We start from the raw sequence: 57671 nt of genomic DNA on the forward strand, positions 1-57671 counted from the left end.
GGCTTCGAAGCGACCACCAGCCTGGACACGATGCTCGACGAGGTCGTCCCATGGGTGACCCAGGCCGTACACGACGGACGGCTGTGACGACCCTCTTCGCCGAGCCGGTGCGGGTCGCGCAGACCCGCACCGGCCGCTGGCGGACCGTCGCGCTCGGCGTCGCAGCCGTCGCCCTGGGCACCGCGCTCGGTCTCCTGCGCCAGCCCGGCGCCGGCGCGCTCGACACGATCTGGGCCGAAGACGGCGACGTCTTCCTCGGCGAGGCCGTACGCCAGGGCCCGCTCGACGCGCTCGTCACGTCGTATGCCGGCTACTTCCACGCCGTACCCCGCCTGATGGCCGCGGTCGCGTCGCTCTTCCCGGCCGGCGCCGCCTCGGCGGTCCTGGCGCTGGAGGCGGCGCTCGCGGTGTCCCTGCTGGCCCTGCTTGTGTACACGGCCAGCGGCAGCCACCTCACCGGGCAACTCTCCCGCGTGCTCGTCTCGGCCGTCGTCGTGGTCGTCCCGCTCGCGCAAGGCGACGTGCTCAACTCCATCGCCAACTTCCACTGGTACGGCCTGTACGCACTCTTCTGGGTGCTGATCTGGACACCGTCGCGGCCGGCCGGTCGCGCGGTGGCCGTGGCGGTGACGTTCCTCGTGGCGGCCAGCGACATCATCGCCGTCGTCTTCGTCCCGCTCGCCCTGTGGCGTGCGCTGCGCCGCTCACCCGGCCGCGACCGGCACGGCATCGCGCTGGCCGGCGGGCTCGCGGTGGGGCTGCTGGTCCAGTTCGCCGGCCTGCTGGGCGGTTCGAGCGAACGCGACCTCGCCCCCGACCCCGTGCTCGCGGTCACCGGCTTCCTGCTGCGCGCGGTGCCCGCGCCACTGATCGGCGAACGCTGGCTCGGCGACAGCGTCGACACCCGCTGGGTGGCCCTGGCCGCGGTCGCCTGGCTCGTCGTGGCGGCCGCGCTGCTCGTCGCATACACCCGGCGCACCCGCCCGGCCTGGACGCTCGCCGTCGTGGCCGGACTGCACGCCGCCGCGCTCTACATGGTGCCCGTGCTGCTGGCCGGCACGGCCACCCCGCGCTACGCCGTCGCGCCCGCGATGCTCGTGGTCACCGCGCTCGTGGCACTGCTACAGCCGGCCGGCTCACGGCTGCCGCTGTACGCGCTCACCGCCCTACTCACGCTGATCGCCGCGGTAAACCTCCGCGTCGACAACCTCCGTGCGGATGGTCCACAATGGAGTGACGAGCTGGACGTCGTCCGTCAGGAGTGCCAGCGGGTACCCGGGCAGAATGTCGAGGTGGCCATACCGCCCGACTGGACCACCTCGCTTCCGTGTTCGTACCTGTCCCGTTGACCACCGCACCGGAGATGTCGTGATCTCGCGCCTTGCTGGAAAAGCCAACCAAAGGCTGGAGGCCTTCCGGCTCCAGCGCGAGCTACGCCGCCGCCAGCCACCGGCGTTGCACACCGCACCCGAGTCCAGGACGCCCACCGTCTACTACCTCGGGCCCGACCTCGACCTGCCGATCGGCGGCATCCGGGTCATCTACCGGCATGTCGACGCGCTACGGCGGATGGGCGTCGAAGCCACCGTGCTGCACGGCACCGACGGCTTCCGCAGCACGTGGTTCGAAAACCAGACCCGCATCGAGTACACGTCGCAGACCCGGATCGGCCCGGAGGACCTGCTCGTGGTCCCGGAGTGGTACGGGCCGACCCTCGACCGGATCCCGCGCGACATCCGGGTCGTCATTTTCAACCAGCGGGCGTACGACACCTGGGACTACGTTCCGTACGGCGAGACCGGCCCGGGCGCCCCATACGCGGGGCACGACAACATCCGCGCGATCCTCACCGTCTCGCGGGACAACGCCGACCTCCTCGAGTATGCGTTTCCGCAACTGCCCGTGCACCTCACCCGCAACGCCATCGACCCGGCACTCTTCCACCCGGGTGAAGGCCCGCCCGGACGGCGGATCTCGTTCACCACGACCCGCCGGGCACGCGAGCGCGCGCAACTCCTGCACATCCTCCGCTCCCGCGACGCACTGCGCGGCTGGGAGGTCGTGCCGATCGAAAACCGCACCGAGCGGGAGACCGCGGAGATCATGCGGGGCAGCGCGATCCATCTCAGCTTCAGCGACCGCGAGGGCTTCGGCCTGCCGCCGGCCGAGGCGATGGCGAGCGGCGCCTACGTCGTCGGCTACCACGGGCTGGCCGGCCGCGAGTTCTTCGACCCGGATTACAGCACCGCGGTCGACGACGGTGACCTCGTCGGCTTCGCCCGTGCCACCACCGAGGCCTGCGCGTCGTACGACGCCGATCCGGAAGGGTTCAGCAAGCTCGGCCGGACCGCCTCCGAGCGGGTGCTGGCCCGATACTCCGCGGAAGGGCTGGCCGAAGACCTGCGCGCCTTCTACACCGCGATGGGCTTCAGCCCTCGGTGAGCGTGCCGTCGACCTCGGTATAAACGCTGCCGGAGCGGGGGCACACAAACTGGCCGTCGCCCTTGGCCACCAGCGGCTCGCCGGCTCGCCCGACCCAACCCACCCGCCGCGCCGGGACACCGACGACGAGCGCGAAGTCAGGCACGTCTTTGGTCACGACCGCACCGGCGGCGACGAGGGCCCACCGGCCGATCCGCACCGGCGCCACACACACCGCCCGGGCGCCGATCGCGGCGCCCTCGCCCACCACCACGCCGACCGCCGTCCAGTCGTCGCCCCCCTTGAGACGGCCCTCCGGAGTGACCGCCCGCGGGTACTCGTCGTTGGTCAGCACCGCTGCGGGCCCGATGAACACCCCGTCGGCGAGCTCTGCCGGCTCGTACACGAGCGCGTAGTTCTGAAGCTTGACGTTGTCGCCCAGCCGGACGCCGGGCCCCACGTACGCCCCCCGGCCGATGACGCAGCTCCGCCCCACGACCGCGTCTTCGCGCACCTGGGCCAGATGCCAGACCCGGGTGCCGGCCCCCACCTGGGACCGCGGGTCTACGTCCGCAGTCGGCGCGACGACGGCGTCGGTCATGTCGGATCCTCCCGTGCCTGCTGCTTGTCCGGCGTGAGCCTACTGTCGGAGGTGATATACGCGGAGTCGCCAACCCGACGCGGCGTCGGGACCGACCGGACCGGGCGCACTGCCGACCGCGCGGAAGCGCCGCCGAGTGTGCGAGTGGCATCGGCCGACAGGTTCGACCGAGCCGCCAAACATACCGGTGACCTGCTTTTCTCTGCCGGATTTCCGTCAGTGCGCTGGCCCGTGCGGGCGCCGGGACGATAGCTTGCCGGAGCGGATCACGGTCCGCCATGCCACGGCGCAGGTGGTTCGTGGCACAAATCCTTCTCACGGACCGAAACGGGACATCTGTGACCTCACCTGTCACGGCCACCGAGCCAATTGGCGTGGCTGTCATCGGCGCCGGCTACTGGGGGCCCAATCTCGTACGCAACTTCCAGTCCTCGAGTGCCTTCCGGCTGCGGTGGCTGTGCGACCTCGACGTGGAGCGGGCCCGCCGGGTCCTGGGTGGATACTCCACGATCCAGGCGACCGCCAACCTGACCGAGGTGCTCGCCGACGAGAGCGTCCAAGCGGTGGCGATCGCCACACCCGCCGCTACCCACCTCGACGTGGCGATGGCCGCGCTCCGCGCCGGCAAGCACGTGCTGGTGGAAAAGCCACTGGCCGCCAGCCACGCCGAGGGGCGCCAGCTGGTCACTGAGGCGGAGCAGCGCGGGCTCACGCTGATGTGCGACCACACCTACTGCTACACGCCGGCGGTCCTGCGCATCCGCGAGCTTGTGCACGGCGGCGAGCTGGGCGACGTGCACTTCCTCGACTCGGTCCGGATCAACCTGGGGCTCGTGCAGCGCGACATCGACGTGCTGTGGGATCTCGCGCCGCATGACCTTTCCATCCTCGACTTCGTGCTGCCGCCGGGCGTGCGCCCGGTGTCCGTCGCGGCACACGGTGCCGATGGGATCGGCGCCGGCCGGGCCTGCGTCGCCTACCTCACGCTGCACCTCAACACGGGCGCTATCGCGCACATCCACGTCAACTGGCTCTCGCCGGTCAAGGTGCGCACCACGATCGTCGGCGGCTCGAAGCGGACGCTGGTGTGGGACGACCTCAACCCGTCCCAGCGGCTCTCCCTCTACGACCGCGGGGTCGACGTGGCCGGGCCGGACGAGCTCGCCGACGACCAGCGGCGAGACATGCTGATCTCCTACCGCTCCGGCGACATGATCGCTCCGGCGCTCGGCGAGCGTGAGGCGCTGCGCACGATGGTCGAGGAGTACGCGCGGGCGATCCACAGCGGCACTCCGGCGTTGACCGACGGGCGGGCCGGCCTGCGGGTGCTGAGCATCCTCGAGGCCGCGTCGCGTAGCCTCGCCAGCGGCGGCACCATGATCGACCTTGACGAGGAGGACCTGTGACTTCCGCGGTGCAGATCGAGGGGACGCGGGCGCTGGTCACCGGCGGTGCCGGCACGATCGGCTCGCACGTGGTCGACGAGCTCGTGCGCGGTGGCGCGGCAGACGTGGTCGTGCTCGACAACTTCGTGCGCGGCCGCAAGGACAACCTCGCCTGGGCGCTGGAGCACGGCCCGGTGCGGATCGTCGAGGGCGACATCCGCGACGCCGCGCTGGTGCGCGAGCTGACCAAGGGCAACGACCTCGTCTTCCACCTCGCCGCGATCCGCATCACGCAGTGCGCCGAGGAGCCGCGCCTGGCCAACGAGGTGCTCGTCGACGGCACGTTCAACGTGCTGGAGGCGGCCGCGGCGGAGCAGGTGCGCAAGGTGATCGCCTCGTCGTCCGCCTCCGTGTACGGGCTGGCCGAGGAGTTTCCGACCACCGAGCGCCACCACCCGTACAACAACGACACGTTCTACGGCGCGGCGAAGGCGTTCAACGAGGGCACGCTGCGCAGCTTCCACAGCATGTACGGGCTGGACTACGTGGCGCTGCGCTACTTCAACGTGTACGGCCCGCGGATGGACATCTACGGCCTCTACACCGAGGTGCTGATCCGCTGGATGGAGCGGATCGAGTCGGGCACTCCCCCGCTGATCCTCGGCGACGGCCTCCAGACGATGGACTTCGTGCACGTGGCCGACATCGCCCGCGCCAACGTGCTCGCGGCCCGCGCCGACGTGACCGACACCGTGTACAACGTGGCCAGCGGCACCGAGACGAGCCTCAAGGAGCTGGCGGCGGCGCTGACCGAGGTGATGAAGTCCGACCTCGCGCCGGAGCACGGCCCGGCCCGCGCGGTCAACGGCGTGACCCGGCGGCTCGCGGACACCTCGGCGGCGCTGGACGAGATCGGCTTCAAGGCGGAGATCGGCCTGCGCGAGGGCCTTCAGGGCCTGGTCGACTGGTGGCGGGGGACGAAGTCGTGAGCGCGAAGATCCCCGTGATGATCCCCATGCTCGGCGAGGAGGAGGCGCAGGCGGCGGCCGAGGCCGTCCGTTCCGGCTGGGTCGCGCAGGGCCCGCGGGTCGCCGAGTTCGAGCGGCGGTTCGCCACGCTCGTCGGCGCCGAGCACGGCGTCGCGGTCAGCTCCTGCACCACCGCGCTGCACCTGGCGCTCGTGCTGCTGGAGATCGGCCCCGGCGACGAGGTGATCGTGCCGTCGCTGTCGTTCATCGCGACCGCCAACGCCGTGCGGTACGTCGGCGCCACCCCGGTCTTCGCGGACGTCGAGCTGGCCACCGGCAACCTCACCGTCGAGACCGTCGACGCGGCACGCACCCCGCGCACCCGGGCGGTCATCGCGGTACACCAGGGCGGCGTGCCGTTCGACGTCGAGGCGCTGCGGAGCGCGGCCGACTCGTGGGGCGTGGCGCTGGTGGAAGACGCGGCCTGCGCGGCCGGCTCCACGGCGTACGGCAAGCCGGTCGGCGCCGGCGCGAAGGTGGCCGCGTGGTCGTTCCACCCGCGCAAGGTGATCACCACCGGCGAGGGCGGCATGCTCACCGTCGACGACGGCGACTGGGCGGTCCGGCTGCGCCGGCTGCGCGAACACGGCATGAACGTCTCGGCCGCCGACCGCCACGCGAGCACACAGCCGGTCCTCGAGGCCTACCTGGAGACCGCCTACAACTACCGCATGACCGACATCCAGGCCGCCGTCGGGCTCGTACAGCTGGGCCGGCTGGCCGGTCTGGTCGCCCAGCGCCGCGAGCTCGCCGCGCGCTACCAGGAGCTGCTCGCCGACCTCGACGGCCTCGTGCCGGTGCGCGACCCGGCGTACGGCGAGACCAACTACCAGTCGTTCTGGGTGCTGCTGGAGTCGTTCCCGGTCGGGCGCGACGAGGTCCTGTCCGAGCTGGCCGCGGCCCGCGTATCGGCGCGGCGCGGCATCATGGCCGCTCACCTGGAGCCGGCGTACGCGGACGTCACCCCGGCGCCCCTGCCGGTGACCGAGCGGCTCACCCGCGACTCGCTGATCCTGCCCCTGCACCACGCGCTCACCGAAACCGACCAAGACCACGTCGTCAGCGTGCTGCGCAAGCTGGCCGGAAGATGAGGGATCTGGTCATCGTCGGCGCGGGCGGCTTCGCCCGTGAAACGGTGGCCGCCGTTCGCGCCATCAACGAGGTCCGGCCCGCGTGGCGGCTGCGCGGCCTGCTCGACGACAACCCGGCCCTGCACAGCACCACGCGCCTGGGGGTGCCCGTGCTCGGTCCCCTGGACGCCGCCGCGGAGACCGACGCCGCCGTCGTGGTGTGCGTCGGCAACCCGCGTGACCCCGGCGTGCGGGAGCGGGTGGTCGACCGGCTCGGGCTCGCCGCGGACCGGTACGCGACGCTGGTGCACCCGGCCGCACAGATTGGCGCCGGCAGCCTCATCGGGCCTGGCACCGTACTGCTGGCCGGGGTCGTGCTCACCGCCGATGTGACCGTCGACGCGCACGTCGCCGTCATGCCACACACCGTGCTCACCCACGACGACCGGGTGGCCGCCTTCGCCACCATCGCCTCCGGTGTGCGGGTCGGCGGCGGGGTCACCGTCGGCCGCGGCGCCTACCTCGGCGCCGGCGCGCTGATTCGGGAGTCCGTTACTGTCGGCGCGCACTCGCTTGTTGGCATGGGCTCGGTCGTGCTCGCCGACATCCCGCCTGGCGAGGTCTGGGTCGGCAACCCGGCCCGACACCTGCGCCCGGCGCATGCCGCATCGCTCTTCAAGGAGAAGACGCAATGAGCAACATCCCGCTGGTCGACCTGGCCGCCGCGCATGCCGAGGTCGCGGAGGAGGTCGAGGCCGGCTTCAAGCGGATCATCGGAGGCACCGCCTTCATCGGTGGCGCCGAGGTGGCCTCCTTCGAGGAGGAGTACGCGGCGTTCACCGGGGTGCCGCACTGTGTCGGCGTGGCAAACGGCACCGACGCGATCGAGCTAGCGCTGCGGGCGGTCGGGGCGGGCCCCGGCAGCGAGGTGATCCTGCCGGCCAACACGTTCATCGCGACGGCGGAGGCGGTGGCCCGGGCCGGCGCCCGCCCGGTGCTTGTCGACTGCGACCCGGACACTTACCTGATCGACGTCGACGCGGCGCTGGCGGCCGTCACTCCGGCGACCCGCGCGATCGTCCCGGTCCACCTGTACGGCCAGCTCGCGCCGGTCGAGCGGATCCGGGCCCGGCTCGGCGGCAGCGACGTGGCGATCGTGGAGGACGCGGCCCAGTCCCAGGGCGCGACCCGCTTCGGGCGCGGCGCCGGCGCGGACGGCATCGCCGCGACGAGCTTCTACCCGGGCAAGAACCTCGGCGCGTACGGTGACGCCGGCGCGGTTGTGGCGGCCGATGCGGAGCTCGCGAAGGCGGTGCGGACGATCGCCAACCACGGCGGGCTGGCCAAATACACGCACGACGTGGTCGGCGTCAACAGCCGGCTCGACGCGCTCCAGGCGGTGGTGCTGCGGGCCAAGCTGACCCGGCTGGCCAGTTGGAACGAGGCCCGGCGGGCGGCCGCCGCCCGGTACCACGCGCTGCTGGAAGGGCTCGACGTCGTGCGCCCCACGACGCTCGAGGGCAACGAGCACGTGTGGCACATCTACTGCGTGCGCGTACCCCGCCGGGAAGAGGTGCTGGCCAAGCTCCACGCGGCCGGCGTCGGCGCGGCGATCCACTACCCGGTGCCCGTGCACCGCACCGGCGCCTTCGCCGGGCTGGGCCTCGGCAAGGGCTCATTCCCGCACGCCGAGCGCATCGCGCCCGAGCTGCTCTCGCTGCCCATCTACCCGCAGATCACCCCGGCACAGCAGGAGCGCGTGGTCCGGGAGCTGGCCGCCGCACTCGGCTGAGGCAGGACTCCGTGTACGTATCGGTCCGGGATCGACCCGCCGGAGAGTCGCAGACAGGGGGCGCCGTCGCGCGTCGGGTCTCGTCGACCGTGATCCTGCTCGGCGTCGTCAGCCTCCTCACCGACGTCTCCTCGGAGATGGTCGCGTCGGTGATGCCGCTCTACCTGACGGCGGTGGTCGGGCTCAGCCCTGCCGCGTACGGCTTTTGGGACGGCATCTACCAGGGCGTGAGCGCGGTCGTCCGGATCGCCGGCGGATACGCGGCCGACCGGCGGGAGCACCCGAAGCTCGTCGCGCTGGTGGGGTACGGCGTCTCCGCGCTGAGCCGGATCGCGCTGCTGCCGGCGCAGGGGTTCGCCGCGATCACCGCCGTCACCAGTGCCGACCGGCTCGGCAAGGGTCTGCGTACCGCGCCCCGCGACGCGCTCATCGCCGCCTCGTCCGACCCGGCCACGCTCGGGCGCTCATTCGGCGTGCACCGGACGCTGGATACGCTCGGCGCGGCGCTCGGGCCCCTGCTCGCGTTCACGCTGCTCTGGCAGGTGGCCGACAGCTACGACTCGGTCTTCGTGGTCTCGTTCGGCTTCGCCACCGCGGGCGTCGCGGTACTCCTGCTCCTGGTCCCCAACCTCCGCACGGCGGCCAGCGCGACCCGGGTCGGGCTGCGGCGCGTGGCCCGCGAGCTGGCAGGGCGCTCGCTGCGCCGCCCGCTGATCGCCGCCGGCCTGCTCGGCCTGCTCACCGTCGGCGACGGCTTCATCTACCTCTCGCTTCAGGACCGGGACGACTTCGCCGCGCTCTACTTCCCGCTGCTTTACATCGGCACCAACGTCGCCTACCTCGCGCTGGCCGTGCCGTTCGGCCGCCTCGCCGACCGCGTGGGCCGCGCGCGCGTCTTCGTCGCCGGCCACCTCGCGCTGGTGGTCGGTTACCTGCTTGCCGCCCGCCCGGCCGGTGGGGTCGCCGCGACGCTGGCCGTGCTGGCGCTGCTCGGCACGTTTTACGCGGCTACCGACGGGGTGCTGCCCGCGCTGGTGAGCCGGCTCGTGGCAGCGGAAACCAGGGGCAGCGGCATCGCCGCCGCGCAGACCGTCGTGGCGCTCTCCCGCTTCGCGGCATCGCTCGGCTTCGGCATCCTGTGGCAGTTCGCGGGCCGCGGCGCCGCGCTGGTCATCGTCTCCGTCGCCCTGTCCGCCGCCATCCCGGCCGCCGTCATGCTGCTTCGCGGCATCGACCGGCGCCCACCGCTAGTGGATTCGATGGTGAAATCATGAGCCAGCGCTGGCGGATCGCCGTCCTGGTCGCCGTCCTCCTCGTCACCGCCGCTGGCGCGAGCGGCTTCGTGCTTAGCGAGCATCGCGCGCAGGAGCGGAAGGAGGCGGCCGCGCCGGATGTGGCAGTCCGCGACGACGTCGACGCCCTGCGCGGCGAGCCGCACCTGGTGTTCCGCAACACCGCGCTGGGCAACGGATACGGCGAGGTGGCGATGGTGCCGCTGCGGGCACCGGACGGGTCGCGCGCGCTCACCGGCGCCACCTGCGACCGGGTGTACGCGACGGCGGCAGAGGCGGTCTGTCTCACCGCCGACCGCGGGATCGTCACTACCTACCAGGCGAAGCTGCTCGGTCCGGACTGGAAGCCCACACAGGATCTCCCGCTGACCGGGATACCGAGCCGGGCCCGGCTGTCCCGGGACGGCAGCCTGGTCGCGACGACCGCTTTCGTTTTCGGCGACTCTTACGCCAACCCGGGCCAGTTCTCCACCCGGACCGTGGTCACCCGGGCCGGCGGAGACGTCGTAGGTGACATCGAGACGTTCCGGCTGACCGTCGGCGGGAAGACCGTCACGGCGATCGACAAGAACCTCTGGGGCGTCACGTTCGTCGACGACGACACCTTCTACGCCACCGCGGCCTCCGGCAAGAAGACCTGGCTCGTCCGCGGCAGCCTTTCCGCGCGTACGGTCACCGCGCTGCGCGAGGACGCCGAGTGTCCCTCCCTGTCGCCGGACGGCACCCGGATCGCGTTCAAGCGCCACGGCGACCTGCCCGCCGGGCAGTGGCGACTCGCGGTGTACGACCTCGCGAGCGGCCGCGAGACGGTGCTGGCCGAGACCCGGAGCGTCGACGACCAGGCCGAGTGGCTCGACGACAGGACGATCCTCTACGGCCTGCCCCGCGGCGGCGCGTCCTCGGCCAGTAGCGACATCTGGCAGGTGCCCGCGGACGGCACCGGCGCGCCGCGGCTGCTGGTCAAGGACGCCTGGTCACCGGCCGTCGTGCGCTGACGGCACCGCGCCTCAATCGGCCGTCGCGCCGACCGTGCGCAGGGATCGCAGCACGTGACGCATCCGGTAGCCGAGTAGCGCGATCGTCGCTACCGCAGCCACTCCGGCGATCGCCAGCACGACCACGTCGATCGAACTGAGCCGCCCGGCGACCAGCGACACCGCGGCCACCGCCAGCGCGCCGGCCACCGGCAGCGCCAGCCGCCAGGTGAACGCGCCAGGCGGTATGCCCACCCGGCGCATCTCGAACAGGTAGATCGGCAGCACGACGAGCAACGCGACCGCCACCTGGGCGGCGCCGGCGCCCCAGAGCCCGCCCGCATTCGCGCCCAGCCAAAGCGCTGGTACGAGCGCTACCAGCCAGATCACCTGGACGGTGAAGACAACCCGGGTGTTCGCGATGACGACGAAGTAGTCGTAGATCAGCTCGAACACGATGCGGGCGGCGGCCAGGACGGCCAGCCACACGAGCACGGGGGCGGACGGCTGCCACACACCGCCGTACACGAACCGGATGAGCGGGTCGGCGACCGCGGCGAGCAGCACGCACGCGGGCAACGTCACAGAGGCGAGGAGCCCGGCGGTGGAAAGGAACGCGGTGCGCATAGCGGGCGCGTCCCCTTGCAGCCGCGCCAGGGCCGCCGGCGCCACCGCGCGTACCGGCTGGGAGAAGATGCTGATCGGCCAGTTGGAGAGGTTGACGGCGAGCACGTAGTAACCAAGCGCCACCGGACCGAGCAGCGCACCGACCATGAGCCGGTCAACGTTGGTCGCGGCGAAGACCACGATGCTCGAACCCGCCAGCGGTAACCCGAAGCGCAGCAGCTCGCGTGCCTTGCGGCGGTCGAAGCCGAAGCGCAGCCCTTCCGGCGCGAAGCGGAAGAACAGGATCGCGCCGGCGATCGCGCCGGTGAGCTGGCCGATCGCCAGGCTCATCGCGCCGAGGCCGGCCAGTGCGCAGCCGATCGAGGTCAGCGCGCTCGACCAGTTGGTGGTCAGGTCGGCGACCGTCTTGCGGTCTTGCCGAAAGCCCCGCTGAAGCAGCGCCACCGGCGTCGCGACCAGCCCGCTCACGATCACGCTGAGCGCCAGTACGCGGACCACCGGGGTGGCGGTGGGGTCGCCCATCGCGGAGGCGAAGAATGGTGCGCCGAAGAAGCAGCCGGCGTACACGAGGCAGCTGGCCACCACCGAGACCGTGGCCACGGTCGGGGCGATCTCCTTGGGCTCCCCCGGCCACCGCACGATCGCGAGGCTCACGCCGAGCTCGTTGAAGCTGAGCACGGCGAGTAGCGCCACCATCGCGACCGCGAACGTGCCGAACGCCTCCGGACCCAGGATGCGGGCCAGCGCGATGCCGATGACCAGGGTGCTCAGCCGGCCGAACGCGGTGCTGGCGAAACTCCAGCCGAGCGCGCGACCAGCCTTGGCGAAAAGCGACGCGTCCTCGGCGACCTTGAGGCTCACCGCGCCCGCCGGAGCCGCTGACGGACCGACTCGGGCATCATGTCGGCGGCCGCCTTGTGCGCCGCGACCCGGGCCGCCTCACCGATCCGGCGAGTGGGCGGCTGATGCTGCGCCAGCGCCCGGGCGTACACCTCGGCGAGCTTGTCGGCCGCCGCCTTGAGGCTGAACCGCTCGAGCACAAGGCGCCGCGACCACCCACCGAGGCGACCGCGAAGCGTGGGATCGGCGGCCAGCACGCGGATCTGCTCGGCAAGCGGGCCGGCGTCGAGATCACCGTCGCCGATGCCCCAGAAGCCAGCGCTGAGGAAGTGGTCGAGCGTCTCCGGGGTGCACTCCCGGGAAAAGCCCTCGATGCCGAGCACGACCAGCGGGTGGCCGAACGACATGGCCCGCAGCGCCGAACCGCCCATGCCGAGCGCGATGTCCATCGCGGCGTACGCGGGTCGCGGGTCCTCCAGCGCGCCGGGCAGCAGCACGGCCGGGCGGCCGAGCGCTTCGTTGACCTTCGCCGCCTCGGCTCGCAGCTCGCCGGCGGACGGCCCGGTGCCGACCACCACCAGCCGCAGCCGCTCGTCGTCTAGCCGGCTCAGCGCGGCCATGGCCCGCAGGATGCCCTCGGCCTTCATGTCCGGCTCAAGCCGGGAGACGACGCCGAGCAGCAGCTCGTCATCGCGGATGCCGAGCGTGTCCCGGAAAGCCTGGCCGTCGACCGCTGTGACGTCGTCGGCGTCGGTGTTGACGGGTGGCTCGATCAGCGTCGGCCGCGCCCGGAACGCCGCCGCCTCGTCCACCAGCTCCTGGGTGCCGACGATCAGCTCGGGATAGCGGGGCAGCCAGCGCGGCACCGCCATGCCGTAGATGGTCACCACGACCGGGAGGCCGAGCCGCAGGTGTGGCCCGTCGAACGCGTCGAGGGCGAGCGGGAACTCATACACGTGCACCAGGTCCGCGCGGTGTGCCTTGGCCGCGGCGGTAAGGCCGCGGGAGACCGCCCGACGGTACGGCACCACGGCTCTGTGCCGCTCCACCGGATGCCGCACCAGGCTCAACGGCAGGCCGGCTGACCTGACCATCTCGGCCATCGGCCCGGGCACTCCGGTGTGGACGCCGAACACGGCCACATCGTGGCCGTGTTCGCGCATCGTGAGTGCGAAGTCGAGGGCGTTCAGCTGGCTGCCCCCCAGCTCGAGATGGTGCAAGCCGACGAGCAGCCGCATGTCACTCTCCCGCTAGGAACCGGTGGGTTTGAAGATGACGTCGACCCAGTAGTTGTGGTTGGAGGCGGCGCTCGGGTGACCGCCGCCGGAGCCGTACAGGTAACCTGCCGCCGTCATGGGCGCGTGCAACGGTACGTTGTCGACGCCACCGGCTTGGAATGTGTTGACGTCCACGGCGTACCAGCCGGATGGCGTGTAGTAGGACACCGTGTACGCGGTGTTGGGCGTGATCGTCACCGGCTCGTCGAAGATCAGGTTTTGCCAGCCGGAGGCGGTCTCGCCGACGAACGTCCCGGTGGCGCGCCGGGTGCCGGTGGCGTCCCACAGCGAACCGGTGTGGGTTCCGGTGTTCTGCGGGCCCTTGTAGAACCGTACGCCCAGCACCTGTCCCGCCACCTCCGACCGGAACGTCATCCCCAGCTCGATGGGGCTCCGGTCATCCCACTCCACGTTCTGCGGCGTGGCGTTGGTCGGGAAGAGCGTGAGCGCGCCTTCGGGCAGCGGCACCGGCGGCACGGTCGGCGTCGGGCTCGGCGAGGGCGTCGGGCTGCCGGTCGGGCTCGGGCTGGCCGTAGGGCTGGTGGTCGGGCTTGGCGACGGACTGCTCGTGGGAGAGGCGCTCGTGCTCGGGGTCGGCGTCGCCGACGGCGTCGGCTCGGGGTTGCCACCGCCCGAGGGCATGAACAGCGGGTCGACCCAGTAGTTCGACGAGTTGTACGAATTTTCCGGGAACGTGTCGCCGCCGTAGGCGTACACGCCGTTGGCGCCGCCGGGCGCGCTCAGCGGCCCGTTGGTCCATGTGGAGCCGAAGAAGTTTGTGTTGATCGCGTACCGGCCGTTCGGCGCGAAGTACGACACAACGTACTCCGTGCCGGCGGTGACGTTCAGCGGGTCGAAGAGCGCCGTTTGCCAGCCGGAGCCGCTCCCCTCCCCGAACGTCACCTGCCGTAGGCGGCTGCCCGTCGAACTCCAGATGCTGCCGGTGTGCGTGCCGGTGTTGCCCGGGCCCTGGTAGAACCGCAGGCCGATGAGCTGGCCGTTTTGCGACGGCGTGAACCGGACACCGAGCGTCACCGCCGAGCCGTCGCTCGCCGCCGCTGTGGCGGGCGTGGCGTCGGCCGCGAAGAGCCGCGCGACGCTCGGGTCCACGTCGGTCGTGAACGACCAGGTCTCACTGACGTCGTTGCTCTGGGTGTCGCTGGCGGAGACGGTCGCGGTGTACTCGGTCGCGTGCGCCAGCGGCGCCGACGGCGTGAACGTCACCGTCTTGGTGCTGTCGTTGTACGCCTTCGTGCCGGCGATCGTCTGGTTGGCCGGGTTTTTGAGCGTGAACTGGACCGACGCCGAGACCACCGACTTGGAGAACGTGGCGGACGGCTTGACGCTCGCCGCCACGCCGGAGGCGCCGCCGAGCGGGGTGGTCGACACCACGACCGGCGCCGAGCTGCCGCTGTCGGTGAAAAGCACGTCGACGTAGTAGTTGGTGTCCTGGTACGTCTCGGTCGGGAAGCCCGCGCCAAGGCCGTAGACGCCGTTGCCGCCCTCCACATCGGACGCCCGCGGGGCCACGAGCGGGCCGGCGGAGTGCGCGTTGAATGTGAAGAAGTACGGATCCGCCGCGTAGTGGCCGTTCGGCGCGTAGTACGAGGCGACGTAGGTGCGCCCCTCGATGACCGGCACCGCGGGCGAGAAGTTGAGCGTCTGCCAGCCGGTCGAGGTCTCGTTGCCGAACGTGCCGGTGGCGAGCAGCCCGCCGGTGGCGTTCCACAGCGTGCCGGTGTGCGTGCCGGTGTTACCGGCGCCCTTGTAGAAGCGGATGCCGGAAATGTAGCCGCTGGTCTGCGGCACGACCTTGACGCCTACCTCGACCGGCGAAGTGTCGCCGACCGCCGGGTTCTCCGGCACGCGGGCGCCGAAGAGCGTCGACTTGCCGGTCAGGTTGATCTGGCGGGTGGCCGGCACCGGCTGGATGTTGGCGCTGTCGTCGATCGCCCGGATCTTCAGGGTCTGGGTCGTCACACCGCTGGTGTAGAACGCGTACGACCACGAAGTGGTGCCGTTCGCCGGGTGCCAGGTCGTGCCGCCGTCGGTGGAGACCTCCACGCCGGCGACCCGCCCCCCGGTGTCGGCGGCGGTGCCCTGCACGGTCACCTGTGCGCCGTTGGCGAACGTGGCTCCCTGGGCCGGCGCGGATACCGTCACGGTCGGGGCGGTGGTGTCGGTGGAGGTGGTCGCCGCGTCCAGCTCAGGCATCCGGGTGGCGGGCAGCGCGCCCATGTCGGCGAGCAGGTTGACGGTCGCCTGCTGCATCCGCTCGTCGGGCGGCGACTGCACGCCGTCGTGCAGCTCGTCGAGGCCCCAGGCCCACTGGATGCTGCCGGCGGAGAAGACCAGAGCGCCGCTCTGCGCCCGGTACAGCGTCAGGTTGTGCGTCGTGGTGCCGGGCGTGACGACGCTGCCGAAGTCGCGCAGGTACTCCGGCGTCTCCCCCACCGTCTTGGAGAGCTTGACGAGACCCTCCGGACGGAAGCCGTTGTCGATGTCCTCATTGGACTCGTAGCCGACCGTGTTCGGCGCGAGCGTGGCCACCTGGTTGCCGGTGAGGGCGTCCAACCCGGTGTTGCGCCAGAGCCGCATGTCGCCCTGTTCGGCCGGCACCTGGAGCGACAGGCTGGCGTTGTTGGACTGGAACATCGTGCCGGTGAGCGCGTTTTCCGGCTTGCCACCGTTGGACGGCGGGCTGAACCGCGGGTCCCGCCACGTGCCGGTCCACTCGGACGACGGGTCGATCTTGTCGTTTGCCCATGTTTCCTTGTAGCAGACCAGCGTCCGGTACGCGTTGCCCGCGCCGTCCACACTGGACTCCCAACGGGTCTTCCAGTAAACCTCGTTACCGCTGAAGAACGCGAGGCTCACACCCGCGTCGCGGGCCGCCTCCACGTTGGCCCGCTGCTGGCCCGACCAGTACTCGTCGTGGCCCACGGACAGGAAGACCTGGTGGTTTTGGATCAGATTGCCGCGACGGTCGGAGTCGACGCCGGTGGTGTAGCTGATGTCGTACCCGTTGCGCTCGAGGAAGCGGATCATCGGATACTCGTTGCTGAACAGGTAGTCGCGCGAGGTCACGCCGCCCCGGGTCGCGAAGGGCCGGTTGTAGCTGAGCTTGTAGGCCCGCCCGTTGTCCCCACCGCTGTAGAAGTTGGCGCCGCCGTAGCTGTTGTAGGCCTGCCAAGTGGTGTCGGAGGTCTGGAAGAACAGCGCCGAGTTGCTCGCGTCGTTGCGCACCACGAAGGGGATGTGGCTGCCGTCGCTGGCGCCGGGCCGCTGGAGGCGCGCGACGTAGACGCCCGACACCATCGCCGCCGGAACGTCCCAGAACGCGGAGATCCCCCACGTGCCGCAGTCGTAGATCTCGGTCGTCGTGCTGGTCACGCAGGGCGGCTGGTTTTGCGGGAGCGATGCCGACACGGTGACGTTGTCCGCCACCTTGCGGGCGCCGTCGCCGTCATACCAACCGAGCCGGTAGATGTCGACCTCGTACGAGTTGGCAGTGGTCTTGATTTTGAAGTTGACCCGCTGGCCCGCGTTGACGCTGATGTCAGTGGCGAAGCCTTGGATGGCCGCGTCGCCGACACCGTCGACGTCCCACTGGTCGCGCGGCGTGCCGTCCTTGCTGTTTTCGCAGACGATCGGATTGACCACCGGGTTGCATGGGTCGGCGGCCGCGAATGCCGCCGGCATCGCGATGAGGCCACCGCCGGTGAGCACGAGCAGCGTCGCGCTGGCGGCGAGCACGATGCGGCGCGCGGTCGGCCGGAGCCCCGCGTACCAACGGAGTGCAATCGAAGCGATCGAGAGGCCGCGCTGGCCAATGCCGACCAAGCCCTTCACGACGGACCGCACGCGATCCGCCCACACCGCCGTCATCCGGATCTTTCCGGTCCCCCCAGACCGTATGTCCGTCCCATCACCGTGCTTGGTGCCCACGCAAGCTCACTCTCCACGATTTAGCTGGCAGCCGGATCATGATCCCCCGCGGCCTCTGCGGACGTTAACGGCGCGAAGGGGCATGGGGCAATGAGGCGACCACCCATAACGCGACACCAAGACGGCGTGGAGAACTCAACCTTAGAGACAGACCTGGGTGGGCGAGCGACAGGTTTCCGACAAACGCGGGCGCGCGGCTTTCTGACGATACCAATAAAGCGTTACGGCCGTCGATACACCGGCGCGATCCTGATCACAGCGTCAGCGACCCGCTCCGCATTGTGCGTGTCATCCCGCTCCGGCCGTTCGGTGAACGACACGACCGTCGAGGTCCGCACGGTGCGCGCGGGATGTGTGAGTCGCCACACGGCGCCACAGACGCCCATGAGGAGGAATACCGTCAAAGCGAATGTGGTGAACCACAGGGAGTCGACGGTGGCGGCCACGAGCAGCGAGACGACCTGCGCCGAGATCAGTGCCGCGCACAGGTGCCGGTCTTCCTCGATCGTTGAGCGCCGCCAAGCGATCGCGGCCAGGACGATGGCGGTCAGGTGCATCAGCGCGAAGACGGTGACACCGATCAGGCCGCCAGTGACGAGCGTGTAGAGCCACTGGTTGTCGAGGACGAGTCCGTCGTAGAGCTCCGGCACGAGGGTATTGGGCCCGCGCCCCAGCCAGGGCCGCTGGGAGAACCAGTGACCGACGAGCTCGTAGTCGTCGGTGCGGCCGGAGATGCTCGGGTCTTCCTCGGCGCCGGTGAACATGTAGCTGACCGTGCCGAGCAGGCCGGGCCGGACCACCATCATGCCGGCCATCGTCGCGACCGCAAGCAGGAGCATGTTGTATCGCACTCGCCAGTTCCAGGCGATCATCATGACGACGAGAACGGCGGCAAGCGCCACGACACCCGTGCGGGAAATCGACATCGGCACCGCGACCGCGGTCAGCAGAGCCACCAACCCGGCGAGGTAGCGGTGCCGCTTCAGCGCGGCGTACCGCGCGAAGTGGATGGCGAAGGGCAGGGCGACCGCCATGAGCGCGCTGAACTCGATGTAGTGCGCGGCGGTCGAGGCGACCCGGAAGAACTCGCCGGTGCCGCGCTGGGACAGGCCGATGATGCCGCCCTTGACCTCCAGGCCCGGCACCACAAGGTATTCGGCGATGTTGATTTGGGTGGTCGACTGGATGATCCCGATCGCCGCCATGTAGCCAGCACACCAGACGAAGACGCGGAGGACGCCTTTGAGCCGGTCCCAGTTGGGAATGCCGTCGGCGACGACGAGCGCCACGCCGAGAAACTGGAAGAGTTGGAGCATCGCGAAGTTTTGTGCGTTTGCCTCCAGCGCAGGCAGGCCGCGCAGCAGGCCGGCCAGATAGGAACCCATCGTGCCGGCCAGGTAGAAAAACGCGGCCCAGCGGATCGGCTGCGGTCCGGTCATCACCAGCCGACGGTTAAGCCGGGTCAGCGCCCACCACACGAAGAGGGCAAACGCTACGAGCAGGGCGGGACGCCCGGCGAACGACATGTTGGGCACGATCAGCGTGCCTGGAATCAGGTAGAGCAAGCAGATCATCACGCTGACCACGGCGGCCACGTCGATCCGGGCACGGCGCCGCCGCGTCGCGTATGTGCTTTCGGCGACCAGCGACGGCTCGAGGTCGACCGGGTGGAAAGCGTAAGCGGTCAACGTTCCTTGTTCTTGTCTTGACCGGTGCGCCACGAGACCTGGGACAGCGGAAGGACGATCGTGCTGTCGACCTCCTCAGCCGGCTGCTGGATGCGGACCGTCTCCCCGCCCACCGAGCCGTTGGGCACCTTCGCCCCATTGCTGCCATTGGTGCTGCCATTGGTGCCGTTGGTCCCGTTGAATACCTTCGCCCCCTTGGCGGCCGCGCTCTCCGCGGCGGCCGCGCTCTCGTGGGTGCGCCCAGTGCCGTTGCTCTGCCGCACGCGGGTGAACAGACTGCTCCGCGCGGCGCCTGACTCGCCAACTGTCGCGTTGCCCATCGAGATGACCATCGTGGAGTCACCGCCGGAGTCGACGGATCCGGGGCGGGCCGGACCGGCGCCGCTCGCCGAGTCGTCCGGCTTCCTGGTCTTGGCGCCATTCTTCGTACGGCGGCGCAGGAGCGCGTCGAGGCCGATCGAGACGCCGACACTGATCATCAGGGCGATGCCGAGGCCCACGATCATCACACGCTTCTTCTTCGACGTGATGGCCACGACCTTGTCGCCGTTGTCGAGCGGGAGGGTGGTGATGGACGTGGCGCGGGTCGCGCCGAACTGCTGCTGCTGTGCCACCACGAACTCGTCGAGGAGTTTCATCAGCCGCTGCACCGTCGCGGTCGCCTGGGCCGGCGTCGAACCGACCGCCTCGATGGTGAAGTAGGTCGTGCCGTACTCGACGGCGATGGTGAAACTGTCCGTATAGCCATCTTCCACAAGCTGTTCGAGCACAGGCTCGTCCTGCGCTTGGAGGATGACCGCGGAGCCCAGGGCGGCGAACCCGAGGTCGAGCCAAGGGTTGGTGGGCTTCTTCACCGCGCCTTCGCCGGTCGTCGAATTGGGCGGCGGGATCATCTGGAGGTGACCGACGGCACTGTAGTCCGGCTTGATGTTCTTCGTCATGAGGAAGACGGCCAGAAGCGAAACGACCAGCAGTGGGGTGAACACATACCAGCGCCGGAACAGCATCCTGGTCAGATCCCAGAGATCCACAGTGTCCTCTCGATTCGCCACAGCACACACATCTAGAGCCCGTAACCCTGCGCGAATGCACGATTACCCGGCCGCCTGGTCCGACAGGCTAGAGACAGGGTACGCGGCCAGGGAAGGGCTGCCCAGAGCCTCGATACGAGGGGGTCGGACACCCGACGCTTGGCTTGACCCGCCAGACCAGGCCCATAAGATAGATGCTCATCGTTGAGATCTGGTCGTCACCACCCGTACAGATATCCAACCAGATAGTCCGGTGCGGGCGGAACGTGTGTCGGTTAGCCGTCACCGCTTGGCCGGTCCCGCCGCTTGCCCACGCGTCTACAGTGAGCCCCATGTGCCTGAACCCGCCGCCGGCCTGCTGAGATGCGCGGCTTCCTGGCCGTCTCGGTGAGCCCCGGCGGGCCTGTGGCGGCGCGCGTCCCGCACCCCGGCGCGCTCGCCCTCATGGCCGGCCCGCACGCCGGCGCCACGACCGCTCCGACGCCAGACGGCTGGCTCGCGTTCACCGCCGCCGAGCCGGACGACCGCCTCGGCACCGATCCGGCATCCGGCTTCACCGTGCGGCTCACCCGCTCGATCCGCGACCGCGAGGGCGACCTCGACACCGGCCGTCTCGCCGCACTGCTCGGCGGCGAGGTCTCCACGACCGGCGAGGCGCTGGCCGCCATCCTGCCGCCGTTCGCGGGCGCGCACCTGGCCCACACCGGCGCGCCCGTGCGCCTGGCCGGCGACTGGCTCGGCCTCCGCCAGCTCTTCTGGTGGCAGGGCGAGGGCGTCGCCGCGGTCTCCACCAGCGCCCTGGCCTTGGGCGCGCTGGCCGGCGACGGCCTGCACGCCGGCGCGCTCGGCGTGCAGAGCCTGATGGGCTGGCAAGTCGGCCTGGAGACGGTTTTCACGGGCGTCACCAAGCTCGGCCCCGCCGCCGTCGCGGAGCTCCGCGACGGGCGGGTCACGGTCGAGCGGTACGCGACCGAAGACCTCGGTCTGGACGCCGCGCCCAGTCTCGACGCGGCGGTCGACGAGATGGCCGAGATCCTCCGCGCGTTCCACCGTGCCTACCTGACCGACCACCCCGATACGGTGCTACAGCTCAGCGGCGGCCAGGATTCCCGGCTTCTGCTCGGCGCTGTGCCGCCGGAGCTGCGCCGCGGGATGGCAGCGTTCACTTTGGACACCCGCGGCGGCGTCGAGTCTCGGGTGGCCGTCCGTCTCGCCGCGCAGTGCGGCCTCGCGCACACCGTCCACCGGACCGACGAGCGGCCACCGGTCGACGCGGCGGCCGGGCACCGCGCGGCACGGGCCGCCGCCGCCGCACTGGATGCCATGGCCAGCCCGATGGCCCTCGCCCCGCTCGCGCTCATCGAGGCTGACCTCGATCAGGGGCACCGGCTCTCCGGCGCCGGTGGCGAGCTGGCTCGCGGCTTCTACTACCCGGGCCAGCCCCGACACGCCGAGACCGACGAGCGGATGGTCCGGCGGCTCGCTGAGTGGCGACTGTTCACCAACGAGACCGCCGAGCCGGACGCGCTCGACCCCGACTTCGTCGCCGCCGCCCGGACCTACGCGCTGGCCGCCGTGACTCAGCGATTCACGGCGTACCACCGGGACTGGCTGCGTGCCACCGACGACTTCTACCTCTGGGACCGGATGGCGCGGTGGGCGGGCGCGCAGGGCACGCCGGCAGCGGTCGACCGTTTCTTCGTCAATCCCTTGCTGGACCGGCGCTTCGTGCAGCTGGCGCTGGCGGTCGCGCCGGATGACAAGCGCGACTCGCGGCTCACCGGGCGGCTCATGCACCGCCTCGACCCGGGGCTCGCGGCGGTGCCGCTCGACTCTGGGCTGGTGCCGGCGCGGCTGGGCCGGCCAGGGTTCGCCACCAGCGTGGCCGTCGCCCGGGTGACCGCCCGCAAGACGGTCGGCAAGGTACGGCAGCGGCTGGCCGGCGCGCGCCGCACCCAGCTCGGTGCCGCCGACGTCGCCGCGCGGGTGGTGGCGCACTGGCGTGCCGCGCCCGATGCCACCGCGCCGCTGCGCCGGGCCGGCATGGTGCGCGAGGCGTGGCTCGACGAGCTGCTCGACGGTCGCCGCGACGCCCTGCCGGCGACCGTCGCGTTCCTGATGAACACGCTCGTGGCGACGGAAGCCGTCGAGCTGAGCCGGGTCTCCGGCACCAATACGGCCGGTGACCCGGCGGTATCGCACTTCGGATAGTTCGCGCACGCCGGTGCGGCCCGGCGGGCGCGCGGTTGATGCCGCTCGATAGAGGGAGGACACGTGTGCGGTCTGGTGGGTAGATGCGCCCGGGCCACGGCCACCGTCTCCGCGGACGAGATCCTGCGCGCGCTCGCACCGATCCGGCACCGCGGCCCGGACGGCGACGGCGTGTGGACAGATCCGGGCATCGGGCTGGGGCATGTGCGCCTGTCGATCCTCGACCTGAGCACCGCGGCCTCGCAACCGATGGTCTCCTTCGACGGCCGGTACGCGCTCGCCTTCAACGGGGAGATCTACAACTTTCGCGAGCTGCGTGACGAGCTGATCGCGCAAGGTGTGGAGGTGCACTCCACCGGTGACACCGAGGTGCTGCTGTCGCACATCGCGCTGCACGGCTGCGCCACCACTTTCGCCAAGCTGGAGGGAGACTGGGCGGTCGCCGTCTGGGACACCCGCGACGAGTTGCTGACGCTCGGCCGGGACGTGCACGGCGTCAAGCCCCTCTACTACGCGCCGGGCCCGGACGGCAGCCTGCGCTTCGGCTCCGAGCTCAAGGCGCTCATCGAGGTCGGCTCGACCGCCAGCGAGCCGAGCCCTGCCGCGGTCAACGCCGCCCTGCTCGGCTATTCGGTCACCTGGGGCGACCGCACGCTCTACCGCGGTGTACGCGCCGTGCGCCCGGGCGAGCAGCTCACGTTCGACCGGTCCACGGGGCGGATCGAGCGGCGCTTCTTCGCCCGCGTGGTCGACTGGGTCGACGACGACCTGTACCGCGAGCTGCGCGCCGCGCCGGCATCCGAGGTGGTCCAGCGGGTCGAAGACGCGATCACCGCGGGCGTCCGCTCCCGCCTTGTCAGCGACGCCCCGCTCGCCTGCCTCGCCAGCGGTGGTGTCGACTCCAGCCTGATCGCCACGCTGGCTAGCCGGGAGCGGTCCGACCTGCCGCTTTACCACGCCGACGTAGCCAACGACAGTGAGCGACCGGCCGCTGAGGCGCTGGCCGCGGCCCTCGGGCTCAAGCTGCACACCGTGCGGGTCACCGACGCCGACATCATCACCGCGATCCCGGACGTGACCTGGTACAACGACGGGCCGCTCATCTACCACCTCAACGCGCTTCCCTTCTACGCGGTCTGCGAGCTCGCCGCCGCCGACGGGATCAAGGTGCTCCTGACCGGTGAGGGCAGCGACGAATATCTGATCGGCTACCCCAACGAGGCCCTCAAGCCCGTGCTCGACCTGATCGACCGGGTCAAGGCGGTGCCGCGCTCGTGGCTCAAGGCGCTCTCGCCGAAGGCTGCCCAGCTCTTCTGGCCGAAGTCGGACGACACCTTCGAACACCGCCTCCTCGAGCTCAACTCGGCCTTCGAGGCGGGCATCGTGGCCGATCGCAGCGCCGCCGCGCTGGGCACCGCTATGGGCCGCCGCGACCGCCGCTCGCGCATCACCTCGCTCAACCTCGCACAGTCACACCTGGTCTCGCTGCTGCACCGCAACGACCGGCTGGGCATGGCGTGGGGTCTGGAGGCGCGGTTCCCGTTCCTCGCACCGGAGTTCGCCAAGCTGGCCGTCAACCTGCCCGACCGGTACAAGCTGCGCCGCACGCTCCGCGCGCACGACAAGCGCCACCCGTTCATCATCGACAAATGGGCGATCCGCGAGGTGGCTGCCCGCCGCCTGCCATCGGCGCTCTCCGCCCGGCCCAAGCGCGGCTTCCCGGTTTCCATCAACCGCCGGCTCTCGGTCTCGCCGAAGTTCTTCGCCGACGGGTTTCTGGCCGACCTGTACGCGCTGGACGAGGACGCGATCGCCACCGCGATCAGCGACGGCCCGAGCGACTGGCTGACCCGGCTGATCCTGCTTGAGGTCTGGGGGCAGATCTTCTTCCGGGGCGCCAGCCGGGACGCGATGCGGGAGACGCTCCTCGCGCACACGCAGACCGCGGTGCCCGCGGGTCACTGAGCGGGTCACTCGGCGAAACAAGCCGGCCGGGCCTTCGCCCGGCCGGCTTTCCGCTGTGCGAGATCAGGACTGTGGCTTGACCGGGCCGGAGCCGTCCTGCCAGGAGTTGCCGCTCCACACGTTTCCCTGGTGGAACTCGAACGTGGCCACCGGCCCGTAGTAGCCGCACTTCGGACCGTACTTCTTCCCGAACAGATTGTTGACGTACCGGATGTCGGTGCCGATCGGGAACGGCTTGGCCGAGGTTGAGCCGCCGTAGGTGCAGTAGCCACCGTTGGTATTAAAAAGGTTGCGCTCGATCAGTGCGTTTTTGATCGGCTCGAAGTCGCCGTAGAGCGAGAGGGCGGCCGAGCAGCCCTCGCTGTCACAGACCAGGTTGTTGTGGATGATCTTGTAGTTGCTGCCACCATTGGAGCCGATCGCGGTCTGGTGGGCGCCGTCCACGTACACCCAGCCGTGCAGGTATGAGTCTTCTATATGCACGTTTTTGCGCATGTTTGCACCGCGACCGGTGCCGTGGATGTGACAACGTATGCACGTGTAGTCGTCGTTGCCGATGGCAGCCTCGCCGTTGGGGTCGACCTTCCCGCCACCGTCGATCTCGACGTCGATCAGCTTCAGCCCAACCAGGCTCCAGTCGGTCTTGTACGTGCCGCCGACCTTTCCCTTGACGAGCGAGCGGGTGATCGTAACGTTCTTACCTTCGATCGTCAGTCCATTGGTGAATCGGCAACCGTCCAACTTGATATTGCTTTTCGTCACGTTGTTGGCACAGTCGCGCAACTTTACGCCCGTGTGCTTGTAACCGGTGCAGTTTTCGTCTGGGAAACGCGGAAAGCGAGGACAGGCCGAATTGCCGCCGGACGACTCCGTCTTCCCGGCCGACGAGGCAGACGGGCTCGCTGACGCCGACGCGCTGGGGGCGGCGGCGAACCTTCCCTGACCGTCCGGCACCGGCGTGGCGGTGGAGACCTGCCCTTCCTCCTGCGGCGACGTCGCACCGGCCGTCGGCTCTCCACTGCTGGCGGGCGCCTCGAAAACCCTGACGGTCAAACGGACCAGGCCAAACGTGACCGCCAGCGCGATGACCGTGCCCAAAACCGCAAGCATCACGTTTCTGGACCTACTACGCGATGAGCGATGATTCGGTCGTGGGTCCGGCGCCATATGGCGCGTTTTGTCGGAGGGATCTGGCACTGGTGCTCCCTACTCGAACCTGCACCGCTCGGCATCACAGGCACGGCGGATCCCTGGTCGGGCGTCGCATTATGGTCATTCGCGATGAGCGCGCTAATGCTAGCACCGTAGGCAACGGTCATTTGGGCGTACGGACAGGAAGTGCGGCGCCTCGTCGGCGGTGTCGTGATCGCGACACCCCGGTCCGATCACGGCCCGCGTATGGTGACGCGGTGACCACGGTCCGACCGGCTGCCGCGCCTCCGGCCAGCCCAGATACCACCGCGGGCCGGCTTCCGTCGCTGACCGGGCTCCGCTTCGTCGCCGCCTTCTTGGTCTTCGGTTTCCACGTGCACATTGAGCATCTAATGGCGCCCGGGGCCGTACGGACCACAATGGAATGGCTGTTCGGCCAAGGCGCGGTCGGTGTGTCGTTTTTCTTTATCCTGAGCGGATTCGTCCTCACCTGGTCGGCACGCAAAGGCGACACAGCGGTGCGCTTCTGGCGCCGGCGCATCGCGAAGATCTATCCCAACCACGTCGCGACCTGGCTCGTGGCGCTCGCCGTCGCGGTGGTCACCGGCGCCGGCGTAAGCCTCGCCGTCGCCCTCCCCAACCTCGTTCTCGCTCAGGCCTGGTCGCCGGACATCGACGTCTTCTTCGGCCTCAACACCGTCAGCTGGTCGCTGGCCTGCGAGGCATTCTTCTACGCGGTGTTTCCGCTGCTCTTCGCCGGGCTCATACGCCTGCCCGGCCGCATGCTGTGGCCGGCGGCGACGATCGCGCTCCTCGCGGTGTGGGCCGTGCCGCTGCTGGCCCAGATCCTCCCCGCGGAGCACCGCTACTGGGCCATCTGGATATTTCCACTTGCCCGGACGCCCGAGTTCCTCGCCGGCATGCTGCTCGCCCGGATCGTCCGGGAGGGCCGGTGGCCCCGCCTCGGCGTCTGGCCGGCCACCGCGCTCGCCGTCGTGGCCTACCTGACCTCCCGCTTCCTCCCCGACGACTTCCGGCTCGTCGCCGGCACCGCGATTCCCCTGGCGCTGCTCGTGGCGGCGGTCGGCGCGGCCGACGCGGCCGGGCTGGCGACGCCGTGGCGCTCGCGCTGGATGATCTGGCTGGGCGAGATCTCGTTCGCGTTCTACCTGGTGCACCAGCTCGCGCTCCGCGTCGTACTCAAGGGCTCCGGGGTCGAGCACTCGTCGCTGGCCGCGATCGGCGTCGCCCTCGGCGCGCTGGTGTTCGCGGTGGCGGGCAGCTGGCTGCTCTACCGCTGCGTGGAGCTGCCCGGGATGCGCCTGCTGCGGCCGAAGTCTGCCGGCCGGATGGCGTACCCTGCCACGCCCGTCCGCCCGGAGCAGGTGTAAGACATTCGACACCCACTCCCACCACGTGGCCCATTGTCCGGGCCGAGGGATTCCAGGAAGGTTCGGTAGGCGTGTCCATACGCTCGGCATCGCCGAGGCGCATTCCGCACGGAGTCGACGAGGTAACCGCCTGATGAAGAACCGCCGGGCCCACATCACCATCCTCATCGCCAACCTCCCGGCCGAACGGGATCGCCGGGTCATCCGCGAGTGCCTGACCCTGGAGGAAGCGGGCTACGAGGTCACGGTCATCGCGCCCCGCGGCGACAAGAGCCTCAAAGTCCTGCCGGGCAGCCGGAGCACGCGGCTGCGGCCGTACCCGGTCTTCGTTTACGGCTCCGGGGTACTGTCGTTCGCGGCGGAGTTCGTCTGGTCGTTCCTCTGCATCGCGGTGCGCCTGCTCGGCGAGGTCTTCGCCGGCCGGGCCCAGGCGGTGCAGGTGTGCAACCCGCCAGACGTCTACTGGCCGCTCGCCCTGATGATGCGGGCGATGGGACGCCCGTGGGTCTTCGACCACCACGACCTGTGCCCCGAGGTCTACGCGACCCGCTCCGGCGGCCAGCCCAACCGGTGGGTCTACCGGGCGCTCGAGCTGATGGAGTGGCTCACGCTGCGCACCGCCTCCGCGGTGTTAGCGACCAACGAGTCGTTCCGCGACAACGCGGTGCGCCGGGGCGTACCGGAGGACAAGGTCACCGTGGTGCGAAACGGGCCGGCGCTTGACGAGGTCGCGCCGCCCGGTGACGATGACGGCGGCGAGGGGCGGCACGGCGAGCACCACCTCGTTTACCTGGGCGTGCTAGGCCCCCAGGACAACGTGGAGGGCACAGTGCTCGCCGCCGAGCAGCTGATCCGGATCCGTGGGCGCGCGGGCTGGCGGCTCAGCATCGCCGGCGACGGCGAGAGCCTGCCCGCCCTGCGCAAGCTGGTCGCTGACCGAGGGCTCGGCGACATGGTGGATTTCACCGGGTGGCTCGACGGCCCTGCGGTCGACGCGCTGCTGCGTTCGGCCACGGTGGCGATCCAGCCCGACCTGCCCACGACCATGAACAACCTGTCCACGATGGCCAAGACCGTGGAGTACGTGGCACGCGGTCTCCCGGTAGTCGCCGCCGACCTGGTCGAGACCCGGCGCACGGCGGGAGAGGCGGCCGTCTACGTGCCCAACGGCACCCCCTCGGAGTACGCGAACGCGATCGACGAGCTGCTCCGCGACCGGGAGCGGCGGGCGAAGATGCGCGAGGTGGGGCTGGCTCGGTTCACCGGCCAGCTGGCCTGGGACCACCAGGCCCGCGCGTACGTGCGGGTGTGGCACCAGCTTCTCGCCCGGCGGCGGCCTGCCGACCCGGCCGTGCCCCGGCCGCGCGCCGGCGGTCCGGGATCCTCAAAGATCGCTGAGCCGGCGGGCCGCGAATGACGAGTGTCGTCATCGCCGCGCACAACGAGGCGGCGGTCATCGGGCGCTGCCTGGACGCGCTGCTGGCCAGCGATCCAGGGCTCGACGTGACCGTGGTCGCCAACGGCTGCACCGACGACACGGCCGCGGTCGCGGCGGCTCGGCCGGGCGTGCGGGTGGTCGACCGGCCCGAGCCGGGCAAGGCCGGCGCGCTCAACGCCGGCGACGCGGTCGCGCGGGGCTTTCCCCGGCTCTATCTGGACGCCGACATCGTGCTGACGCCCGGTGGCGTGCACGCCCTGGCGGCGGCGGTGTCCGATGGCAGCCCAGCGCCGCTTGCCGCGGTGCCCCGGCGAAAGCTCGACCTGTCCGGGCGCCCACTGCTCGTGCGGGCCTTCTTCGCGGTCAACTCCCGCCTTCCGGCGTACGACCGCGCGCTTTTCGGGCGAGGGGCGATCGCGCTGTCGGCCGAGGGGCGCGCCCGGTTCGACGAGTTTCCGTCGGTGATCGCGGACGACCTCTACCTGGACTCGCTCTTCGCGTACGAGGAGAAGCGGGAGGTGGCCGCCGTGGTCTCCACGGTCGCGACGCCCCGGCGCACCCGCGACCTCGTGCGGCGCCTGGTCCGGGTGCGGGCCGGCAACGCCGCGATGCGGGCGGCGTCCGCGGCTGGCGACGCCCCGCCCGCGGTACGCTCCAGCGCGCGCTCCTCCTGGCTGCGCGACGTGGTGCTCCCGCGCCCATGGCTGTGGCCGGCCGGCGCGTGCTACGCCGCGATCACGGTCATCGCCGCCGTCACCGCCAAGCGGCGGCGGGGGACGGTCGCCTGGGGCCACGACGAGTCGAGCCGGCAGCCGGCCGCTCAGAAATAGGAGAAAGATGGCGACCGACGGTGTCGTGAACGTGTGCTTCCACGGGGTGGGCACGCCGCAGCGCGAGCTCGAGCCGGGCGAAGACGTTTACTGGGTCGACGTCGACCGCTTCCGGCGGATCCTCGACGAGGTCGCCACCTGGCCGGCGGTACGGATCAGCTTCGACGACGGCAACGCGTCCGATGTCGAGATCGGCTTGCCCGAGCTCGCCGAGCGCGGGCTGTCCGCCGACTTCTTCGTGGTGGCCGGTCGGCTCGACAAGCCCGGCTCGCTCGGCGCCGACCACGTACGCGAGCTGCGCGACCGCGGCATGGGGATCGGCACGCACGGCATGTGGCACCGCTCTTGGCGCGGCCTCGACACGACCGAGGCGCACGACGAGCTGGTAACCGCCCGCGTGCGGCTCGCCGAGGTGGTCGGCCGCCCGGTCGACACCGCGGCACTGCCGCTCGGTCAGTACGACCGCGCGGTGCTGAGTGCCTTGCGCCGCAACGGATACCGGCGTGTCTTCACCAGCGACCGGCGCACCGCGCGGCGCGGCTCCTGGCTACAGCCGCGCTACAGCGTGCGCCACCTGGACACCCCCGAGGGTCTGCGCGCCGAGATCCTCACCGCCCCGCCGCTGGCTCGCCGGGTCCGCGCCACCGCCGTGGGAGTGGTAAAGCGGTGGCGGTGAAGGTCCTCATCGGCTTCGCCGAGTCGCTCGCCGCGATCGAGTCGGCCTGGTGCCTACGCGACGCCGGATACGAGGTGGTCGCGTTCACACGGGCCGGGAGGCGGCCGCCGCTCGCCGCCGCGCGTGGTGTCACGGTGCGCCCCGTGCCAGCGCCCGAGGCGGGCGTCGCGGCCACCGTCGCGGCGATCCGGTCGCTGGTCGCCACCGAGCGCCCGGCGGCGGTGCTCCCGCTCGACGACGCCGCGCTGCTCGCCTGCGACCGTGCGGTCGACGCCGTCGACGGGCGCATCCTGGGTGTGCCGCTGGCCGGCGCGACCGGCGCGGCGGCCCGCCTCGCGCTGGACAAAAGCGAGCAGATCGCCCTGGCGGAAAAGGCTGGCATCCCAGTGCCGCCGACCGGCTCCGCCGAGCCGCCGCCGGGCCCCGGGCCGTGGATGGTCAAGTCGGCGCTCGCCGCCGTGGAGGCGGACGGGCGGCTGGGACGGCCGGCCGGTGCGATCGCCCGCGAGCCCGGCGACGTACCGGCGATCGTGGCCAAGCTGGGCGGCCCCGCGCTTGTGCAGCCCGTGATCGACGGGACCGGCGAAGGCGTCTTCGGCATCGCGGTCGGCGGCGAGGCGTACGCGCTCTCGGCACACCGGCGGGTCCGCATGATGAACCCGCGGGGCTCCGGCTCCAGCGCCTGCCGCTCGATTCCCGTGGATCCCGAGCTGGTCGGGCCGGTGCGGCGGTTCGTCGCCGAGGCCGGCTGGCAGGGCATCTTCATGATCGAGCTGTTGCGCGACGCGAGCGGGCAGCCGTGGTTCATGGAGCTCAACGGGCGCACCTGGGGCAGCATGGCGCTGGCTCGGCACCGCGGCCTGCCGTACCCCGCCTGGGCGGTCCAGACCGCGCTCGACCCTGCCTGGCGTCCGCCCGCGGCGGCCGAGGCACCGCACCTGCTCTGCCGGCACGCCGGCCGCGAGCTCGTACACCTGCTGGCGGTCATGCGCGGCGGCAAAGGCGCGGACGCCGGGCGCTGGCCCTCTCGCACCGCCACGCTGCGGGCGATGTTGCGGCGCGAGCGCGGCAACAGGTGGTACCACGCGGACGAATGGGGTGTCTTCCTGCGGGACACCTGGCACACCGTGGCCGACCAGCTGCGCCGCCGATGACCACCACCCGGGCGGCGGCCCACGTGCACTCGGAGTGGTCCGACGACGCGACCTGGAAGCTCGCCGACATCGCCGCCGCCTTCGCGGCCCGCGGATACGACGTGGTGCTCCTCGCCGACCACTGCCGCGAGTTCGTCGCCACGCGGTGGGCGGAGTACCGCGCCGCCTGCGCCGAGGCGAGCACCAGCGAGATCCTGCTGGTGCCCGGGATCGAATACAACGACCTGGACAACACCGTGCATGTGCCGGTCTGGGGCGACGTCCCGTTCTACGGGCAGGAGGTGCCGGACATCGGCGCCCTCCTCGCCGGCGTCGCGGCCGACGGCGGCACCAGCGTGCTGGCCCACCCGTGGCGGCGCGACGCGTGGCGCCGGTACCAGCCCGCGTGGGGCGCGCACCTGGCCGCCGTCGAAGTATGGAACCGCAAGTACGACGGCATCGCGCCCAACCGGCACGCGGCCGAGCTCGCGCGGCGGGAAGGGCTGCGGCACTTCGTCGCCGTCGACTTCCACACCAGCCGGCAGTTCTTCCCGCTGGCGATGCGGCTCCAACTGGCCGGCGACACGGTCGACCTGCCGGCGGTGCACCGCGCGCTGCGGGAGGGCGAGTTCGAGCCCGCGTTTCGGGAGCGCCCGGTCGAGTCGATGCTGCGCGGCCCGGCTCTGCGGGCCGCCGTAGCGGCCGAAACGGCCCGCCGCGCGGTGCGGCCCGCGGTCAACCGGCTGCGCCGCCTACGCGGCTAGCGCGGCGACCAACTCGGGGCTCGGGGTCGCCCGCAGCCGCGACGGACTGGCGAGCGCCCGGGCGGCGGCACGGCTGGCCTTGTTGCCGAGCACCGCGCGGCTTGTCTCGCGGAGCAGCAGCGCCGCCCAATACGCCGCCGTGAGCACCTGGCCGTGGCGGCGGCGGTAGAGGCGCACGCGATTGAGGTTGAGCAGCGCCCACAGGCCGGGCGACTGCTTGGACTCCCCCTCCAGGTGGACGGCGAGCGCGGACGGCGCCAGCCGGGTCGGCAGCCCGGCGTCGCGAGCCCGGAGCGCGAAGTCGGTCTCCTCGGAGTACAAGAAGAACGACTCGTCCCACGGGCCGACCCGTGCCCAGCACTCCGCGCTTAGCAGCATCGCCGAACCGGCCGCCCAATCGGCCTCGGTCTGCGCGCCGTAAAGGTGGTCGTCGACCACGAGCTCGCCGAACGGCTTGAAGCGCCCGGCCCGGTGCGCTCCCAGCACCGCGTCGCCCAGGGCGCGCAGCGGGCTCGGTTCGCGCCGCAGCACGTGGATGACCGAGCCGTCGCCGCGCTCGAGCCGGGGCACGACGATGCCCGCGTCGCTGCCGCGCAACACCGCGAGCAGCTCACGCCCGCACTTCGGCGCGAGCCGGATGTCCGGGTTGAGCACGAGAACGGCCGTGTGCGGGCGGGCGGCCGCTACCGCGGCGTTGATGCCCGCGGCGTAGCCGGCATTGCGCCCCATTTCCACGACGATGCTGCCCGGCGCGACCCGCTTGACCGCCGCCGCGCTCCCGTCGGCGGAGGCGTTGTCGGCCACGGTGAGGTGCCAGGCGATGCCCTCCAGACCGGGCCCGAGCGAGGCGACGAGGTCGTCGAGGAGACGCTTGCTGTTGTAGGTGACGACGACGACCGCGATCGTCTCCTCGGCCTGCCTCAACACCGCTCCTCGCCTTCGTTCGCGACCGGCGGCCGCGCCACGGACCATCCTGCCCTCCCGTCCCGCCGGCCCGGTTCCGCTGTCCGGGTGAGAGAAGTGTCGGTAACCCGTCGTTGTTGTTCCGCCTTTAGCTGATTCGTCGCTCAGGATGATCGGCGTAGCGTCGAGCGTCATGGCCGACACATCGCCGCCCGTGCCTTCGCAGGAGGCGTCCCCGGAGCGCCCGCTCGACGTGCTGGAGCAGACCCCAGACAAGGCACCGGCGCCGAGCCGCAAGCGGCGGTGGTGGCGGCTGATCGCACTGGTGCTCGGGCTGTCGCTCGTCCTCGGCGCGGCCGGGAGCGGCGGCGCGCTCTGGCTCTACGCGCGCTCCGTCGAGGGCGACATCGAGCGGGTGGACGCGTTCGCGGGCGTGCCCGAGGGTGCTCGCCCGCCCGTCGTCGCTGAGAAAGCGCACAACTACCTCGTCGTGGGCAGCGACTCCCGAGCTCCGGACAGCACCGACGGGTCCCGCACCGACGCCATCCTCCTCTTCCATGTCGCGGCCGATCGAAAAAGCGCCCAGATGATCTCGATCCCGCGGGACACTTGGGTCCAAGTGCCGAAGTCCGCGGACGGCCGCCACGGCGGCACCGAAGCGAAGATCAACGCGAGCTTCGCGTGGGGCGGCGTGCCACTGCTGGTGCGGACGGTGGAGGGCTTCACCGGCGTACGCATGGACAGCGTCGTCCTCATCGACTTCGCCGGCTTCGAACGCATCGTCGACACGCTGGGCGGCGTGGACCTCACCGTTGACAAGGACTTCACCTCTATACACCCGCCGCACCGCAAGTTCGCGACCGGCGATCAGCACATGGACGGGGCGACCGCGCTGGACTACGCGAGGCAGCGCTACCAGTTCAAGGACGGCGACTTCACCCGCATACGCCACCAGCAACAACTGGTCCGCGCCGTGGTCGCCAAGGCGACCCAGAGGGGCCTGATGCGGGATCCGGGGCGGCTCAACGGCTTTCTCCGCGCGACGGCCAAGGCGGTCAGCGTCGACAAGGACCTCGATCTCTTCGGGACCGCCTGGTCGATGCGCGACCTGCGCGAGGAAGCCATCACCTCGATCACGAGCCCGTCGAGCTCCACCGGCATGATCGGCGGCCAGAGCGTCGTCCTCTCGGACGAACAGGCAGCGGCCGGCCTCTACAAAGCCGTCCGCGAAGACGACATGGACACCTGGCTCATGGAGAACCCGCAAGACTGAGTGTCGGATAGCTGATGGAAGGGTGAACCGGACGGACCTGCCGCTGGGCAGCCTGGCCTAATACCCTCCCTGCGTGGGTCTTCATTCGATTCGCCGGCGGCTGGTCGACTCGCCGGACTCGTGGGGCGCGAAGCGCCGTGCACGGCGGGCGCAGTGGCTGAGCGAGACCTTCCCCGACCTCGCCCAGATGTCCGTCATCGACCTCGGCGGGCGGGTCGACACGTGGGAGCGCGCACCGGTGCGCCCCAAGCACGTGCACGTCGTCAACCTGGAGCCACTCCCCGGCGAGCTGCCCGAGTGGGCCGAGCTCGACTACGGCGACGCCTGCGCGCTGCCGCCGCAGATCGCCAAGCGCCGCTACGACCTCGTCTTCTCCAACTCGGTGATCGAGCACGTCGGCGGCCACGAGCGCCGCGTCCGCTTCGCCGAGTCGATCCACGCGCTCGCCGACGCGCACTGGGTGCAGACGCCCTACCGCTACTTCCCGATCGAGCCGCACTGGGTGGCGCCAGGCATGCAGTTCCTGCCGGTCGCCCTCCGCTCCCGGATGGCGTACAAGTGGCCGCTGGCGCACACCCCGGCGTCCAGCCTCGCGGAGGCACGCCAGGCCGTGCTGTGGACCGAGCTGATCGACAAGACCCAGATGCGCCACTACTTTCCACAGTCGACGATCCGCAGCGAGCGCATCGTCGGGCTCACCAAGTCGCTGATCGCCTACAAGCTCCCCTGACCAGCCAGGCCCCGCTCACCCCTCCCGCCCGGCTCTCAAGAGGGCAGCCCTGTCACTGTCTGGGCGGGCATACGGGACCCCTGCTGCGAAGGAAGCCTGAGACACGTGCCTCTAGGTCTGGGTGTCCGGTTTCGGGGCGGCTACGGGGACGTCGGCGAAGGCGGCTACCGTGCGGTCGGCGTAGGCGCTGGCGTCGCCGGTCTCCATTGGACCGTCCCATGTGGAGGGCAGGGGCGTCGGTACGTCCGGTGCGACGCGGGTGACGATCTCGTCGAGCACGCGTTCGGCGTCGCCGACCCACAGGTGCTTCGCGCCGTCTACGCCGATGACCTCGGCCTGCGGGATGGCGGCGAAGCGCTGGCGTGCCTCCGCCGGCCGCAGGTAGTCGTCGAGCTCGGGCACGAGCGCGGTCACCGGCTTGCCGGACGCGGCCCACGCCGCCAGATCCTCCTCCGCGGCGAAGCGCAGCGGGGGCGACAGCAGGATGGCGCCCGCGACGGACGGGTCGCAGCCGTACTTCAGGACCAGGTCGGTGCCGAACGACCAGCCGACCAGCCAGACGTTGGACAGCGAGGCGAACTCCGCGTACTCGATGGCCGCCGCCACGTCGAAGCGTTCGCCGACCGCCTTGTCGAACTCTCCCTCGCTCGTGCCGCGCACGCTGCTCGTGCCGCGCGTGTTGAACCGCAGCACCGCCAGCCCGGCCAGCGCGGGCAACCGCCACGCCGCCTTGCGGAAGAGGTGGCTGTCCATCATGCCGCCGTGGGTGGGCAGCGGGTGGACGCAGACGAGGGCGCCGACCGGGTCGCGGTCGGCCGGGAGGGCCAGCTCGCCGACGAGCTTGAGGCCGTCGGCGGTGTGCAGCTCGATGTCCTCCCGCCGGCCCGGCAGGATCGAGTTGGCGCGGATCTTCTCACTCACGGCGCAAGTCTTTCACCGCCGCCGGTCGACGGCAGCCGGGCCGCTTCTTTAGCGGCGCCGCTCACGCGCCCCCCAGCAGCCGGCGTGCCAGTGCCGGCGGTCGCTCTCGTCGCCGCGGCCGTCGACCGGCCAGGCCACCACGTGCGGGGTGCCTGGGCGGATCTCCTGGTTGCAGCCGGGGCACCGGTACGTCTTCGTGGACGCCCCGCCGGAGATCGTGCGCACAGCCCACTCGCCGTCGCTCCACCGCTGCACCCGTTGGACGCCCTGCCGGGCGCGTTCCAGGTCGAGCGGCGGGACGTCGTCGCGGTCGGGGTTGCGGCGGGGCATCGACGTCAGGGCAGGCGGGCGTACACGTCACCCGACCGGCCCGCCGGCCGGAGCCGCTCCAGCAGCGCGGTCAGGCCCGCCATGTCGAGCCACTCGTCGCTCACCATGCGCGCGGTCTCGACGAGCGAGTAGTTGTAGCGGTATCCGCCGGCCGCCGCGCCGAGCTTGTCGACCATGTGGAGCATGGCCATGGATGCGTCGTGCACGGACGGCAGGTACTCGACGGAGAGGGCGCGCACCGGGCGGGAGAGGCCGGCCAGCACCTGTGCCTCGAAGCCCTCGACGTCGATCTTGCAGAAGGCGGGCTCGCCGTGGCGCGCGATGAGGTCGTCGAGCGTGACGACCTCGACCTCGACCGAGCGGTCCCAGCGCACGCCCTGGAAGAGGCTCGACACCGAGTCGCGCCACTCCGGAGACATCGAGGAGACCGTCGGGTTGGTCGTGGAGAGCGCCAGCGAAGCCTTGCCCGGCCGCTCACCGACGGCCACCGGCACCAGCGTGACGCCCTTGTCGCGCCCGAAGAGGAAGCGCAGGACGCGGAGGCAGTCGGGCTGCGGCTCGACCGCGACCACCCGGGCGCCGAGCTTTCGCCACTGGCGCACCCGGCCGCCCACGTGCGCGCCGATGTCGAACCCGATGTCGCCGGGGCCGAGGAACTGGCTGTAGAGCCGCCGCAACCGCCGGTGCTTGGTCGGCTGGCCGTGATAGATGACCAGGGAGCGGGCGATCCCCCAGACGCGGTCGAGCATGGTGCGACGCTACTCCCTCTCAGCCGGCCCACTGGGCTTTCTGGTTCGTTCGCTCGCGCGGCGCTGAAGGCGACGTCTTCCTCCGCCACCCCGAAACCCCGACTTCGTCGGCGGGGCGGCTACGTCCAGACGCCGCCGCGCCAGCTCGCTCACTTACGTGGATCCTTGGCGAAGCAGCGGGCGATGTTTTGCTCGCCCGGCCGGCCCAGGAAGTCCATCGGTGACTTGCCCGGCTGCTTCGCCTTCGGGTCGGTGTCCAGGTTGATCATCCAGAAGTAGATGCCGCCGAGGTCGCGCTCGCGCATCACCTGGCACGCGGCGTCGAACCAGCGCTGCTGGATCTCCGGCTTGATCGTGCCCTTCGAGTGCGGCGACCACGGCTCCTGGTACGCACCTGAGCGCGCGCCGATCGCCACCTCGGCCAGCACCAGGTCGGGGAGCGTGGCGGCGGTCCGGTTGTCGTCGAGCCACTCGTTCCACCCGTCGACAAGGCGGCTCACCGAGGCGCTGTCGCCCACCTCCAGCGGCGGGTACGCGTCGACGGAGAGCGTGATGCCCGGCGCCGGGCCGCTGTCGCGGAGCCGGTCGTAGTTGGCGCTGTAGTCGATCTCGCCGGTGTAGACGCCCTTGACGCCGGTCGCGACCGTGCGCCAGCCGGTGGTACTGCTCTCCATGGAGTTGAGCTCGGTGCCGACGACGAACGTGGCCACCTTCGCCGTCTCGGCCACCTTCGCGTACTGGACGAGCATGTCCCGGTAGGAGGCGAACCACTTGGTGCGGCTCTCCGGGCGGATCGAGCCGCGCCACATGTCGGGGTCGTCCTTGGTCAGGTTGCGCTCGTTGAGCATCGGGCGCACCGCCGTGCGCAGGCCGCGCTTGTTGGCCTCGTCGAGCACGATCTCCAGGCGCGCCGGCGTCGGCGTGATCGGGTGGTCCATCCGCACCGCGTTCGCGTACGCCGAGTCCATGACGAACGAGAACGAGATGGAGACCGAGTTGGCGCCGAGCTCGACCACGTGGTCGAGGACCTTCTGCGCCTTGGCACGGACGATCTGGTCGGTGTCGTTGCCGTTGTTTTCCCAGTAGACCGCGATGCCGTACTGCCGCATGCCGGGCTGCCACGGCTGGCGCACCTTGGCGACCTGCGGCTCGGACGACGCGCTCGCGCTCGCCGTGGGATCGCCGCCGCCACCGGGTGGCCCCTCGGAGAGCCGGGTCAGCGGGTCGCCCTCACCCGACGAGCAGCCGGCTGCCAGCAACACCGCGAGCGCGGCGACGACCGCGCGCCTCATATCGGCTTGGCGATGACGACGAACTGCTGCTGGCCGCCACGCAGGTAGCGGATCAGCCCGCGGACGGCGCCGATCCCCTCCATCAGCGAGAAGACGGGGACGAGCAGGATCACCGCTATCCCCTCCCACCACCGGTATTTCGCGCGGCGGGAGACGCTCACGTTGATGCGCAGGCCCTCGGAGTAGAGCCAGATCGCGTACGCCATGTTGAGCGCCCAGATCGGCAGCACGGCCAGCGTGATCGGCACCGTGTCGAAGGAGCCGAGCACCCAGCCCAGCAAGAGGATCGTGCCGAGGTGCTGGAGTGGGCTGATCACCCAGGTGAACGTCGAGTATCCAATGTAGAGCCTGTCGCGCAGCGGGATGCGCTCGTCGAGCGAGAGCCCGATCAGGCCCCACGCCCACCGCTCCCGCTGGCGGAAGAAGTCGCGCACGGTGGCCGGCGAGGCGCCGTAGCAGCGGCCCGCGAACCAGGCGCTGCGCCCGGGGTAGCGGCGGCTGAAGACGAGCGCGAACTGGGCGTCTTCGACGATCGCCTCGGGCCCGAAGTCCCAGCCGATCTCGGCCTCCACCGAGGCGCGGACGAGCAGGAGCTCACCGTGTACCCCGGCAAGCGGGTGGCCGCCACCGGTGAACGCCGAGTAGACCGTCACGTCGGCGATCGGCCGGCTCGCGTCGGCCAGCCAGGTGAGCCTGTTGCGGGCGTGCTCGCGCGGGTAGGTGAGGATGCCCTGCGCGAGGTGGCACGCCTCGTCGCCGAGCTCGCGCTGCTGCTCGATCAGGCGGGCCACCGCGATCGCCGTGTCGAGCCCGACGCCGGTGTCGTCGTCCATGTGCAGGACCCACACGTCGTCGCGGTCTTCGTGCTGGGCGATGCGCAGCTCGTGGGCGTAGTTGTTGGCGCGCGACTTGAACTTGGTGCGGTTGACCGTGTGGTAGCTCTGCGGCACCGTGATGATCCGGATGTACCGGCTGATCTCGCCGAGCTTGTGGATCTTTTCCGCCGCCTCGCAGCCCTCTTCGATGACGACGTCGACGCGCAGCTTGGGAAAGCACTCCGGCAGGTAGGTGATGTACGAGTGCACGACCCGGTCGAGCGCCGGATACGTGTCGTGGCGCCCGATCGTCGGCACCACCACCACGAGGCGGTCGTTGCACCGGATGATCTTGTCGTCGGCGGCGGTGAGCCGGTCACGGCGGAGCCGGCGGCGGGTGACGAACGCGCCCACCAGCCCGACGACCGTGCCGATCACCGGATAGGTCCACACGATGGTGACCACCGCGCCGAGCGGCCCGGTCGACTTCACGCTCAGGAACAGCGTCACCACGAGCACCGCGACGAACCACGCGAGGAGCGGCCACAGCCGGGGAAGCCAGCCGGCGTGGCGCTGCGCCATCGTGGTAGCACGCGGAGTGATCGGCATGCGGATGGCGGGCATGACGTGCGTCTCGCCGGGGTGCTCCTGCTGCCGCGGGATGATCTGTGTCCGCTCACCCGGCTCGTCGCGCCGCGAGGGAGCGACGTGCGTCGTCACACGGGTTCCTTCCGGGTCAGTAACGCGACGGTGTAGCCCGTTGTCCACCAACTGTCGGCGACATCATAACGTTCCTTAAGGACGTCCTTCTTGCTTCCATCGAGGTCGTCGAGGGGGTCCCCGTACTCGCCGAGGCGCAGCACCCACACGCGCCGGGTCTCCCCCAGCCGGACCGCCACGTCCGCGTGCTCGCTCGCCACCATCCAGCCGTCGGTGCGCATCGGCCGGTCCACGAGCAGGTCGGTCGGGCGGCGGTTTTCCGGCAGGTAGTGGGCGATCACGTCGCGGTTGAGCACGCCGGGGCCGCGGTCCTTCAGGCCGTACACGATGCCGTCGCCGGGCTGGTAGTCACGCTCGATCAGTGCCACGACCGCCTTGGTGTCCTGGTACCGGAACGCCGGCTTGCGCACCGAAGCGTGGCCGGGCAGGGCGAGCACGGTCAGCGCCGCCAGCGTCGCGACCGCCGCGATCAGGCCGCGCTTGGCGAGCAGCAGGCCGACGAGCACGACCCAGCCGACGACCGTGTAGAGCACGTACCGCTGCTGCCAGATGTGCGTGAGCGAGCCGAGGGCCATCAGCAGCCCGGCCGGCACCACGCTCAGGCTGATCGCCACGACGGCGCCCCGCTCGCGGGAGACCGCGGCGGCGCCGAGGGCGAAGATCGCGCCGCCGATCAGCGCGCCGCCGAAGAACTCCAGCCCGTACGCCTCGATCTGGTGCAGGTCGGTGAACGGGATCCAGCCGATCTGGCTGCCCTGCTGCCGCCGGCCGATCAGGATGATCGGGATGAGCGGTATCAGACCGACGAACGCGCTCGGTGTCCACCGCCACAGCAACTTGCGCTTGGTCAGCAGCACGGCCAGGCCGTGGCCGGCCAGCATCAGCAGCGCGACGAGGTGCATGGCGCCGAGCGCGGCGACGGCGACCGCGTACGCGAGCGCGATGCCGAGCGTGAACCCCTCCAGCATCCGGATGAGCAGCAGCGTGGCCACCGCCGCGGCGAGCGTCGCCAGCGCGTACGGCCGGGCCTCCTGCCCGAAGCGCGTGGTTATCGGCAGGATCGCGAAGGTGAGGCCGGCGATCAGGCCGATGCGGTGCGAGCCGAGGCGGATGCCGATCAGCCCGATCACGGCGGCGGCGCCGGCCATCGCGAGCAGGGACGGCAGGCGCAGCGAGAGGTCGGAGTCGCCGAAAACCGTTGTCCAGACCCGGATCAGCACGTAGTACGGGCCGATCGTCGCGTCGGTGCCGTCGAGCTGCTTCCACAGCTCCGACCACGAAACCGTGGTGATGCCCCACGTCGCGAGCTCGTCGGCCCACAGCCCCGGCCCGGTCAGCCCGATGACGCACAGCACGACGGTCACCAGAGCCGGTGCGCCCCAGGCGATCCGGCGCTGCCACGCCTCCCACCGCTGCTTGCGCTCGGCCTCTTCCTGGGAGGGTGACTTCGGCAACAGGATCGTCGCGTCGGCCGGGGCAGTCGGCGCCGGCGTCTCCACGACACCGACCCGGCGCGGGAGAGGGATGTGTACCTCCCCGTTGGGGGTCGCCACCGGAAGTTGCGAGCGGGCCGCCCTACTCACAGGCAAATCCCCTTTGCTGGGTACGAGTCCCCGTTACTGGGCACGAAAAACGGTCAGTCTCCGGCGCCACACGCGGTCCCGTCGCCGTTGCGATCGAGGCCGTGCCGGTCGCGCCCACCTGTGATCTTAAGGGGTTCGAATCCCCTCTCTCGAAGCCAAGCGCACTTGTCAGACACACCGGCCGGAAACTCCCACGGCACGCAAACGTCGCGATCGCCGTATGCGTGGTCGCAACCGTCCGTACCCTCGGCGATGTCGACGCCCGCGGTCGGCGACGGCTGCGGCGCGCGCGGTTTGGCGCCCGGCTGCTCGGCGAACGGCTGCACGTACGGCGGTGGCGACTCGTCCGGCCCGGCCTGCTGCTGGGCACCGCTGCCCCGCCCCGGCTCCGCGCCGCCGCCGCTCTCCGGCGCCTGCTCGCCGGCCGGCGCCGCGGCGGGCGTGCCGTCGAACCAGAGGATGTCGCGGTCGCTTCCACCGGCCACCGCCACGCCGGCGGTCGCGAGCACGAGCACGGCGGCCACCGCCGCGATCCCGTACTGCTCGCGGCGGCTGCGGGCCTTGAGCCACGCGGCCAGGCGACTCATCCGAGCTTGACCCACTTGGCGGTCGACGGTACGCCGTTGGCGTTGTGCACGAAGAGCATGTACCAGCCGGGCGGGGCCAGGTTGGGGTTGCTCGTCACGTTCAGGTCGATGGTGTTGCCGTTGACCGTCATCGGCAGCTCGACGAACCGCTGGTTGGGGTCGGACGAGTGCGTGACGGCCGCCGGACGGATCAGCGACGCCCGGGTCACCGCCGAGTTCACGGTGATCCGCTGCGTGGTGCCGTATCCCCAGTTGGTGTTGGCCACGGTCTGGATCGCCGGCCGCGCGCCCTTGAACATGTACGGCGGCGAGTAGATCGAGATGCGGTTGTCGAACGACCCGTTGCCGGGGTTGTCGCCGACCGCCATGACGCGGCCGTCGGGCAGCAGGAACGCCGACGAGTGGTACGTGCGCGGCACCGGGTCGGTCGCCATGCCCTCGCGGAACTTGTTGGTCTGCGGGTCGAAGATGGACGCCTCGAAGACCGGGTCGGCCCTGTTGTGCAGCCCGCCACCGGTCTCGAAGACCGTGCCGTCGGGCAGCAGCACCAGCGAGACGTACATCTTGCCCTGCTCGCCGGTCTGTGCCGCGCCACCGGTCAGCGTGCCCTGCGGCAGCAGCGGACCCGGCTGGTACTGAGGGTTGGCCGCCTTGAGGTCGATGAGGTCGGTGAGCCGGTTGGCGGTCTTGCCCTCGTCGCCGTTGCCACCGCCGACGGTGAAGACCCGCTGCGCCTGCGCCGGCGGGAGCAGCACGCTCATCGACTGGTCGCGCTCGTCCTTGCGCTGGAGGCCGGGCACGTCGGTGATGGCCTTGGTGCCGTAGTTGTAGATGGACGCCCCGGTGCCCGGCAGGCCGCTGCCGAACGTGTGGCTGCCGGTGTAGAAGAGCCGGCCGTCCTGCATCAGCACCATCGCGGGGTACAGGCCCCACCACGACCAGGTCTGCTGCACGTCGCCCAGCCACTTGCCCTGTGCGGCGCTGTAGTAGTCGGTGGTCGTGGTGCCGGTGGAGTCTTCGCCGAGGCCGCCGAGCGAGAGCACGTCACCGTTGCCGAGGATGGTCGCGGACGGGTACCAGTGGCCGGCGAGCATGTCGTTGGTGGCCGTGTACGTGTTGGTGACCGGGTCGAAGACGTAGGAGTTCTTCAAGCCCTTGTAGCCGACCGTGCCGTCCGCCTTGGCGTAGTCCTTGGTGCCGCCCATCACCAGCACCTTGCCGTCCTTCAGCTGCACGTGACCGGCGCAGAAGAGGTCCTTGGGCGTGGGCACGTTGGTGAAGGCGCCGCTCGCCGGGTCGTACACGGCGGTCTTGAAGGTGCCCGCGGCGAAGGCGTTGGGGTCGTTGCCGGAGCCCGCGACGAGCAGCACCTTGCCGTTGTGGAGCATCACGGCGTGGACGCCGCGCACCGTCGACTCGTACGGCATGACCTGCCACTTGCCCTTGGTGCAGCCGGCCGCGTCGGTGCACCCGCTGGGCGTGGGCGCCGGCGCGCTCGCGTCGACCATCGAGTAGTCGTCGGTGGTGAGGGTGCCCACGCCGTAGATGCTGACGCCCCACGTGATCCGGTCGGTGTTCGGCGGGACCGGCGGCGTGCGCACCACCTTGCGCTGCCACGTGGCGGTGGCCGGGAGCGTGGCCGGATCCATCCAGTACTGCCAGCCGAGCTTGGTGTCGCGGCGGAAGAGCGTCAGCGCGTTGGCCGCGGTCGTCGACTTGTAGTACACGGAGAGGTCGTATTGGTGACCGTCAGTGACACGAGGAGCACACTGCGCGTTTTCCAGCATCATCGCCTTGCGGTCGCCGGACACGAGCCGCGTGACGTTGACCCGCATGGCCCGCTTGCCGGTGCGCGCGTCGGTGGTGACACCCGTCGTATACGTGTTGTCGCCCTGGCCCGACCGCTCCCAGCAGACCGGGAAACCGTTGGCGTCCAACGACTCCAGGCCCGGATTCTGCACCAGGTTGGCCGCGGCCTGTGCCGGTGAGGCGACCAGGCCGACGGTCACCAGCAGCGCGAGGGCGAGCAGCCGGCCGAGTCCTCGGCGGAGCTCCGGGCTGAACATCGGGACGGCTTTCGCGGCAGGCACAAGGTCTCCTGTCGGGGTGAGGTCTACCTGGGCCGTCCCGCAGGTTACCGGTCATTCCCAACATGGCCAATACGGGTTTGTCCGTCACTACCCGAGTGGGCTGATGTCCAGTCTGGCAAGGCGATCCGGGTCCACGAGAATGTCCAATGCGGTTACCTTCCCGCCACGGATAGTGAACGCCATGACGGACCTGACCCGCTCGCCGTCCATCGCGATGAGCCCCGGGACACCGTTGATGAGCGCCAGCCGGCCCGCGCTCGCGTACCGGGCGAAGGTGATGGCGTTGGTGGCGAGCGCCCTGGCGCCGTGCACCACCGCACCGGTGTCCGGCCGGGCGACCACGTCGGGGTCGAGGATCGCGAGCAGGCCCTCCATGTCGCCGCCGCGAGCCGCCGTCAGGAACGCCTCCACCACCGCGCGCTGGCTCGCCAGGTCACCGTCCGACGTGGGCTCCGCGCCGCGCACCCGCCGGCGGGCCCGGCTGGCGAGCTGCTTGGCGGCGGCCGGCGTACGGCCGAGGATCGGGCCGATCTCCTCGAACGGCACGGCGAACGTGTCGTGCAGCACGAACGCCAGCCGCTCCGCGGGCGCCAGCTGCTCCAGCACGACGAGCAGCGCCAGCCCCACCGAGTCGGCCAGCAGCGCCTCCTGCTCCGGGTCGAGGCCGTCCGCGCTACTGATGATCGGGTCAGGGACGTGCACGCCGAGCGGCTCCTCACGCCGCGCCCTGCGGGAGCGGAGCATGTCCAGGCACACACGCCCCACCACGGTCGTCAGCCAGCCGCCCAGGTTGGTGACGTCGCTCGTGTCGGCGCGGGTCAGCTTGAGCCACGCCTCCTGCACCGCGTCGTCCGCCTCGCTGAGGGAGCCGAGCATCCGGTACGCCACCGCGCGCAGGTGACCGCGGTGCGCCTCGAAGCGCTCGGCCATCCAGTCGTACTCGTTCATGACTCCATGACGAACCAGGGCGGGAAAAGGTAACAGCTACGTTCGCCGTGATCAAAGGTCCTCTCAAGCAGTTAGAACGGCTTGAGAGGACCTTTGATCACGGCGAGGTGTGGTCGCGGAAGCCGCGGCCGGCCTTGCGGCCCAGGTAGCCGGCGGTGACAAGGTGCTCCAGCAGCGGCGAGGGTGCGAAGCCGGGCTCGCGCAGCTCCAGGTAGAGCTCTCGCTGGATGGCCAGCGCCACGTCGAGCCCCACGACGTCGAGCAGCTCGAAGGGCCCCATCGGGTAGCCGCACCCCAGCTTCATCGCGTGGTCGATGTCGTCGGCCGTCGAGTAGCTGGCCTCGAGCATCCGGACCGCGTCGTTGAGGTACGGGAAGAGCAGCGCGTTGACCACGAAGCCGGCCCGGTCGGCGCAGACCACGGCGGTCTTGCCCAGCGCCGCGACCACCGCGCGGGCGGTGGCGAGCGCCTCCGGCGAGGTGCGGATGGTGTGCACCACCTCGACCAGCGACATGACCGGCGCCGGGTTGAAGAAGTGCAGCCCCACCACGTCGGCCGGCCGCTGGGTGGCCATCGCGCACTGGATGACCGGCAGCGACGACGTCGTGGTCGCGAGCACCACGCCGGGCTTGCAGATCTCGTCGAGCGAGGCGAAGAGCGCCTGCTTCACGCTGAGCTCCTCGACCACCGCCTCGACCACCAGGTCGACGTCGGCGAGGTGCTCCAGCGTTGCCGACCAGTTGACCCGGCCCAGCGCCGCGTCACGCTCCGCCTCGGTCAGCTTCGCCCGCACCACACCCTTGTCGAGCGAACGCTTGACCGCCTCGCACACCCGCGCCGACTTCTCCGCGCCGCGCGTGACGGACACCACCTCGTACCCGGCCCTCGCGAACACCTCGATGATCCCGGTGGCCATGGTCCCGGACCCCACGACGCCGACCTTCGCGATCCCACGCGCGCCGTCGGCCGTCGCCGACGCCGTCGCGGTCGGCGTTTGCTTATCTGGTACGAGCACCGGGGAGCCCGGCTTCTCGTAGGTGTAGAAGCCGCGCCCGGATTTCCGGCCGAGCAGCCCGGCGGTGACCATCTGCTTGATGAGCGGGGCCGGTGCGTGCCGCCGGTCCCGTCCGCCCCGCCGGTACATCGTGTCGAGGATCTCGTAGGCCGTGTCGAGCCCGATCAGGTCCATCAGCGCCAGCGGCCCCATCGGCAGCCCGCAGCCGAGCTTCATGGCCGCGTCGATGTCCTCCCGGCTGGCGTACCGGGCCTCGTACATCGTCACCGCGTGGTTGAGGTAGCCGAAGAGCAACGCGTTGGCGATAAACCCAGCCCGGTCGTTGATGGTCACGTCGACCTTGCCCAGCCGCTCGCAGAGCGCCTCGACGTCGGCCACCACCTCTGGCGCCGTCACGACCGTACGCACGACCTCGACAAGCTTCATGATCGGCGCCGGGTTGAAGAAGTGGATGCCGACAACCTGGTTGGGCCGGTGCGTGGCCACCGAAATCTCGGTCACGCTCAGCGACGAGGTGTTGGTGGCGAGGATCGCGGTCGGCTTGCAGACCCGGTCGAGCTCCGCGAAGATCCGCTGCTTGAGGTCGAGGTGCTCAGGCACCGCCTCGATGACGAGGTCCACGTCCCGCAGGGCCCCAAGCCCGACGGCGAACCTGACCCGGCTCAGTAACGCGTCCCGGTCAGCGGGCTCCAGCTTGCCCTTGGCGACGGCCCGGTCGGTCGACCCGACCAGCGTGGTGCGCCCCCGCTCCAGCGCCGCGTCGGCCACCTCGACCGCGACGACGTCGATCCCGTTGCGCGCGAAGACCTCCACGATCCCCGCACCCATCGTGCCCAGACCGACTACGCCCACGGTGCTGATCTCACGCGCCACAGCGATGCCCCTAACGTTCGCTAAGGTTATGCGCGCGAGTCTGCCACGTCCCGCCCGCCCGACCGCGCCAGGTGGCCCATCTCACGCACCGCCGGCTCGCCTCGGTCACTTCTCCCACCCGGAGTTCCCCCACCGCAGCCCAGGCTCCAAAATTCACGAGTCCCCAGTCGACTTCGCGTACGCGATGCACACGAGATCGGCCACAAGTGCATCGGCGCCCGGGTCAACGGCAAGCCGGTGCCGCTGGAGTCGACGCTCTCCAACGGAGACGTTATCGAAATCTTCAGTCCAAGTCGGAGACGGCCGGCCCTTCGCAAGACTGGCTCGGCTTCGTCAAGAGCCCCGACGAGGGCGCAGCAGACGCGGCCCGGAAGTCTCCGGCATCAGCACGCCGACGGCACCGATTAGACCGACCACTATCAATGCCCCGCCGGCCAGAATCGCCATGTCGCTTCTCGGCGACACGTCGGTGAACTCGCCCCACTCGGTCAGAAAGACGCGCGGTTGTGAGGTGTCGACCATGATGCGGGTCTGGTCGCCCTGCGCCGGGCAAGTTCCGATGCATGCGATCTGTGTCCGGTACGGCTTGTCGGCATACCGGTACACGAGCGTCAGTTTCGACTCGACGAGAGATTCGTACCGGCCTTGGGGGTGGTCGCTGCGGCTGACGACGTCGGCCATCATGGGCGTGCCCTGATCACGCAGGGCTTTGGCGTTCGCCTCCTGGCGGCTCTGCTCGACAAGCGCGACGGTCGCGATCCCAGCACCGATCAGGAGGAGGACGAAACAAACTGCCATCCGCTTTCCTCGTAGCCGCTTGCCCACGGACTCCGCAGGAGCATAGACACGGTTGGTGGTGCCGAGGGCCACGTTGATGAGGTAGCCCTCGTAGCTGCGCATCGACACCGCCAGCCAGTCGTCTTTGGCCAAGCGGCGCAGCTGGCGCTTCGTACCGAACGACGCCACCACACCCGCCAGGCCAACACCCGCCAACAGTGTGCCCAGAACAACCACGCTGGCGTGCACGTCACCATCGCGCAGCGCCGAGGTGAGCGCTTCCCGAGTGGGGCGGCGGAGGTCCTTTTCGACATCGAGCCCCGTCCAGCGCACGTCGAGCGGCCCGTCGGCTTCACACAGGCCCCGTTCGCGCAGCCGCGCCAGGACGGCGGCAGTCACGGAGGGTGCGAGCTCTCCCAGCCACTCGACCGGCGAACGGGCATTGGAGCCAGTGATGCGGGCGACTACCTCGTCGAGCACCGGGTCGCCGGATGGTGCCGACGATCGAACCTTCAGGGTCACGCCGTCCGGGTCGAGTTCGATCCGCTCGCCGAGATAAAGCTCCGCCAGGGCAGCGGCACCGACCAGGACCTCGACAGTGGACCAGCGTGGGTGACGCCATCCGGACGAAGGATGAGCGAGAACGAACGCGGCCTCCGGCAATGTCAAGTCGGGCACAATCTCATGATCGCTCACTCCGTCAACGCAGCACCCCCGGTCCGTCCGGACCGGGGTTCTTCTGCCGATTCGCATTGAACGTATTCACCAAAGAATGGGTCGACCAGCTGCGCTACGTCCGCGCGGTGCTTATCTACCGAGCCGGCCCCCCGCGATAGCGCCAGCCTGCTGTGCCAACTCGCGCTGGGAAGTGTCAACTATGGCTGGTAGTCACATACACCTTCTGCTTCGGCGTGTGTATGTACCTGGCGATGCGGGTCACCGGCACGGTCTGGGCCGCGATCGTGCTGCATGCGCTCACCGACCCGTCGACGTTCCTGTCCACCGGCGGCGTCGACCAGGCGGTCGACACCCAGCAGGCCAACGGCTGGTCAACGCTGGCCGCTCTAGCCACGATCGTGTTCATCGTCTTCGCCGCGGTCGCGGTGTTCCTCGTCCGCGGGAAGGCGAGCGGCAGGCCCTCCGCCAGGACATAGCCGCCGTCGGGGCTGGGCCGCTGGCAGCCTTTGCCACCATCCGGCAGGCGGTCACCAGTGCCGGTAGGTCCGGCGGCGGTTATCCGTCCGGCGGCGGTTGCCGATTAGGCGGCTTGTCGCGAAACCGCCGACGAGCAGACCGCCGACGAGCACGCCGAGGATCACGGGCAGGTTCGTCGTCGACAACCGGCTGTCGTTGGCTACGGCCACCACCTGATTCGCCGCCGCCGGCGCGTTCACGTTGGGGTTCGGGTTGGGGGCGGTGGGCAGGGCCTTGAAGTCGACGATGTTGCTGCTCTCCAGCAGAGTCAGGTGGGTGGCGACGAACTGGTTCGCCTGCTGCGCGAGCTTGCGCACCGTGTCGTTGCGGGTCGTCGCCCGTACCGTGGCGATCGCTGGGAAGATCTTGCCGTGCGCCGCCCGCAGCCGGTCGATGTAGATCTGGTCGAACTGCTCGCCGTCCGCGGCGCGCATCTCGTCCAGCCAGCCCCGCTGGTCACTGTTCGGCTCGTCGGGCAGGTCGATGCCCAGCTTCTGCGCGGCGTTACGGGCGAGCTGGTCAAGCACCTCGTGCTGGTCGGCGATGTTGCGGCCGATCTGCTGGATCCGCGGATTGTTCGACTTCTCCTGCGCCATCTGTCCGGCCGGGATCTCCCACAGGCCAGCGAGCCGGACCTTGACAACCAGGTCCTCGTCCGCGGCCGCGACCGTGCCCTTGGCCTTGTCGGGGATGAGCTCGCTGGGCGGCACCGGAACACCCGGTTCAGCCCGCGCCGCCTGCGGCACGAGAAAGATCAACGCCAGGGAGGCGAGAGCGGCACCCGACACGCGGCGCCCCAAGAGCCCCAGACGGACGACCTGCACAAAACCTCCCTGACATCGCGTGTCCCGTCGCCGCCCTACCGGGCAGGGCAGCTGGGGCCCTGTCGTCGACAACTTGTCGACGACAGCAAATACGCGGCGGCGACCCGATCGGATGAACGTCGACCCGAAATCCAGAGCGATCGCGGCCCACAGTCCGGTGGCGGGAAGGATAGGCGGCGCAGAGGCTGTGACGGCGGCGGCAGCCGCGTCGGTGGCGATGGCGACCCCGCTGGGGTCGAGGTCTCCCCAGTACCAGACGCGGCCGGTGACCGGTCCGCGGCCCGCCAGGTCGACACCGAGCACGGCGACCTGAGATGGGAACGCGTTGCCGCTCCCCCACGCGACGGCGCCGACCGGGTGGTCGGATCGGTCGGCGAGGGCGTCTACCGCGACCCAGTAGGTGTCGCTGTTTTCGACTACCAGCACGTCGGGTCCTTCGCCGACCACGACTGCCGGTAGGGGCGCGGGTTTGCGTACGCAGGCCAGCAGCGGCAGGGTGAGCCGGCCCGGTCCGAAGAGATTGGTGCGGGCCATGCTGTCCAGGCGTTTCTCGTCGCCGAACAGTTCCGCCGACCGGTAACGGACCGGAACCACGGGGGCTTGACCGCCGTCGGTGCGGGTCAGCCAGTCGTTGATGGCGATGAGGTCACGCAGCCGCTCGTTGGACAGGGCGGGCAGGGACGCGACCCAGCCCAGTTCGTGGCGCCAGGGAGATTTGATCCATTCCCGGATAACGGCCGCTCGCCGGGCGGCCGGAACCACGATCGATCGGGGTAGCCGAACGTGCGCTCGACCCAGGTCAGCGTGGTGTGCCGCAGCCAGTGGGTGCTTATTTGTTGGGTGGCAACCTGCTTCCCGCGTCCGCGGGGAGCACCCGGTCAAGCTACGTGAAGAAGATCGCCCCGCTGCCGGCAATTCCTTGATCGCCATTAGCGCGACTGCAATCGTTGGAAATGGTGCCAGTGCGGCCTGGGCGGGTGTGCGGTCGCGCAGCCCAGCGTCAGCCAGGCGTTGGGCCGGCTCCGGCGCGGCGATCCGGTGCGGCGTCTCCGCGGCCGGGGTGCCTACCCGCCGCGGGTCCGCCGCCAACCTCGGGGCCGATCTTGACCTAGCTCGCCCCGCGCGTATCCCTCCAGTCCAAAGAGGATGATCGCGTCGTCTAGCGCCTGCGCCAGGCGGCGCAGGGTCGTGCGGTCGGCCGGCTGGTAGCGCAGGCGCACCGGGCCGGCGAGCGGGGCCGCCTCGACGAGCCGCTCCCCCTCCCCGGTGAGGCGGACCAGCCGGCGGCGGCGGTCACCCGGATCGGGCGAGACGTCGACCAGGCCGCGGGCTCCCAGCCGGTCGAGGAGCTGGCCCAGCGTCGCGGGGTGCATCACGAGGCGCTCGCGGATGGCCGAGAGCGCCACCCCGTCGCCGCCACTCGACCACTCCCGGACCATGCGCAGGATCGCCAGCTGGGCGCCGGTGACGCCGTGCTCCCGCTCCAGCCGCCGGTTGAAGGCGCCGATCGCCGTGTCCAGCCGCGTCCAGGCCTGGATCGCGGCCAACGCTTCGGGGTCCGTCACGAGATTATTATGTATCGCATAGCAATGCCCTTACCGGCGGGTAAGTTTGGGTCTAGACTGCCGAGACATGACCGCTGTGCACACGCCCGGTGCTCCCTGGATCGAAGACGGCGAGCTCGTCTCCACCAATCCGGCGACCGGCGCGGAGGCCGGCCGCTTTCCCGTGGCCAGCCCCGACGACGTGGTCAGCACGGTCGAGCGGGCGCGTGAGGCCGGGCGCTGGTGGGCCGGCCTCGGCTTCGCCGGGCGCAAGGAGCGGCTGCTGCGCTGGCGCGCCCTCCTCGCCCAGCAGATCACCGAGCTGGCCGACCTTGTCAACAGCGAGTCCGGCAAGCCGGTCGCCGAGGCGATCGTCGAGGCGGTCGCGGCCATCGACCACGTCGACTGGTCCGCGCGCAACGCCCGCCGCGTGCTCGGCCCGCGCAGGGTGCGCACCCGGCTGGTCCTCGCCGAGTTCTCCGCCCACCTTGAGTACCAGCCGTTCGGCGTCGTCGGCGTCATCGGCCCGTGGAACTATCCGGTCGTGACGCCGCTCGGCTCCATCGCCTACGCGCTGGCCGCCGGCAACACGGTGGTCTACAAGCCCAGCGAGTACACGCCGGCGGTCGGTCAGTGGCTCGTCGACTCGTTCGCGCGGGTGGTGCCCGAGCACCCGGTGTTCCAGATCGTCCACGGGCTGGGTGACGTGGGCGCGGCGCTCTGCCGCTCCGGGGTGGGCAAGGTGGCGTTCACCGGCTCGTCGGCCACCGCCCGCAAGGTGATGGCCGCCTGCGCCGAGACGCTGACGCCGGTGCTGATGGAGGCCGGCGGCAAAGACGCGATGATCGTCGACAGCGACGCCGACCTCGACAAGGCCGCCGAAGCGGCGGTGTGGGGCGGGCTCACCAACGCCGGGCAGACCTGCATCGGCATCGAGCGGGTGTACGCGGTGGAGCCGGTCTACGACGCCTTCGTCGCCAAGGTGGTGGAGCGCGCCGAAAAGCTCACCGTGGGCCCGGGCGGTGGCGCGGACATCGGCCCGATCACGATGCCCGCCCAGCTCGACATCATCCGCCGCCATATCGACGACGCGCTGGCCCGCGGCGGCCGGGCGGTGCTCGGCGGCCCCGAGTCGGTCCAGCCGCCCTACGTAAAGCCGACCATCCTCGTCGACGTGCCCGAAGACTCGGCGGCCGTGCGGGAGGAGACCTTCGGCCCGACGCTCACCATCCGCCGCGTGCGCGACGCGGACGAGGCGGTCGAGCTCGCCAACGCGGTGTCGTACGGCCTCGGCGGCTCGGTCTTCGGCCGGCGGCGTGCGGTGGCCATCGCGCGGCGGCTGCGCTCCGGCATGAGCGCCATCAACTCGACGCTCACCTTCGTCGGCATGTCCACGCTGCCGTTCGGCGGCGTCGGCAACTCCGGCTTCGGGCGGATCCACGGCGACGACGGGCTGCGCGAGTTCGGCCGGGCCAAGGCGATCACCCGGCGCCGCGGGCCGTCGCTGCTGCCCGCGCAGACCTTCGAGCGCACCCCCAAAGACGTCGACCGCATCGTCAAGGTCGTCAAGCTGCTCTACGGCCGCACCCGCTAGCCGTACGGAACTCCCCGCGTGCCGGCGGCGTCGAAGGGGCCATGAGGATAGTGGTGGCCCTGCTGGGCGTGCTCACCGTCGCTGGATGCGCCGAGACGTCCAAAGCCACGCCACCGTGGCAGGAGCCGGGTAGCTATACGTACGTGCTCCAGTCGAGCTGCGGCGAGCGGCCACTGATCGGGCGCTTCCGGATCACGGTCGAAGACGGCAAGGTCACCAAGGCCGAGGGGATCGGCGAATCCGACAAGCGGTCGCTGGAGAGCACCGAGCTGACCCCACCGACGCTGGGCCAGCTCCTCGACGAACTCGAGGAAGCCCGCCGAAACGACGCGGACCTCGCCGAGCTGACCAGCGACCCAGCCGACGGCCACCCGACGAAGATCACGATCGACCACGTCAAAGAGGCGCTCGACGACGAGGCTTGCTACGCGATTTCGGAGTATCGCGGCTAGTCGCGGCCGCTGCGGCCGGCGTGGGTGGCCAGCTGGTCGAGGCCGCTGATCACGCCACCGGCCAGGTCGCCACCGCCGAAGGCGGCCACCATCGACAGCGCCGCCAGCTTGGCCTCGCGGTCGAGGATGCGCTTGCGGGCCACGGCACCGGTGACGATCTCCAGCACGCGCTGGTTGGGCGACACGGCGACGAGCACCGAGCGGTCCGGGTCGGCGAGCTGCGCGTGCAGCTTTTCCGCGTGTCCGCGCACCGGCTCGTCGAGGTCTCCGATGTAGACGCTGAAGGTCAGCCCCGTGGAACGGTCGGCCACGCGCAGCGCCTCGTCGAGGCGCAACAGCTGCCGGGTGTTGAACGGCCCGTCGAGCACGCCGGTCCGCACGGCCGTGCCGCCCTCGGCCGGCTTGTCACCACCGGTCACTTGCGCCTCCCGTCGCTCCGATCCGCGTGGGCGCCGCGACGAGCTCGCCGCCCTGCTCTACCGCGGAGCCCGCGGGAAGCGCCGCCTGGGACGACGATGTGCCGGCGGGCAGCTCCCCGTGCGAGGCGTGGGAGCCAGAAGCCTGGGCACCGGCCAGCTGCTCCGGCGCGGAAAGAAACCACACCGGGGCGAACTCGAACGGGCGCCCCGGCCGGTAGCGCTTGGCTGCGTGACCGCCACCGAGCGCGGCCAGCCCGGAGATCACGAGCACGATCGCCAGCGGTATGCCGGCGAAGACGAGCACCGTCTCGGTAACAGACACGGACAACACTCCTGACTCAGACGCCGTTCACGGTAGCGGAGGGCGTTGCCCGCCATATCTCGGGGTGCCGATCGCCCCATCCGACGGACGACTCGAGCTCGGCGGCGGCCGCGAGCAGCGTGCCGTCGGCGCCGGGCCGGCCGGTCAGCAGCACACCCACGGGCATCCCGCCGGCCTGCGTCACCGGCAGCGAGACCGAGGGCTGGCCGGTGACATTGAACACCGCGCAGTACGGCGAGAACCGCCGCTGCATGTCGAAGTCGAGCGCCGGGTCACCGGACTCGGTGAACGAGCCGACCCGGGCCTGCGGCGCCGCGAGCGTGGGGCAGAGCAGCAGGTCGTACCCGGCGGTCGCACGCATCCCCCGGCGCACCTGGACCTGGAGCGCGGAAAGCGTGGTCATCAGCTGGGGCACGGTGACCGCCGCCCCCCGCTCGCGCATCAGCCGGGTCAGCGGGAGCAGCTCGGACTCCTGCTCGGGCGGCACGGGGGCGAGCGCCAGCACGTACCAGATGATCTCGAAGAGCGGCCAGACCTCCGGGCCGAGCGGCGAGGCCACCTCGACCACCTCGTGGCCGGCCGCGGCCAGCGCGGCGGCCGCGATGTCGACGGCGCCCGCGCAGGCGGGGTCGACGGGCTGGTCGCCGGCGAGCATCGGGGTGGTGAAGCGGCCCACCCGCAGCCGCGGGCCGGTGCGCCGGGCCGCGGCGAGGTAGCCGCCCTCGGGCGGTGGCGGGGCGAGGTAGGGCTCGCCGGGCATCGGGACGGCCATCGCGTCGAGCATCGCCGCGGCGTCGGCCACCGTGCGCGCGATCGGGCCCGGCGTCGGCAGACCGAACGCGCCGAAGCCGAGCGGGCCGCCGGAGACCACGCCGCGGCTGGGCTTGAACCCGACGAGCCCGCACAGCGCCGCCGGGATGCGCACCGAGCCGCCGCCGTCGGAGCCCTGGGCGAACGGCACGAGCCCGGCCGCCACCGCCGCGGCCGCGCCGCCGCTGGAGCCGCCGGCCGTGTAGTCGAGGCCCCACGGGTTGCGGGCCGGTGGGGCGACCTTGCCCTCCGAGTAGAGCGAGACGCCCAGCTCCGAGGTGGTGGTCTTGCCAAGGCTGACCGTGCCGGCCGCGCGGAGCAGGGCCACCACGTCGTTGTCCAGCGGCGGCACGAAGTCGACGAACGCGGCCGATCCGAACGTCGTGCGCACGCCCGCCGTCATCGTCAGGTCCTTGATCGCGGTGGGCACGCCGTGCAGCGCCGGCCGTCCCTCGTCCGGCGCCTCGTCGGCCGCCTTGGCCTGGGTACGCGCCAGATCGGCGGTAACCGTGACGAACGCACCGACCGTGTCGCCGTGCGCCTCGATCCGGGCGAGGTAGTGCTCGACGAGCTCGGCGCTGGACAGCTCGCGCCGGCGGATCGCACCGGCCTGCTCGAGGGCGGTGAGGTCGTGAAGATCAGCCATGTCCCTTAGTTTCTACCGGGTGACGGACTTTCTCGCGCGTGCCCGCGAACTCGATGCCGCCGACGCGCTGGCGCCCTTCCGCGAACGGTTCGTCATCCCGGACGAGGAGCTCGTGTACCTCGACGGCAACTCGCTCGGGCGCCTCCCCGTGTCCACAAGGGAACGTCTGCACCGGGCGATCGACGAGTGGGGCGCCGACCTGATCCGCGGCTGGGACCGGTGGATCACGCTGTCTCGCGAGGTGGGCGACGTGCTGGCCACCGGCGTGCTGGAGGCCGCGCCGGGCGAGGTGGTGCTCTCCGACTCGACGAGCGTCAACCTGTACAAGCTCGCCGTCGCCGCCTGCGCCGCCCGCCCCGGCCGGCGCGTGATCGTCACCGACGACGACAACTTCCCCAGCGACCGGTACATCCTCCAGGGCTTGGCCGACGAGCTGCGGGTGGTGAAGACCGACATCGACCTCGGCGTCTCCACCGAGGCGGTGCGGGAGGTGCTCGACGACGACGTGGCACTGGTCTCGCTCTCGCATGTCGCGTACCGCTCGGGCGCGCTCGCCGACATGGCGGCCGTCACGGCGGCAGTCCACGAGGTGGGCGCGCTCGTCCTCTGGGACCTCAGCCACTCGGCGGGCGCGGTCCGGGTGCCGTTGCGCTCCGCCCGGGTCGATCTCGCCGTCGGGTGTACCTACAAGCACCTCAACGCCGGCCCCGGCGCGCCCGCGTTCCTCTACGTGCGGAGCGACCTCCAGCGCGACCTGCGGCAGCCGATCTGGGGCTGGTTCGGGCAGCGCGACCAGTTCGACATGGGCGCCGTGTACGACCCGGTGGACTCGATCGACCGCTTCCAGGTGGGTACCCCGCCGGTGCTGGGCGCGTACGCGGCGCTGGAGGGTGCCCGGCTCACCGCCGAGGCGGGCATCGGGGCGATCGCGGAGAAGGGCACGGCGCTCGGTGCGTTCGCGATCGAGATGAGCGACGCCTGGCTGGCGCCGCACGGCTTCGCGCTCGCGTCGCCGCGCGCGGGCATCCGCCGCGGCGGGCACGTGACGCTCCACCACTCGCGGGCGTGGCAGCTGAGCCAGGCGCTGCGCGCGGCCGGCGTGGTGCCCGACTTCCGCACGCCCGACCGACTGCGGCTGGGCTTCGGCGCGCTCTACACCCGCTTCGTCGACGTGTACGCCGGGCTGACCCGCCTGCGGGAGATCGCGGCGAGCGGTTCGCACCTCGAATTTCCGGAGAAGCACGCAAGGGTAACTTGACCGGTTTTCCCCAATTTGTCGCGGACCGGTGCGAAGATCCTTCTCATGAGGGCTTACACGCTGGGTCGCTCCGCCGCGGCCCTGGGCATGGTGGCCATGGCTTGCCTGGCCCTGCCCGCACCCGCCTATGCCGACGGCGCCTGGGTCGAAGTCAACCCGAGCAGCATCCAGCCCGGCTACCGGGTCGGCGTCCGCGGCAGCTGCCAGGAGAACCTGAACGACGCGGTCGCCAAGTCGAAGGCCTTCGGCGAGGTGAAGATGGCGCCCGAGCACGGGTTCGTCGTGGCCGCGGTGACGATCCCCACCGGCACCAAGCCCGGCGACTACGACGTCAAGCTCTCCTGCGCGAACGGCAGCACCGCCACCACCACCATGTACGTCCTCGGCATGGACAACCCCACCAAGGGTCCGGCCACGGGCGGCGGCGGTACGGCCGGTGGCACGAGCACCCCCTTGGTCCTCACCGGCGGCGGGATCGCCGCCGTGGTGGCCGGGGTCGGGCTGCTCGCACTGCGCCGCCGCCGCGCGTAGCCCAGGGCCTGTCCGGTGGGCACCCGGCTCGCCGCCGGGGCGCTCGTCGCGGTCGGGGTGTTCACGATCGGGCTGGGGCTCGGCCAGATCGAGCTGCCGTCGTGGTGGGAGCCGGAGGGCAAGCCGCCGCCCCGGGCCTTTCCGGTGCTGGAGCCGAGCCGCCCGACCCGCATCGTGATCCCCTCGCTCCGGCTGCGGGCGCCGGTACACGGCGTGGGCCTGGCCGACGACGGCACCATCGCCGTGCCGGCGGCGACCCGGCGGCACGAGGCCGGCTGGTACGACGAGAGCCCCACGCCGGGACAGTTCGGTCCGGCGATCATCGTGGGGCACGTCGACACGCGCACCGGGCCGGCCGTCTTCCACGACCTGCGCCGGCTGCGGCCGGGCGCGACCATCGAGATCACGCGGCGAGACCGCTCGGTGGCCGTCTTCGAGGTGAACACCGTGGAGCGCTTCGGCAAGACCAAGCTGCCGGTCCGCCGCATCTACGCCGACTTCAGCCGCCCCGGCCTCCGCCTGATCACCTGCGGCGGGCGATGGGTCGGCGGCGAGACAGGCTACGAGGACAACGTGGTCGTCTTCGCGTCCCTGGTGCGCGCGAAGAAGGCGTAAAGCGCGGGCACAGACAACAAAAGCGGCGTCTACGCCGCTTCAGGGATGTCGAGCCAGTTGGCCCAGCGTGGGTCCGGGGCGCGGTGCCCCAGTACTCGCCAGGCCATGCCTTTCGGCGCGGAGGGGAGCGCGTGCAACCGCCAGCCGAGCTCGGCCGGCGTCTTGTCGCCCTTGGTGTGGTTGCACTTGGCACAGGCGGCCACGACGTTTTCCCAGGCGTGCCGACCGCCGCGGCTGCGCGGGAAGACGTGGTCGATAGTCTCCGCCGGGCCGCGGCAGTAGGCGCAGCGCCAGCCGTCGCGGGCGAAGATGGCCCGCCGGG

50 protein-coding genes and 1 pseudogene (1 of these 51 running past the window's edge) are annotated in these 57671 nt (G+C 70.8%); 26 read left to right on the top strand and 25 right to left on the bottom strand.

The annotated features are described in order from the left end of the window. The first annotated feature begins 83 nt into the window (after positions 1–83). Both ACTMTJ_RS22845 and ACTMTJ_RS22850 read left to right on the top strand, forming a co-directional pair. Positions 84–1349: a hypothetical protein gene (locus ACTMTJ_RS22845; RefSeq protein ID WP_441219736.1), complete on the top strand. Its 1266-nt coding sequence runs from the start codon at positions 84–86 to the stop codon at positions 1347–1349. Between the two features lie 19 nt (positions 1350–1368). Beyond that, positions 1369–2442, top strand: a complete 1074-nt coding sequence (locus tag ACTMTJ_RS22850; RefSeq protein WP_441219737.1) for a glycosyltransferase family 4 protein — start codon at positions 1369–1371, stop codon at positions 2440–2442. On the opposite strand, the gene ACTMTJ_RS22855 is transcribed toward ACTMTJ_RS22850, so the two are convergent. Further along, complete coding sequence (locus ACTMTJ_RS22855; protein WP_441219738.1) at positions 2429–3022, bottom strand: acyltransferase; 594 nt, start codon at positions 3020–3022, stop codon at positions 2429–2431. The genes ACTMTJ_RS22850 and ACTMTJ_RS22855 overlap by 14 nt on opposite strands. Positions 3023–3396: 374 nt before the next feature. Between ACTMTJ_RS22855 and ACTMTJ_RS22860 the strand changes: the two genes are divergently transcribed. From ACTMTJ_RS22860 to ACTMTJ_RS22890, 7 genes are read left to right on the top strand one after another with little or no spacing between them, the layout of a single operon-like run. After that, positions 3397–4428 carry a Gfo/Idh/MocA family protein gene (locus ACTMTJ_RS22860; protein ID WP_441219739.1) on the top strand — a complete coding sequence of 344 codons (1032 nt, stop codon included), beginning with the start codon at positions 3397–3399 and terminating at the stop codon, positions 4426–4428. After that, positions 4425–5396, top strand: coding sequence for an NAD-dependent epimerase/dehydratase family protein (locus ACTMTJ_RS22865; protein WP_441219740.1), 972 nt, complete (start codon positions 4425–4427; stop codon positions 5394–5396). Before ACTMTJ_RS22860 ends, ACTMTJ_RS22865 begins: the two co-directional genes overlap by 4 nt. Next, the gene (locus tag ACTMTJ_RS22870) at positions 5393–6526 is read left to right on the top strand and encodes a DegT/DnrJ/EryC1/StrS family aminotransferase (protein ID WP_441219741.1); all 1134 of its coding nucleotides are present in this window, start codon (positions 5393–5395) and stop codon (positions 6524–6526) included. The genes ACTMTJ_RS22865 and ACTMTJ_RS22870 overlap by 4 nt, the downstream gene beginning before the upstream one ends. Next, on the top strand, positions 6523–7200 hold the full coding sequence (locus ACTMTJ_RS22875) for a NeuD/PglB/VioB family sugar acetyltransferase (RefSeq protein WP_441219742.1): 678 nt from the start codon (positions 6523–6525) through the stop codon (positions 7198–7200). The genes ACTMTJ_RS22870 and ACTMTJ_RS22875 overlap by 4 nt, the downstream gene beginning before the upstream one ends. Beyond that, the gene (locus tag ACTMTJ_RS22880) at positions 7197–8297 is read left to right on the top strand and encodes a DegT/DnrJ/EryC1/StrS family aminotransferase (RefSeq protein WP_441219743.1); all 1101 of its coding nucleotides are present in this window, start codon (positions 7197–7199) and stop codon (positions 8295–8297) included. The genes ACTMTJ_RS22875 and ACTMTJ_RS22880 overlap by 4 nt, the downstream gene beginning before the upstream one ends. An 11-nt stretch (positions 8298–8308) precedes the next feature. Then, positions 8309–9571, top strand: coding sequence for an MFS transporter (locus tag ACTMTJ_RS22885; RefSeq protein ID WP_441219744.1), 1263 nt, complete (start codon positions 8309–8311; stop codon positions 9569–9571). Further along, positions 9568–10584, top strand: coding sequence for a TolB family protein (locus tag ACTMTJ_RS22890; protein ID WP_441219745.1), 1017 nt, complete (start codon positions 9568–9570; stop codon positions 10582–10584). Before ACTMTJ_RS22885 ends, ACTMTJ_RS22890 begins: the two co-directional genes overlap by 4 nt. A 12-nt stretch (positions 10585–10596) precedes the next feature. Here the strand turns inward: ACTMTJ_RS22890 and ACTMTJ_RS22895 are convergent, their stop codons facing one another. The 5 genes from ACTMTJ_RS22895 to ACTMTJ_RS22915 all read right to left on the bottom strand — a co-directional run bounded on the left by ACTMTJ_RS22895 (position 10597) and on the right by ACTMTJ_RS22915 (position 19995). Then, on the bottom strand, positions 10597–12051 hold the full coding sequence (locus tag ACTMTJ_RS22895; RefSeq protein WP_441219746.1) for a lipopolysaccharide biosynthesis protein: 1455 nt from the start codon (positions 12049–12051) through the stop codon (positions 10597–10599). After that, complete coding sequence (locus ACTMTJ_RS22900) at positions 12048–13268, bottom strand: glycosyltransferase family 4 protein (protein ID WP_441219747.1); 1221 nt, start codon at positions 13266–13268, stop codon at positions 12048–12050. Before ACTMTJ_RS22900 ends, ACTMTJ_RS22895 begins: the two co-directional genes overlap by 4 nt. Positions 13269–13280: 12 nt before the next feature. Further along, positions 13281–17195: a DUF4082 domain-containing protein gene (locus tag ACTMTJ_RS22905; protein WP_441219748.1), complete on the bottom strand. Its 3915-nt coding sequence runs from the start codon at positions 17193–17195 to the stop codon at positions 13281–13283. Between the two features lie 281 nt (positions 17196–17476). Beyond that, positions 17477–18943 (bottom strand): O-antigen ligase family protein, encoded by a 1467-nt coding sequence (locus ACTMTJ_RS22910; protein WP_441219749.1) that lies wholly within the window; start codon positions 18941–18943, stop codon positions 17477–17479. Beyond that, on the bottom strand, positions 18940–19995 hold the full coding sequence (locus ACTMTJ_RS22915; RefSeq protein ID WP_441219750.1) for a hypothetical protein: 1056 nt from the start codon (positions 19993–19995) through the stop codon (positions 18940–18942). The genes ACTMTJ_RS22910 and ACTMTJ_RS22915 overlap by 4 nt, the downstream gene beginning before the upstream one ends. Positions 19996–20337: 342 nt before the next feature. On the opposite strand from ACTMTJ_RS22915, the gene ACTMTJ_RS22920 reads away from it, so the two are divergent. Next, the gene (locus ACTMTJ_RS22920; protein ID WP_441219751.1) at positions 20338–22185 is read left to right on the top strand and encodes a hypothetical protein; all 1848 of its coding nucleotides are present in this window, start codon (positions 20338–20340) and stop codon (positions 22183–22185) included. A 63-nt stretch (positions 22186–22248) separates the two neighbouring features. After that, positions 22249–24150: an asparagine synthase (glutamine-hydrolyzing) gene (gene asnB / locus ACTMTJ_RS22925; protein WP_441219752.1), complete on the top strand. Its 1902-nt coding sequence runs from the start codon at positions 22249–22251 to the stop codon at positions 24148–24150. Positions 24151–24213: 63 nt separating this feature from the next. Here the strand turns inward: asnB and ACTMTJ_RS22930 are convergent, their stop codons facing one another. Then, positions 24214–25263, bottom strand: a complete 1050-nt coding sequence (locus ACTMTJ_RS22930; protein ID WP_441219753.1) for a hypothetical protein — start codon at positions 25261–25263, stop codon at positions 24214–24216. A 155-nt stretch (positions 25264–25418) separates the two neighbouring features. Here ACTMTJ_RS22930 and ACTMTJ_RS22935 point away from each other — a divergent pair, with 155 nt between their 5' ends. The 6 genes from ACTMTJ_RS22935 (at position 25419) to ACTMTJ_RS22960 (ending at position 31534) form a co-directional block, all read left to right on the top strand. Continuing rightward, a complete protein-coding gene (locus ACTMTJ_RS22935; protein ID WP_441219754.1) occupies positions 25419–26693 on the top strand; it encodes an acyltransferase family protein in 1275 nt (424 codons plus the stop codon). A 133-nt stretch (positions 26694–26826) separates the two neighbouring features. After that, positions 26827–28110: a glycosyltransferase family 4 protein gene (locus tag ACTMTJ_RS22940; protein WP_441219755.1), complete on the top strand. Its 1284-nt coding sequence runs from the start codon at positions 26827–26829 to the stop codon at positions 28108–28110. Further along, positions 28107–28961, top strand: coding sequence for a glycosyltransferase family 2 protein (locus tag ACTMTJ_RS22945; protein ID WP_441219756.1), 855 nt, complete (start codon positions 28107–28109; stop codon positions 28959–28961). The genes ACTMTJ_RS22940 and ACTMTJ_RS22945 overlap by 4 nt, the downstream gene beginning before the upstream one ends. A gap of 7 nt (positions 28962–28968) precedes the next feature. Next, the gene (locus ACTMTJ_RS22950) at positions 28969–29637 is read left to right on the top strand and encodes a polysaccharide deacetylase family protein (RefSeq protein WP_441219757.1); all 669 of its coding nucleotides are present in this window, start codon (positions 28969–28971) and stop codon (positions 29635–29637) included. Beyond that, the gene (locus ACTMTJ_RS22955; RefSeq protein WP_441219758.1) at positions 29634–30791 is read left to right on the top strand and encodes a hypothetical protein; all 1158 of its coding nucleotides are present in this window, start codon (positions 29634–29636) and stop codon (positions 30789–30791) included. Before ACTMTJ_RS22950 ends, ACTMTJ_RS22955 begins: the two co-directional genes overlap by 4 nt. Further along, on the top strand, positions 30788–31534 hold the full coding sequence (locus ACTMTJ_RS22960; RefSeq protein WP_441219759.1) for a PHP domain-containing protein: 747 nt from the start codon (positions 30788–30790) through the stop codon (positions 31532–31534). The genes ACTMTJ_RS22955 and ACTMTJ_RS22960 overlap by 4 nt, the downstream gene beginning before the upstream one ends. Here ACTMTJ_RS22960 and ACTMTJ_RS22965 read toward each other — a convergent pair. Continuing rightward, entirely contained in the window at positions 31523–32458 is a 936-nt protein-coding gene (locus ACTMTJ_RS22965; RefSeq protein ID WP_441219760.1) for a glycosyltransferase, read from the bottom strand. The two genes, ACTMTJ_RS22960 and ACTMTJ_RS22965, sit on opposite strands and share 12 nt — an antisense overlap. Positions 32459–32630: 172 nt before the next feature. Here ACTMTJ_RS22965 and ACTMTJ_RS22970 point away from each other — a divergent pair, with 172 nt between their 5' ends. Beyond that, positions 32631–33710 carry an LCP family protein gene (locus tag ACTMTJ_RS22970; RefSeq protein WP_441219761.1) on the top strand — a complete coding sequence of 360 codons (1080 nt, stop codon included), beginning with the start codon at positions 32631–32633 and terminating at the stop codon, positions 33708–33710. A 73-nt stretch (positions 33711–33783) separates the two neighbouring features. Continuing rightward, positions 33784–34440 (top strand): class I SAM-dependent methyltransferase, encoded by a 657-nt coding sequence (locus ACTMTJ_RS22975; RefSeq protein WP_441219762.1) that lies wholly within the window; start codon positions 33784–33786, stop codon positions 34438–34440. A 111-nt stretch (positions 34441–34551) separates the two neighbouring features. Here ACTMTJ_RS22975 and ACTMTJ_RS22980 read toward each other — a convergent pair whose 3' ends face one another. The 10 genes from ACTMTJ_RS22980 to ACTMTJ_RS23025 all read right to left on the bottom strand — a co-directional run bounded on the left by ACTMTJ_RS22980 (position 34552) and on the right by ACTMTJ_RS23025 (position 46318). Then, a complete protein-coding gene (locus tag ACTMTJ_RS22980) occupies positions 34552–35361 on the bottom strand; it encodes an alpha/beta hydrolase (RefSeq protein WP_441219763.1) in 810 nt (269 codons plus the stop codon). Positions 35362–35409: 48 nt separating this feature from the next. Beyond that, positions 35410–35691, bottom strand: a complete 282-nt coding sequence (locus ACTMTJ_RS22985) for a hypothetical protein (protein WP_441219764.1) — start codon at positions 35689–35691, stop codon at positions 35410–35412. A gap of 5 nt (positions 35692–35696) precedes the next feature. Then, positions 35697–36440: an FkbM family methyltransferase gene (locus ACTMTJ_RS22990; protein ID WP_441219765.1), complete on the bottom strand. Its 744-nt coding sequence runs from the start codon at positions 36438–36440 to the stop codon at positions 35697–35699. Positions 36441–36589: 149 nt separating this feature from the next. Beyond that, the gene (locus tag ACTMTJ_RS22995) at positions 36590–37732 is read right to left on the bottom strand and encodes a glycoside hydrolase family 113 (protein ID WP_441219766.1); all 1143 of its coding nucleotides are present in this window, start codon (positions 37730–37732) and stop codon (positions 36590–36592) included. After that, positions 37729–39267 carry a glycosyltransferase family 2 protein gene (locus ACTMTJ_RS23000; RefSeq protein ID WP_441219767.1) on the bottom strand — a complete coding sequence of 513 codons (1539 nt, stop codon included), beginning with the start codon at positions 39265–39267 and terminating at the stop codon, positions 37729–37731. The genes ACTMTJ_RS22995 and ACTMTJ_RS23000 overlap by 4 nt, the downstream gene beginning before the upstream one ends. Beyond that, the gene (locus ACTMTJ_RS23005) at positions 39264–40850 is read right to left on the bottom strand and encodes a glycosyltransferase family 39 protein (protein WP_441219768.1); all 1587 of its coding nucleotides are present in this window, start codon (positions 40848–40850) and stop codon (positions 39264–39266) included. Before ACTMTJ_RS23005 ends, ACTMTJ_RS23000 begins: the two co-directional genes overlap by 4 nt. 53 nt (positions 40851–40903) lie before the next feature. Further along, positions 40904–41437, bottom strand: a complete 534-nt coding sequence (locus ACTMTJ_RS23010) for a hypothetical protein (RefSeq protein WP_441219769.1) — start codon at positions 41435–41437, stop codon at positions 40904–40906. After that, entirely contained in the window at positions 41434–43527 is a 2094-nt protein-coding gene (locus ACTMTJ_RS23015; RefSeq protein ID WP_441219770.1) for a galactose oxidase-like domain-containing protein, read from the bottom strand. Before ACTMTJ_RS23015 ends, ACTMTJ_RS23010 begins: the two co-directional genes overlap by 4 nt. Positions 43528–43614: 87 nt before the next feature. After that, positions 43615–44475 (bottom strand): sigma-70 family RNA polymerase sigma factor, encoded by an 861-nt coding sequence (locus ACTMTJ_RS23020; protein WP_441219771.1) that lies wholly within the window; start codon positions 44473–44475, stop codon positions 43615–43617. Positions 44476–44572: 97 nt separating this feature from the next. Further along, positions 44573–46318: a 3-hydroxyacyl-CoA dehydrogenase family protein gene (locus ACTMTJ_RS23025; protein ID WP_441219980.1), complete on the bottom strand. Its 1746-nt coding sequence runs from the start codon at positions 46316–46318 to the stop codon at positions 44573–44575. A gap of 205 nt (positions 46319–46523) precedes the next feature. Between ACTMTJ_RS23025 and ACTMTJ_RS23030 the strand changes: the two are divergent. Further along, a pseudogene (locus tag ACTMTJ_RS23030) lies at positions 46524–46707 on the top strand (TGS domain-containing protein); the annotation flags it as partial. On the opposite strand, the gene ACTMTJ_RS23035 reads toward ACTMTJ_RS23030, so the two are convergent. Continuing rightward, positions 46697–47893 carry a GOLPH3/VPS74 family protein gene (locus ACTMTJ_RS23035; RefSeq protein ID WP_441219772.1) on the bottom strand — a complete coding sequence of 399 codons (1197 nt, stop codon included), beginning with the start codon at positions 47891–47893 and terminating at the stop codon, positions 46697–46699. The pseudogene ACTMTJ_RS23030 and the gene ACTMTJ_RS23035 sit on opposite strands and share 11 nt — an antisense overlap. Before the next feature lie 95 nt (positions 47894–47988). Here ACTMTJ_RS23035 and ACTMTJ_RS23040 point away from each other — a divergent pair, with 95 nt between their 5' ends. Next, positions 47989–48294: a CPBP family intramembrane glutamic endopeptidase gene (locus ACTMTJ_RS23040; protein WP_441219773.1), complete on the top strand. Its 306-nt coding sequence runs from the start codon at positions 47989–47991 to the stop codon at positions 48292–48294. Between the two features lie 51 nt (positions 48295–48345). On the opposite strand, the gene ACTMTJ_RS23045 is transcribed toward ACTMTJ_RS23040, so the two are convergent. Both ACTMTJ_RS23045 and ACTMTJ_RS23050 read right to left on the bottom strand, forming a co-directional pair. After that, a complete protein-coding gene (locus ACTMTJ_RS23045) occupies positions 48346–49920 on the bottom strand; it encodes a DUF4142 domain-containing protein (RefSeq protein ID WP_441219774.1) in 1575 nt (524 codons plus the stop codon). Between the two features lie 302 nt (positions 49921–50222). After that, positions 50223–50723 (bottom strand): MarR family winged helix-turn-helix transcriptional regulator, encoded by a 501-nt coding sequence (locus ACTMTJ_RS23050; RefSeq protein WP_441219775.1) that lies wholly within the window; start codon positions 50721–50723, stop codon positions 50223–50225. 67 nt (positions 50724–50790) lie between these two features. Between ACTMTJ_RS23050 and ACTMTJ_RS23055 the strand changes: the two genes are divergently transcribed. Beyond that, the gene (locus tag ACTMTJ_RS23055; protein WP_441219776.1) at positions 50791–52296 is read left to right on the top strand and encodes an aldehyde dehydrogenase family protein; all 1506 of its coding nucleotides are present in this window, start codon (positions 50791–50793) and stop codon (positions 52294–52296) included. 41 nt (positions 52297–52337) lie between these two features. Continuing rightward, on the top strand, positions 52338–52748 hold the full coding sequence (locus tag ACTMTJ_RS23060) for a DUF6174 domain-containing protein (protein ID WP_441219777.1): 411 nt from the start codon (positions 52338–52340) through the stop codon (positions 52746–52748). Here the strand turns inward: ACTMTJ_RS23060 and ACTMTJ_RS23065 are convergent. Genes ACTMTJ_RS23065 through ACTMTJ_RS23075 form a run of 3 tightly spaced genes read right to left on the bottom strand, consistent with a single transcriptional unit; the run spans position 52745 to position 54945 of the window. Beyond that, a complete protein-coding gene (locus tag ACTMTJ_RS23065) occupies positions 52745–53167 on the bottom strand; it encodes a DUF5130 family protein (protein WP_441219778.1) in 423 nt (140 codons plus the stop codon). The two genes, ACTMTJ_RS23060 and ACTMTJ_RS23065, sit on opposite strands and share 4 nt — an antisense overlap. After that, positions 53154–53489 carry an aa3-type cytochrome oxidase subunit CtaJ gene (gene ctaJ / locus ACTMTJ_RS23070; RefSeq protein ID WP_441219779.1) on the bottom strand — a complete coding sequence of 112 codons (336 nt, stop codon included), beginning with the start codon at positions 53487–53489 and terminating at the stop codon, positions 53154–53156. Before ctaJ ends, ACTMTJ_RS23065 begins: the two co-directional genes overlap by 14 nt. 16 nt (positions 53490–53505) lie before the next feature. Beyond that, entirely contained in the window at positions 53506–54945 is a 1440-nt protein-coding gene (locus ACTMTJ_RS23075) for an amidase (protein WP_441219780.1), read from the bottom strand. A gap of 19 nt (positions 54946–54964) precedes the next feature. Between ACTMTJ_RS23075 and kynU the strand changes: the two genes are divergently transcribed. From kynU to ACTMTJ_RS23090, 3 genes are read left to right on the top strand one after another with little or no spacing between them, the layout of a single operon-like run. Continuing rightward, a complete protein-coding gene (kynU, locus tag ACTMTJ_RS23080) occupies positions 54965–56203 on the top strand; it encodes a kynureninase (RefSeq protein WP_441219781.1) in 1239 nt (412 codons plus the stop codon). A gap of 45 nt (positions 56204–56248) precedes the next feature. After that, the gene (locus ACTMTJ_RS23085) at positions 56249–56734 is read left to right on the top strand and encodes a hypothetical protein (protein ID WP_441219782.1); all 486 of its coding nucleotides are present in this window, start codon (positions 56249–56251) and stop codon (positions 56732–56734) included. A gap of 15 nt (positions 56735–56749) precedes the next feature. Next, entirely contained in the window at positions 56750–57349 is a 600-nt protein-coding gene (locus ACTMTJ_RS23090; RefSeq protein WP_441219783.1) for a class F sortase, read from the top strand. A gap of 29 nt (positions 57350–57378) precedes the next feature. Here the strand turns inward: ACTMTJ_RS23090 and ACTMTJ_RS23095 are convergent, their stop codons facing one another. Continuing rightward, a protein-coding gene (locus ACTMTJ_RS23095; protein WP_441219784.1) for an HNH endonuclease crosses the window boundary here: on the bottom strand, positions 57379–57671 show its 3' portion. 235 nt of this gene lie beyond the right edge of the window; the window shows 293 of its 528 coding nt (coding positions 236–528); the start codon falls outside the window, past its right edge — the gene reads right to left on this strand; its stop codon occupies positions 57379–57381.

Origin of the sequence: Phytohabitans sp. LJ34, from assembly GCF_052068095.1 — a bacterium.
Classification (GTDB): Bacteria; Actinomycetota; Actinomycetes; order Mycobacteriales; family Micromonosporaceae; genus Phytohabitans.

What these genes read in the sequence shown, in the direction of transcription:
- ACTMTJ_RS22855 (WP_441219738.1), bottom strand. Translation starts at nt 3,022, where the DNA reads ATGACCGACGCCGTCGTCGCGCCGACTGCGGACGTAGACCCGCGGTCC.
- ACTMTJ_RS22875 (WP_441219742.1), top strand. Translation starts at nt 6,523, where the DNA reads ATGAGGGATCTGGTCATCGTCGGCGCGGGCGGCTTCGCCCGTGAAACG.
- ACTMTJ_RS22880 (WP_441219743.1), top strand. Translation starts at nt 7,197, where the DNA reads ATGAGCAACATCCCGCTGGTCGACCTGGCCGCCGCGCATGCCGAGGTC.
- ACTMTJ_RS22890 (WP_441219745.1), top strand. Translation starts at nt 9,568, where the DNA reads ATGAGCCAGCGCTGGCGGATCGCCGTCCTGGTCGCCGTCCTCCTCGTC.
- ACTMTJ_RS22900 (WP_441219747.1), bottom strand. Translation starts at nt 13,268, where the DNA reads ATGCGGCTGCTCGTCGGCTTGCACCATCTCGAGCTGGGGGGCAGCCAG.
- ACTMTJ_RS22905 (WP_441219748.1), bottom strand. Translation starts at nt 17,195, where the DNA reads ATGACGGCGGTGTGGGCGGATCGCGTGCGGTCCGTCGTGAAGGGCTTG.
- ACTMTJ_RS22920 (WP_441219751.1), top strand. Translation starts at nt 20,338, where the DNA reads ATGCGCGGCTTCCTGGCCGTCTCGGTGAGCCCCGGCGGGCCTGTGGCG.
- ACTMTJ_RS22935 (WP_441219754.1), top strand. Translation starts at nt 25,419, where the DNA reads ATGGTCATTCGCGATGAGCGCGCTAATGCTAGCACCGTAGGCAACGGT.
- ACTMTJ_RS22940 (WP_441219755.1), top strand. Translation starts at nt 26,827, where the DNA reads ATGAAGAACCGCCGGGCCCACATCACCATCCTCATCGCCAACCTCCCG.
- ACTMTJ_RS22945 (WP_441219756.1), top strand. Translation starts at nt 28,107, where the DNA reads ATGACGAGTGTCGTCATCGCCGCGCACAACGAGGCGGCGGTCATCGGG.
- ACTMTJ_RS22950 (WP_441219757.1), top strand. Translation starts at nt 28,969, where the DNA reads ATGGCGACCGACGGTGTCGTGAACGTGTGCTTCCACGGGGTGGGCACG.
- ACTMTJ_RS22960 (WP_441219759.1), top strand. Translation starts at nt 30,788, where the DNA reads ATGACCACCACCCGGGCGGCGGCCCACGTGCACTCGGAGTGGTCCGAC.
- ACTMTJ_RS22970 (WP_441219761.1), top strand. Translation starts at nt 32,631, where the DNA reads ATGGCCGACACATCGCCGCCCGTGCCTTCGCAGGAGGCGTCCCCGGAG.
- ACTMTJ_RS22985 (WP_441219764.1), bottom strand. Translation starts at nt 35,691, where the DNA reads ATGCCCCGCCGCAACCCCGACCGCGACGACGTCCCGCCGCTCGACCTG.
- ACTMTJ_RS22990 (WP_441219765.1), bottom strand. Translation starts at nt 36,440, where the DNA reads ATGCTCGACCGCGTCTGGGGGATCGCCCGCTCCCTGGTCATCTATCAC.
- ACTMTJ_RS22995 (WP_441219766.1), bottom strand. Translation starts at nt 37,732, where the DNA reads ATGAGGCGCGCGGTCGTCGCCGCGCTCGCGGTGTTGCTGGCAGCCGGC.
- ACTMTJ_RS23010 (WP_441219769.1), bottom strand. Translation starts at nt 41,437, where the DNA reads ATGAGTCGCCTGGCCGCGTGGCTCAAGGCCCGCAGCCGCCGCGAGCAG.
- ACTMTJ_RS23020 (WP_441219771.1), bottom strand. Translation starts at nt 44,475, where the DNA reads ATGAACGAGTACGACTGGATGGCCGAGCGCTTCGAGGCGCACCGCGGT.
- ACTMTJ_RS23025 (WP_441219980.1), bottom strand. Translation starts at nt 46,318, where the DNA reads ATGGGTGCGGGGATCGTGGAGGTCTTCGCGCGCAACGGGATCGACGTC.
- ACTMTJ_RS23035 (WP_441219772.1), bottom strand. Translation starts at nt 47,893, where the DNA reads ATGCGAATCGGCAGAAGAACCCCGGTCCGGACGGACCGGGGGTGCTGC.
- ACTMTJ_RS23055 (WP_441219776.1), top strand. Translation starts at nt 50,791, where the DNA reads ATGACCGCTGTGCACACGCCCGGTGCTCCCTGGATCGAAGACGGCGAG.
- ACTMTJ_RS23060 (WP_441219777.1), top strand. Translation starts at nt 52,338, where the DNA reads ATGAGGATAGTGGTGGCCCTGCTGGGCGTGCTCACCGTCGCTGGATGC.
- ACTMTJ_RS23075 (WP_441219780.1), bottom strand. Translation starts at nt 54,945, where the DNA reads ATGGCTGATCTTCACGACCTCACCGCCCTCGAGCAGGCCGGTGCGATC.
- ACTMTJ_RS23085 (WP_441219782.1), top strand. Translation starts at nt 56,249, where the DNA reads ATGAGGGCTTACACGCTGGGTCGCTCCGCCGCGGCCCTGGGCATGGTG.